52 protein-coding genes and 1 riboswitch (2 of these 53 cut by a window edge) are annotated in these 56,242 nt (G+C 71.8%); of the genes, 40 read left to right on the top strand and 12 right to left on the bottom strand.

Going from position 1 to position 56,242, the window contains the following annotated elements:
• The 3 genes in view from aspT (ACFVX6_RS01400) to ACFVX6_RS01390 are tightly spaced (at most 57 nt apart) and all read left to right on the top strand, a layout consistent with a single transcriptional unit that may run on beyond the window.
• Positions 1-1,604: the 3' portion of an aspartate-alanine antiporter gene (gene aspT, locus ACFVX6_RS01400; RefSeq protein ID WP_389686756.1), read on the top strand. Its footprint begins 76 nt before the window's first position; only the last 1,604 of its 1,680 coding nucleotides appear in the window; the start codon falls outside the window, past its left edge; the stop codon is at positions 1,602-1,604.
• A 43-nt stretch (positions 1,605-1,647) separates the two neighbouring features.
• Positions 1,648-3,351, top strand: a complete 1,704-nt coding sequence (gene aspT, locus ACFVX6_RS01395; RefSeq protein ID WP_389686754.1) for an aspartate-alanine antiporter — start codon at positions 1,648-1,650, stop codon at positions 3,349-3,351.
• A 57-nt stretch (positions 3,352-3,408) separates the two neighbouring features.
• A complete protein-coding gene (locus ACFVX6_RS01390; protein ID WP_389686752.1) occupies positions 3,409-5,067 on the top strand; it encodes a bifunctional aspartate transaminase/aspartate 4-decarboxylase in 1,659 nt (552 codons plus the stop codon).
• Positions 5,068-5,187: 120 nt separating this feature from the next.
• On the opposite strand, the gene sph is transcribed toward ACFVX6_RS01390, so the two are convergent.
• Positions 5,188-6,177, bottom strand: a complete 990-nt coding sequence (gene sph / locus ACFVX6_RS01385; RefSeq protein WP_389686750.1) for a sphingomyelin phosphodiesterase — start codon at positions 6,175-6,177, stop codon at positions 5,188-5,190.
• Between the two features lie 306 nt (positions 6,178-6,483).
• On the opposite strand from sph, the gene ACFVX6_RS01380 reads away from it, so the two are divergent.
• On the top strand, positions 6,484-7,344 hold the full coding sequence (locus tag ACFVX6_RS01380; RefSeq protein ID WP_389686748.1) for an oxygenase MpaB family protein: 861 nt from the start codon (positions 6,484-6,486) through the stop codon (positions 7,342-7,344).
• A 34-nt stretch (positions 7,345-7,378) separates the two neighbouring features.
• Here the strand turns inward: ACFVX6_RS01380 and ACFVX6_RS01375 are convergent, their stop codons facing one another.
• Entirely contained in the window at positions 7,379-8,908 is a 1,530-nt protein-coding gene (locus tag ACFVX6_RS01375) for a M1 family metallopeptidase (RefSeq protein ID WP_389686746.1), read from the bottom strand.
• 295 nt (positions 8,909-9,203) lie between these two features.
• Between ACFVX6_RS01375 and ACFVX6_RS01370 the strand changes: the two genes are divergently transcribed.
• The 7 genes from ACFVX6_RS01370 to ACFVX6_RS01340 all read left to right on the top strand — a co-directional run bounded on the left by ACFVX6_RS01370 (position 9,204) and on the right by ACFVX6_RS01340 (position 16,633).
• Entirely contained in the window at positions 9,204-9,779 is a 576-nt protein-coding gene (locus ACFVX6_RS01370) for a cysteine hydrolase family protein (RefSeq protein ID WP_389686744.1), read from the top strand.
• A 103-nt stretch (positions 9,780-9,882) separates the two neighbouring features.
• Complete coding sequence (locus tag ACFVX6_RS01365; protein WP_389686742.1) at positions 9,883-10,218, top strand: hypothetical protein; 336 nt, start codon at positions 9,883-9,885, stop codon at positions 10,216-10,218.
• An 85-nt stretch (positions 10,219-10,303) separates the two neighbouring features.
• Positions 10,304-11,167, top strand: a complete 864-nt coding sequence (locus ACFVX6_RS01360; protein WP_389686740.1) for a hypothetical protein — start codon at positions 10,304-10,306, stop codon at positions 11,165-11,167.
• Between the two features lie 144 nt (positions 11,168-11,311).
• Positions 11,312-13,813: a Tex family protein gene (locus tag ACFVX6_RS01355; RefSeq protein ID WP_389686738.1), complete on the top strand. Its 2,502-nt coding sequence runs from the start codon at positions 11,312-11,314 to the stop codon at positions 13,811-13,813.
• Positions 13,814-14,053: 240 nt separating this feature from the next.
• Positions 14,054-14,599 (top strand): hypothetical protein, encoded by a 546-nt coding sequence (locus ACFVX6_RS01350; protein ID WP_389686736.1) that lies wholly within the window; start codon positions 14,054-14,056, stop codon positions 14,597-14,599.
• On the top strand, positions 14,589-15,770 hold the full coding sequence (locus ACFVX6_RS01345) for an MAB_1171c family putative transporter (protein ID WP_389686733.1): 1,182 nt from the start codon (positions 14,589-14,591) through the stop codon (positions 15,768-15,770). The genes ACFVX6_RS01350 and ACFVX6_RS01345 overlap by 11 nt, the downstream gene beginning before the upstream one ends.
• A gap of 74 nt (positions 15,771-15,844) precedes the next feature.
• Positions 15,845-16,633, top strand: a complete 789-nt coding sequence (locus tag ACFVX6_RS01340; protein ID WP_389686731.1) for an SDR family NAD(P)-dependent oxidoreductase — start codon at positions 15,845-15,847, stop codon at positions 16,631-16,633.
• A gap of 69 nt (positions 16,634-16,702) precedes the next feature.
• Here the strand turns inward: ACFVX6_RS01340 and ACFVX6_RS01335 are convergent, their stop codons facing one another.
• The 3 genes from ACFVX6_RS01335 to ACFVX6_RS01325 all read right to left on the bottom strand — a co-directional run bounded on the left by ACFVX6_RS01335 (position 16,703) and on the right by ACFVX6_RS01325 (position 20,138).
• On the bottom strand, positions 16,703-16,936 hold the full coding sequence (locus tag ACFVX6_RS01335; RefSeq protein WP_389686729.1) for a hypothetical protein: 234 nt from the start codon (positions 16,934-16,936) through the stop codon (positions 16,703-16,705).
• A 244-nt stretch (positions 16,937-17,180) separates the two neighbouring features.
• Positions 17,181-18,818: an ABC-F family ATP-binding cassette domain-containing protein gene (locus tag ACFVX6_RS01330; protein WP_389686727.1), complete on the bottom strand. Its 1,638-nt coding sequence runs from the start codon at positions 18,816-18,818 to the stop codon at positions 17,181-17,183.
• A 72-nt stretch (positions 18,819-18,890) separates the two neighbouring features.
• Positions 18,891-20,138 (bottom strand): SLC13 family permease, encoded by a 1,248-nt coding sequence (locus ACFVX6_RS01325; RefSeq protein WP_389686914.1) that lies wholly within the window; start codon positions 20,136-20,138, stop codon positions 18,891-18,893.
• A gap of 191 nt (positions 20,139-20,329) precedes the next feature.
• Between ACFVX6_RS01325 and ACFVX6_RS01320 the strand changes: the two genes are divergently transcribed.
• Positions 20,330-21,310 (top strand): GlxA family transcriptional regulator, encoded by a 981-nt coding sequence (locus ACFVX6_RS01320; protein WP_389686725.1) that lies wholly within the window; start codon positions 20,330-20,332, stop codon positions 21,308-21,310.
• Between the two features lie 133 nt (positions 21,311-21,443).
• Positions 21,444-22,082, top strand: coding sequence for a DJ-1/PfpI family protein (locus ACFVX6_RS01315; protein ID WP_389686723.1), 639 nt, complete (start codon positions 21,444-21,446; stop codon positions 22,080-22,082).
• On the opposite strand, the gene ACFVX6_RS01310 is transcribed toward ACFVX6_RS01315, so the two are convergent.
• Positions 22,057-22,806 carry an enoyl-CoA hydratase/isomerase family protein gene (locus tag ACFVX6_RS01310; protein WP_389686721.1) on the bottom strand — a complete coding sequence of 250 codons (750 nt, stop codon included), beginning with the start codon at positions 22,804-22,806 and terminating at the stop codon, positions 22,057-22,059. The two genes, ACFVX6_RS01315 and ACFVX6_RS01310, sit on opposite strands and share 26 nt — an antisense overlap.
• 125 nt (positions 22,807-22,931) lie before the next feature.
• Between ACFVX6_RS01310 and ACFVX6_RS01305 the strand changes: the two genes are divergently transcribed.
• On the top strand, positions 22,932-23,633 hold the full coding sequence (locus tag ACFVX6_RS01305; protein WP_389686719.1) for an HdeD family acid-resistance protein: 702 nt from the start codon (positions 22,932-22,934) through the stop codon (positions 23,631-23,633).
• A gap of 94 nt (positions 23,634-23,727) precedes the next feature.
• Complete coding sequence (locus ACFVX6_RS01300) at positions 23,728-24,282, top strand: ATP-binding protein (RefSeq protein WP_389686717.1); 555 nt, start codon at positions 23,728-23,730, stop codon at positions 24,280-24,282.
• 67 nt (positions 24,283-24,349) lie between these two features.
• On the opposite strand, the gene idi is transcribed toward ACFVX6_RS01300, so the two are convergent.
• Both idi and ACFVX6_RS01290 read right to left on the bottom strand, forming a co-directional pair.
• Positions 24,350-24,949, bottom strand: coding sequence for an isopentenyl-diphosphate Delta-isomerase (idi, locus tag ACFVX6_RS01295; protein ID WP_389686715.1), 600 nt, complete (start codon positions 24,947-24,949; stop codon positions 24,350-24,352).
• A 161-nt stretch (positions 24,950-25,110) separates the two neighbouring features.
• Positions 25,111-26,367: a GNAT family N-acetyltransferase gene (locus tag ACFVX6_RS01290; RefSeq protein WP_389686912.1), complete on the bottom strand. Its 1,257-nt coding sequence runs from the start codon at positions 26,365-26,367 to the stop codon at positions 25,111-25,113.
• Between the two features lie 493 nt (positions 26,368-26,860).
• Between ACFVX6_RS01290 and ACFVX6_RS01285 the strand changes: the two genes are divergently transcribed.
• The 15 genes from ACFVX6_RS01285 (at position 26,861) to ACFVX6_RS01215 (ending at position 44,198) form a co-directional block, all read left to right on the top strand.
• Complete coding sequence (locus tag ACFVX6_RS01285) at positions 26,861-28,660, top strand: DUF5941 domain-containing protein (protein WP_389686910.1); 1,800 nt, start codon at positions 26,861-26,863, stop codon at positions 28,658-28,660.
• Entirely contained in the window at positions 28,657-29,409 is a 753-nt protein-coding gene (locus ACFVX6_RS01280) for a phosphocholine cytidylyltransferase family protein (protein WP_266903134.1), read from the top strand. Before ACFVX6_RS01285 ends, ACFVX6_RS01280 begins: the two co-directional genes overlap by 4 nt.
• The gene (locus tag ACFVX6_RS01275; RefSeq protein ID WP_389686713.1) at positions 29,397-30,458 is read left to right on the top strand and encodes an iron-containing alcohol dehydrogenase family protein; all 1,062 of its coding nucleotides are present in this window, start codon (positions 29,397-29,399) and stop codon (positions 30,456-30,458) included. Before ACFVX6_RS01280 ends, ACFVX6_RS01275 begins: the two co-directional genes overlap by 13 nt.
• Complete coding sequence (locus tag ACFVX6_RS01270; RefSeq protein WP_389686711.1) at positions 30,436-31,215, top strand: CDP-alcohol phosphatidyltransferase family protein; 780 nt, start codon at positions 30,436-30,438, stop codon at positions 31,213-31,215. The genes ACFVX6_RS01275 and ACFVX6_RS01270 overlap by 23 nt, the downstream gene beginning before the upstream one ends.
• Positions 31,216-31,250: 35 nt before the next feature.
• Positions 31,251-32,123, top strand: a complete 873-nt coding sequence (locus ACFVX6_RS01265; protein ID WP_389686908.1) for a glycosyltransferase family 2 protein — start codon at positions 31,251-31,253, stop codon at positions 32,121-32,123.
• A 96-nt stretch (positions 32,124-32,219) separates the two neighbouring features.
• The gene (locus tag ACFVX6_RS01260) at positions 32,220-33,149 is read left to right on the top strand and encodes an ABC transporter permease (RefSeq protein ID WP_389686709.1); all 930 of its coding nucleotides are present in this window, start codon (positions 32,220-32,222) and stop codon (positions 33,147-33,149) included.
• Positions 33,142-33,918, top strand: coding sequence for an ABC transporter ATP-binding protein (locus tag ACFVX6_RS01255; RefSeq protein WP_389686707.1), 777 nt, complete (start codon positions 33,142-33,144; stop codon positions 33,916-33,918). Before ACFVX6_RS01260 ends, ACFVX6_RS01255 begins: the two co-directional genes overlap by 8 nt.
• Positions 33,919-34,324: 406 nt before the next feature.
• Positions 34,325-35,245, top strand: coding sequence for a squalene synthase HpnC (hpnC, locus tag ACFVX6_RS01250; RefSeq protein ID WP_389686906.1), 921 nt, complete (start codon positions 34,325-34,327; stop codon positions 35,243-35,245).
• The gene (gene hpnD, locus ACFVX6_RS01245; RefSeq protein ID WP_389686705.1) at positions 35,242-36,240 is read left to right on the top strand and encodes a presqualene diphosphate synthase HpnD; all 999 of its coding nucleotides are present in this window, start codon (positions 35,242-35,244) and stop codon (positions 36,238-36,240) included. The genes hpnC and hpnD overlap by 4 nt, the downstream gene beginning before the upstream one ends.
• Positions 36,241-36,331: 91 nt before the next feature.
• On the top strand, positions 36,332-37,705 hold the full coding sequence (gene hpnE / locus ACFVX6_RS01240; protein WP_389686703.1) for a hydroxysqualene dehydroxylase HpnE: 1,374 nt from the start codon (positions 36,332-36,334) through the stop codon (positions 37,703-37,705).
• Positions 37,706-37,806: 101 nt separating this feature from the next.
• Positions 37,807-38,901 (top strand): polyprenyl synthetase family protein, encoded by a 1,095-nt coding sequence (locus ACFVX6_RS01235; RefSeq protein WP_389686701.1) that lies wholly within the window; start codon positions 37,807-37,809, stop codon positions 38,899-38,901.
• Between the two features lie 125 nt (positions 38,902-39,026).
• On the top strand, positions 39,027-41,096 hold the full coding sequence (gene shc / locus ACFVX6_RS01230) for a squalene--hopene cyclase (protein ID WP_389686699.1): 2,070 nt from the start codon (positions 39,027-39,029) through the stop codon (positions 41,094-41,096).
• Positions 41,096-41,779, top strand: coding sequence for a 1-hydroxy-2-methyl-2-butenyl 4-diphosphate reductase (locus ACFVX6_RS01225; RefSeq protein ID WP_389686697.1), 684 nt, complete (start codon positions 41,096-41,098; stop codon positions 41,777-41,779). Before shc ends, ACFVX6_RS01225 begins: the two co-directional genes overlap by 1 nt.
• Before the next feature lie 5 nt (positions 41,780-41,784).
• Positions 41,785-42,819, top strand: a complete 1,035-nt coding sequence (hpnH, locus tag ACFVX6_RS01220; RefSeq protein ID WP_389686695.1) for an adenosyl-hopene transferase HpnH — start codon at positions 41,785-41,787, stop codon at positions 42,817-42,819.
• Positions 42,816-44,198: an aspartate aminotransferase family protein gene (locus ACFVX6_RS01215; protein WP_389686693.1), complete on the top strand. Its 1,383-nt coding sequence runs from the start codon at positions 42,816-42,818 to the stop codon at positions 44,196-44,198. Before hpnH ends, ACFVX6_RS01215 begins: the two co-directional genes overlap by 4 nt.
• Positions 44,199-44,217: 19 nt before the next feature.
• Here ACFVX6_RS01215 and ACFVX6_RS01210 read toward each other — a convergent pair whose 3' ends face one another.
• Positions 44,218-45,039 carry a tyrosine-protein phosphatase gene (locus ACFVX6_RS01210; RefSeq protein ID WP_389686691.1) on the bottom strand — a complete coding sequence of 274 codons (822 nt, stop codon included), beginning with the start codon at positions 45,037-45,039 and terminating at the stop codon, positions 44,218-44,220.
• Between the two features lie 315 nt (positions 45,040-45,354).
• A riboswitch (cyclic di-AMP (ydaO/yuaA leader) is annotated at positions 45,355-45,550 on the top strand.
• Positions 45,551-45,554: 4 nt separating this feature from the next.
• On the opposite strand from ACFVX6_RS01210, the gene ACFVX6_RS01205 reads away from it, so the two are divergent.
• The 4 genes from ACFVX6_RS01205 to ACFVX6_RS01190 all read left to right on the top strand — a co-directional run bounded on the left by ACFVX6_RS01205 (position 45,555) and on the right by ACFVX6_RS01190 (position 50,069).
• Positions 45,555-46,547 (top strand): peptidoglycan DD-metalloendopeptidase family protein, encoded by a 993-nt coding sequence (locus ACFVX6_RS01205; RefSeq protein WP_389686689.1) that lies wholly within the window; start codon positions 45,555-45,557, stop codon positions 46,545-46,547.
• 66 nt (positions 46,548-46,613) lie between these two features.
• Positions 46,614-47,762 carry a winged helix DNA-binding domain-containing protein gene (locus ACFVX6_RS01200; protein WP_389686687.1) on the top strand — a complete coding sequence of 383 codons (1,149 nt, stop codon included), beginning with the start codon at positions 46,614-46,616 and terminating at the stop codon, positions 47,760-47,762.
• Between the two features lie 122 nt (positions 47,763-47,884).
• The gene (locus ACFVX6_RS01195; protein ID WP_389686685.1) at positions 47,885-48,733 is read left to right on the top strand and encodes an SGNH/GDSL hydrolase family protein; all 849 of its coding nucleotides are present in this window, start codon (positions 47,885-47,887) and stop codon (positions 48,731-48,733) included.
• Between the two features lie 136 nt (positions 48,734-48,869).
• Positions 48,870-50,069: an MBL fold metallo-hydrolase gene (locus ACFVX6_RS01190; protein WP_389686683.1), complete on the top strand. Its 1,200-nt coding sequence runs from the start codon at positions 48,870-48,872 to the stop codon at positions 50,067-50,069.
• Here the strand turns inward: ACFVX6_RS01190 and ACFVX6_RS01185 are convergent.
• A complete protein-coding gene (locus ACFVX6_RS01185; RefSeq protein WP_389686681.1) occupies positions 50,066-50,311 on the bottom strand; it encodes a hypothetical protein in 246 nt (81 codons plus the stop codon). The genes ACFVX6_RS01190 and ACFVX6_RS01185 overlap by 4 nt on opposite strands.
• Positions 50,312-50,886: 575 nt before the next feature.
• On the opposite strand from ACFVX6_RS01185, the gene ACFVX6_RS01180 reads away from it, so the two are divergent.
• From ACFVX6_RS01180 to ACFVX6_RS01155, 6 genes are all read left to right on the top strand, one after another.
• On the top strand, positions 50,887-52,614 hold the full coding sequence (locus ACFVX6_RS01180) for a sensor histidine kinase (protein WP_389686679.1): 1,728 nt from the start codon (positions 50,887-50,889) through the stop codon (positions 52,612-52,614).
• Between the two features lie 38 nt (positions 52,615-52,652).
• On the top strand, positions 52,653-53,084 hold the full coding sequence (locus ACFVX6_RS01175) for a roadblock/LC7 domain-containing protein (RefSeq protein ID WP_389686677.1): 432 nt from the start codon (positions 52,653-52,655) through the stop codon (positions 53,082-53,084).
• Positions 53,081-53,500 (top strand): DUF742 domain-containing protein, encoded by a 420-nt coding sequence (locus ACFVX6_RS01170; RefSeq protein ID WP_243339028.1) that lies wholly within the window; start codon positions 53,081-53,083, stop codon positions 53,498-53,500. Before ACFVX6_RS01175 ends, ACFVX6_RS01170 begins: the two co-directional genes overlap by 4 nt.
• Positions 53,478-54,098: an ATP/GTP-binding protein gene (locus tag ACFVX6_RS01165; RefSeq protein WP_389686675.1), complete on the top strand. Its 621-nt coding sequence runs from the start codon at positions 53,478-53,480 to the stop codon at positions 54,096-54,098. The genes ACFVX6_RS01170 and ACFVX6_RS01165 overlap by 23 nt, the downstream gene beginning before the upstream one ends.
• A gap of 69 nt (positions 54,099-54,167) precedes the next feature.
• Entirely contained in the window at positions 54,168-54,719 is a 552-nt protein-coding gene (locus tag ACFVX6_RS01160) for a GAF domain-containing protein (RefSeq protein ID WP_389686673.1), read from the top strand.
• Positions 54,720-54,789: 70 nt separating this feature from the next.
• Positions 54,790-55,194 carry an MmcQ/YjbR family DNA-binding protein gene (locus tag ACFVX6_RS01155; RefSeq protein WP_389686671.1) on the top strand — a complete coding sequence of 135 codons (405 nt, stop codon included), beginning with the start codon at positions 54,790-54,792 and terminating at the stop codon, positions 55,192-55,194.
• On the opposite strand, the gene ACFVX6_RS01150 is transcribed toward ACFVX6_RS01155, so the two are convergent.
• Together ACFVX6_RS01150 and ACFVX6_RS01145 are read right to left on the bottom strand one after the other, a co-directional pair.
• On the bottom strand, positions 55,181-56,080 hold the full coding sequence (locus tag ACFVX6_RS01150) for a transketolase family protein (protein WP_389686669.1): 900 nt from the start codon (positions 56,078-56,080) through the stop codon (positions 55,181-55,183). The two genes, ACFVX6_RS01155 and ACFVX6_RS01150, sit on opposite strands and share 14 nt — an antisense overlap.
• 74 nt (positions 56,081-56,154) lie before the next feature.
• A protein-coding gene (locus tag ACFVX6_RS01145) for a transketolase (RefSeq protein ID WP_389686667.1) crosses the window boundary here: on the bottom strand, positions 56,155-56,242 show its end. 617 nt of this gene lie beyond the right edge of the window; only the last 88 of its 705 coding nucleotides appear in the window; its start codon lies beyond the right edge, outside the window; its stop codon occupies positions 56,155-56,157.

The following is a 56,242-nucleotide window of genomic DNA, read 5'->3' as shown; positions in this document are numbered from 1 at the left end:
GCGTCGGCCCGATCACCCTCGGCGGCATCTGCGGCACGCTGATCGTTTCGCTGCTGCTCGGCGCCTGGGCCAAGATCGAGATCGACGCCGACGTGAAGACGATCTTCTTCGCGCTCTTCATCTTCGCCCTCGGCTACATGGCCGGACCGCAGTTCTTCGCCAACCTCAACCGCAAGAGCATGCGCTTCTTCGCGCTCTGCTTCATCGAGCTGGTCAGCGTGCTCGGCCTCGCCTACCTGCTGGCCAAGGTCTTCGACCTCGACGTCGGCACCGCCTCCGGCATCCTTGCCGGCGCGGCCACCGAATCCGCCGTGGTCGGCACCGCCACCGAGGCGATCGGCAAGCTCCCCGACCTGACCGCGGACCAGATCTCCACGTACCAGGGCCACGTGGCCACCGCGTACACGGTCTGCTACCTCTTCGGCCTCGTCACCATCGTCATCTACACCAGCCAGATCATGCCGATGCTGCTCCGCATCAACCTCGCGGACGCCTCTCGCGCGCTGTGGGAGAAGATGCGCGGCTCGGGCGGCGGCCTGGAGAGCGACGAGCGCGAGGCGCTGCCCGGCCTGGTCGGGCGCACCCACCTGGTCACCCTCGCCGACGGACGCACCGTCGGGAACCTGGAGGCGGCCTTCGGCGGCGGGGTCACGGTGGAGGCCGTCCGGCGCGGCTCCAAGGACCTGACCCCCGCCCCGGACCTCGAACTCACCCTCTCCGACCTCGTCCTCGTCGTCGGCCGCCGCTCCGAGGCCATCGCGGCGGGCCGGGCCATCGGCCCGGAGACCCCCGGCATCCCGGGGGTGGACACCCCGCTGGCCACTCGCCAGGTCGCCATGACCGACCCCTCGGTCGCCGGCAAGTCCCTGGACGAGATCCGCGCCACCCACGCGGAGTTCGCCCGCAGCGGCGTGTACGTGACCGACGTACTGCGCGGCGAGCAGCACCTGCCCGCCAACCCGGACACCGTCGTCCAGCGCGGTGACGTCATCACCCTCGTGGGCGCCCGCTCGGGCCTGAACCGGATCGTGGAGAAGATCGGCACGGTGGCCAAGAACGACGCCACCGACTTCATCTACCTCGGTCTCGGCATCGCGGTCGGCTCGCTCATCGGCCAGCTCGTGGTCCGCCTCGGCGGGGTCCCGCTCTCGCTCGGCACCGGCGGCGGCTGCCTGATCTCGGGTCTGCTCTTCGGCTGGTTCCGCTCCCGCCGGCAGACCTTCGGCGCCTTCCCGCCGCAAGCCGCCACCACCATCAAGGACATGGGGCTCGCGGTCTTCATCGCCTGCACCGGTCTGACCTCGGGCCCGCAGGCCTGGCCGCTGCTCAAGGAGTACGGGGCCCTGCTGCCGTTCGCCGGGATCGCCATGGTCCTCGTACCGGCCACGATCTCGCTGTTCGTCGGGCGCAAGCTCCTGAAGATCGAGAAGCCGCTGCTGATCGGCGCCATCGCCGGACAGCAGTGCTCCACACCGGCCATCACCTCGGTCACGCAGGTGGCGCAGAGCTCGGTACCGATGCTCGGCTACACGATCACCTACGCGCTGTCCAACTTCCTGCTCCCACTCACCGGACCGATCCTCGTCGGGATCCTGGGCGCCTGACGGCGCCCCGCCACGCCTCCAACCCACCCCGGACGGCCCTCACATGATCGACTTTCTCAACAGGAACATCTTCCAGCCGCACCCCGAGCTCCTGGTCTTCATCACGGTCGCGCTCGGCTTCCTCGTCGGGAAGCTGCGCTGGAAGGCCATCGGGTTGGGCGCCGTCACCGGCTGCCTCGTCGCCGGACTCGTCCTCGGCGCCCAGTTCAAGGTCACCATCGACGGGACCGTGAAGAACCTCTTCTTCACGATGTTCCTCTTCGCCCTCGGCTACAAGGTCGGCCCGCAGTTCTTCCGCGGCCTGAAGAAGGACGGCCTCCCGCAGGTCCTCAACGCCGTCGTCGTCTGCGTCACCGGCCTGCTGGTTTCCTGGGGGTTCGCCTCGATGCTCGGCTACGGGCCGGGCCTGAGCGCCGGTCTGCTGGGCGGCGCGCTCACCCAGTCCGCCGTCATCGGCGTGGCCCAGGACGCCATCGGAAACCTGCCGGGCCTCTCGCCCGACCAGATCAAGGAGCAGGAGAACCTCGTCGCCGTCGGCTACGCGGTCACCTACCCCCTCGGCACCATCCTCTGCGCGATGCTCCTGGCCAACGTGCTGCCCCGGCTCTACCGGCGCAACCTGGCGGCCGAGAGCGCCCAGATCGCCAAGGAGATGGACGCTCCCAGCGACAACCCCGACCTGCACGAGGGGTACTACGAGATCGTCCTGCGGGCCTACACCATCCAGCGGCCCGATCTCGTCGGACGGACCATCGACGACTTCGAGAACCAGCAGAAGGCGCTGGGCCACCGCATTTACCTCACCCGGGTCCGCCGGGACGGGAAGATCATCGACCACACGCAGCAGACCACCCTGCTCGCGGGCGACGTCGTCGCCGTCAGCGCGCTGCGCGGCTCCCTGGTCGACTTCGACGCCCGCACCCACATCGGCCCCGAGGCCGACGACGTGGAACTCCTCGGCTACCAGACCGAGACGCTGCACGTGGTCGCCTCGGAGAAGGAGCAGCTCGGCAAGACCATCGCGGAACTGCGCGCCGAGCCGTTCATGGTCGGGGTCTACATCGACAAGCTCTACCGCTCCGGCACCGAGTTCCCCTACCGGCTCGCCACCCCGCTGGAGCGCGGCGACACCCTGGTCCTGTCCGGCCCGAAGCGGCTGGTCGACCCGGCCGGCAAGGCCATCGGCAAGCCGGTGCCCACCAGCTTCGCCACCGACATGATCTGGGTGGGCCTGGGCATCTTCCTCGGCGGCTGCCTGGGCATCCCGGCGCTCACCGCGGGCGGGGTCCCGATCTCGTTGTCCACCTCGGGCGGCGCGCTGATCATGGGCCTGGTCTTCGGCTGGATCCGGGGCAAGTACCCGACGTACGGCAACGTCCCGCCCGGCGCGCAGTGGTTCATGGACACCCTCGGCCTCTGCCTCTTCGTCGCGGTCGTCGGCATCAACGCCGGGCCCAGCTTCACCAGCGGGCTGGCCACCGCCGGCTGGGGGCTCCTGCTCTTCGGTGCCATCGCCACGCTGATCCCGCTCCTGGTCGGCTTCCTCGTCGGCCACCACGTGCAGAAGATCCGCTTCCCGATCCTGATGGGCGTCCTCGCGGGCGGCCAGACCACCACGGCGGCGATCGGCGCGGTCAACGAGCAGTCCAAATCGCAGGTGCCGACGCTCGGTTACACGATTCCCTACGCCATCAGCAACGTGCTGCTGACCATCTGGGGCGCCGTCATCGTCATCCTCAACCACTGAACTACAGCCCTGAGCCACCCCTCGACGCAAAGCCCCCTCTAGCCAAAGGAAGCCACCGTGCCGCAGACCACCTTCAGTCGCGAGGAGATCCAGTCCTTCGCCCAGCTCAGCCCGTTCGAGCTGAAGGACAAGTTCATCCAGCTCGCCACGGCCGCCCAGGCCGACAAGCCGGGCCAGAAGGACACCACCGCCCGCGCCATGCTCAACGCGGGCCGTGGCAACCCGAACTGGATCGCCACCGGGCCGCGCGAGGCCTTCTACGCACTGGGCTACTTCGCGCTGGACGAGTCCCGCCGGGTGTGGACCGCCGACAACCTCGGCGGGATGCCGGAGAAGAAGGGCATCGGGGAGCGGTTCGATTCCTGGGCGCGGCGCCACCCTGACCTGCCGGGCGTGGAGATGCTGTCCGCCTGCGTCCAGTACGCCCTGTCGCGCTGGCCGTTCGACAAGGACGCCTTCGTGCACGAGCTGACCGACTCCATCACGGGCGACAACTATCCGGTCCCGGACCGGATGCTGACCCACGCGGAGCACATCGTGCGCGGCTACGTCGCCGACGAGATGTTCGCCAAGAAGCCGCCGGAGGGCAACAAGCTGTCGCTGTTCGCGACCGAGGGCGGCACCGCCGCCATGTGCTACATCTTCGACTCGCTGATGAAGAACGGGGTCCTGAAGAAGGGCGACAAGATCGCCCTGATGACCCCGGTGTTCACCCCGTACATCGAGATCCCCGAGCTCGACACCTTCGAGTTCGAGGTGGTCAACGTCTCCGCGAGCCTCTTCGCCGAGACCGGCGTGCGCCAGTGGCGCTACCCGGAGGAGGAGGTCGCCAAGCTGGCCGACCCCTCCGTGAAGCTCGTCTGCCTGGTCAACCCGTCCAACCCGCCCTCGCTCGCGCTGAGCGAGCGGGTGGCGAACCAGATCAAGGACATCGTCGCCACCAGCAACCCCAACCTGCTGATCGTGACGGACGACGTGTACGGCACCTTCGTGCCCGGCTTCCGCTCGATCGCCGCCGACCTGCCCCGCAACACCCTGCTCGTGTACTCGTACTCCAAGCACTACGGCTGCACCGGCTGGCGGCTCGGCGTCATCGGGCTGCACGACGACAACGTCATCGACGAGATGGTCGCGGGCTTCCCCCAGGACCAGAAGGACCGGCTGGCCAAGCGCTACGGCACCCTCAGCCTGGAGCCGGAGAAGATCCGCTTCATCGACCGGCTCGTCGCGGACTCCCGTTCGGTGGCCCTCAACCACACGGCCGGCCTCTCGCTGCCGCAGCAGACGATGATGGTGCTCTTCTCGCTCTTCGACATGCTGGACGAGGGCCAGGCGTACAAGGAGCGCATCCGGCAGATCGTCCACCGCAGGCTCGACCTGCTGCTGGAGGGCGCCCAGATGAAGATCTCCGAGGACGACAAGCGGGCCGGGTACTACATCGAGCTCGACCTGTTGGCCGAGGCGGAACGCGTCCACGGCAAGGACTTCGCGGACTTCCTGGAGAAGAACTACGAGCCCGTCGACCCGCTGTTCCGGCTCGCCGAGCAGACCTCGGTGGTCCTCCTCAACGGCGGCGGCTTCGACGGCCCCCAGTGGTCGGTGCGCGTCTCGCTGGCCAACCTCGACGACCTGGACTACCTGAAGATCGGCCACCACCTGCGGGCGATCTTCAACGACTACGCGAGCGAGTGGGAGCGGTCGAAGGCCAACGGCTGACGTCTGGCGGCTGACATCTGACGTCTGACGTCTGACGGCTGGCGTCTACGGCCGGAGGAAAGGGGGTGCCCGCCGGATCGCGGCGGGCACCCCCTTTCGGTGTGGCGGATCAGCGGTGGGTCAGCGACCGATCAGCGGGTAGTGGTCGGAGAGGTTGGTGTACGTGTAGGAGGTGCCCCAGCTGGAGACCGTCCAGGGCGCCGACTGCTCCAGGACGACGTTGTTCTCCCAGTTCGCCGGGCGGGCGTTGCCCTTGCGGTAGAGCACGTAGTCCAGGTCCTCGCGCGGGTCGGTCGGGTAGCGGTACTTCGCTATCGAGTTCAGCGCGGTGTCGAAGGAGTACGTGTGCCCCGTGCGGGTGTCGGAGTCCGCCAGGTCGGCGTTGGCCAGCATGGTGGCGAGCTCCGGGGTGCGCGAGTCGACGTTCATGTCGCCCGCCACGATGACCTGCTCGCTCGCCGGGATGTTCTTGCCGTCCAGGAACGCGTCGATGTTCCGGAACTGGCGGGCGCGCATCTCCGCCGCCTCGCCCGCGCCGCAGCCGGGGTCGGTGGACTGGGCGTGCGTGCCGACCACGTGGACCTTGGTGCCGTTCACGTTCAGCACGACATAGGCGAAGCCCTTGTTGGACCACCAGTCGGCGCCGCAGGCGTCCTTGTAGACCACCTGCTCCTTGCGCACGATCGGCCACTTGCTGAGGATCGCGACGCCGCCGTCCTCCGGGGTGGTGGAGGAGTAGGCGCCGCCCGTGGCGTCCCAGCCGCTCTTGCTCCGGCCCACGATCGGGGTCTGGTACGGGTACTGCGCCGCCGAGTTGGCCTTCAGCGCGTCGGAGGCCGCGTTGTCGAAGGCCTCCTGGACCACGACCACGTCGTGGCCCTGGTACCAGGAGGCCTTGGGGATCTCGGCCGCCCGGTGGTCCTGGCCCCAGTTGGGGTACAGGCTCTTGCTCATCAGGAACGCGTTGTACGACAGGACGCTGAGGCGCGGCGTGGCGGCGCTCTCCGCGGCGGTGGCGGCCGGAGCCGTGGTCGCCACGAGCGATCCGACGGCGATCGCGGCGACGGCCGCGGCAGCGGTACGGGCCCTGCGGGGCTGGATCTGGGGCATGGAGGTTCCCTCGTTCCTGTGGGGGAAGATCGGCTCCGCCATCCAAGCAGCCAGGGTTACTTCGCGGTAACACCTGTGACACGGGTTTCTGGACGCAGTGCTACTTCTTCGGTGTTTCCGCAGCCGGACCTCGGCCGGGCCGGCGGTCTTCGTCCTGCGCAGAGGTCCAGGTGAAGCCGTCGATACCGCCCGGTCCGGAGGGACAGGTTCATGGCCGCGGGATGCACCATCCACAGGGCCGGGCGGAAGCCTCGGGACCCCCTGCATACTGGGAGAACGGCTGGTCGACACCCTGGGGGCACAAGGATGGGCACGAAGCGAAGCGATCCCGAGCCCCCGCCGCCCGGCGGAGTGCTCTGGACCATCGCCGGAGACGTCCGCGCGCTGCTCATGCTGCCCGCCGCCTTCACCATGCAGGTCGCCCACCCCGCCATCGGCGCCGGGGTCGACGAGCACTCCGTCTTCCGCACCGACCCCTGGGGCCGCGGCGAGCGCTCCCTGCGCTCCGTCCAGCTGTGGGTGTACGGCGGAGCCGACGCCGCGGCCGAAGGGCGCCGGGTGCGCCGCCTGCACAAGGAGATCCAGGGCACCGACACCCGGGGGCGCCGCTACCACTCCCTCGACCCGGCCTGCTACGCCTGGGTGCACGCCACCGGCTTCCCGGTCTACCTCTACGCCGGGCGCTACCTGCTGCGCCCCTTCACCCCGGCCCAGGAACGGCAGCTCTACCGCGAGTGGCTCCAGGTCGGCCGCATCCTCGGTCTGCACGACCGGGACATGCCGCAGACCATCGAGGAGTACTGGCCGTACTACCACCGGATGCTGGCCGAGGAGATCGAGCCCACCAAGGTCGCCCGCGAACTCCTCGCCACCGACGCGCCCTTGCCCCGCCCCACCGGAGGCCCGCTGCCGGTCCGGATCCTGCTGCGCCTGACCTGGCCCGTCCTGCGGGCCGCCTTCCTGCACTTCCGGGCCTTCGTCACCGCCGGCTACATGCCGCCCGAGGCGCGCGCCGCCATCGGCCTGGAGTGGACCCCGGCCCAGGAACGCCGCCTGCGCCGGTTCAGCACGGCCCTGCGCCTGCTCGTACCCCTCCTGCCGGAGCGCCTGCGCTACCTCCCGATCGCCCGCGCGGCCCGGGCGCGCGTACGCGCCGCCGCCCGCTGAGGGGCGACGGCGCGCAGCTTCGTACCGTGGTGGGTCAGTGGTCGTCGTGCACGGTGTTCGTCGCGGCGATCTTCTTCCAGGACTTCGGCTCCGCCGCCGGCTTGGCGGCCGGGGACCGCAGGGTGCGGGTGCCCGGAGTCGCGGCCGGCAGCTTCTTCGTCGTGTTCAGCGCCGAGGCGTCCGGCTTGCCCGGGGTGTACAGCCAGGTCTCGAAGAGCTGCGCGAGCGGCTGGTTCGAGACCTTCTCCGCGTAGCGGACGAAGTCGCCGACCTTGGCGTTGCCGTAGGCCCGCTCGGTCGGCCAGCCCTTCAGGATCTGGAAGAACTTCTCGTCGCCGATCTTGTTGCGCAGCGCCTGGAGGGCGATCGCGCCGCGGTCGTAGACGGCTCCGTGGAACTGGTTCTCCGGACCCGGGTCACCAGGCTTGACCTGCCAGAACGGGTCCTCGGCCGGCCGCAGCCCGTACGCCCAGTCGGCGAGCTCCTGCGCGGTGCCCTCGCCCTCCTTCTCCGACCACAGCCACTGGCTGTAGCGGGCGAAGCCCTCGTTGACCCAGATGTCCTTCCAGCCGTCGACGGACACGCTGTCCCCGTACCACTGGTGGGCCAGCTCGTGCACGACCACGGACACGTTCGCACCGTTGGCGAACTGTCGGGGGCTGTAGAACGGCCGGGTCTGCGTCTCCAGAGCGAATCCGCTGGGCACGTTCGGCACGTACCCGCCGAGCGCGTTGAAGGGGTACGGCCCGAAGACCCCCTCCAGCCACTCGGCGACCTCGCCGGTCCGCTCCACGCTGGCGCGCGCCGCGCCCGCGTTGTCGCCGAGGTCCTGGCTGTAGGCGTTCAGGATCGGCAGCCCGCTCGCCGTCTTGTCCGTGGTGATGTCGAACTTGCCGATGGCCAGGGTGGCGAGGTACGTGGCCTGCGGCTTGTTCGAGCGCCAGTTGTACCGGGTCCAGCCCAGGCGCGAACTCTGCGACTGCAGGACGCCGTTGCTGATGGCCTGGGTGCCGTCGGGCACGTTCACCGACACGTCGAAGGTGGCCTTGTCGAGCGGGTGGTCGTTGCTCGGGAACCACCAGACCGCCGAATCGGGTTCCTGCGCTGCGACGCCGCCGTCCGGGGTGCGCTGCCAGGCCGACCAGCCGTCGACCTTGAACTCCGACGGCTTGCCCGCGTACTTGACGACCACGCTCGACTGCCGGCCCCGCTGTAGCGGGGAGGCCGGGGTGACCTCGAGCTCCGAGGTGCCCGACTTGGCGAACTTCGCCTTGACCCCGTTGACCCGGATCTCGCTGACGTCCAGACCGAAGTCGAGGTTGAAGCGGGACAGGTCCTGCTTGGCCGTGGTGAGCAGGGTGGCGGTGCCCTCCAGCAGGTCGGTCTTCGGCTGGTACTGGAGGCGCAGGTCGTAATGGGACACCTCGTACCCGCCGTTGCCGCTGGCCGGGTAGTAGGGATCGCCGATACCCGGTGCGCCCGGAACGGAACTCGCCGCCGACGCCGGGATCACCAGCAGAAGGGAGGCGGCGAGCACGCTCGGAGCGATGACTTTGCGGTGCACCTTGAACTCCAAATGGGTAGGGGAGTGGCTTCCGTTCGACCGTATTCACCCCCGGGACCCCACGTCATGTCCATGGCCCCTCCTGTCACACGATCGCCATGCGTCTGAAAAACGCCCGTGCGGAACACGTCCGGTCCGGACGCCGGCGACACCCCGCACCGCCCCCGGCCTGCGCGGATCGATGTCCGGATCTGCGGCTCGGCCGTCATTGCCCGCGCGTGCGCGGCCTCCTAGCGTTGACGTCGTGGCCCCGCGTCGGCCGCACCCCACCCCACCCTCGTGAGAAGGCACCCCCATGACCACCACCACCCTGCGTCAGCTCAACGGCTTCGACGAGACCCCCGCGACCTTGGAGAACGCGGTCCTGGTCCTGGTCGACTACCAGAACACCTACACCGGCGGCGTCATGGAACTCGACGGCTGGGAACCCGCGCTCGCCTCCGCCTCCCGGCTCCTCGCCCGGGCCCGCGAGGCCGGCGCCCCCGTCGTCCACATCCGCGACGGCGGCTACGGCGTCGACACCGAGCCGGGCATCCTCCACGCCTCCGTGGCCCCCCGGGCCGGCGAGGCTGTCGTCACCAAGTCCGTCCCGAACGGGTTCCACCGGACCGATCTCCACGAGATCATCGAAGCCACCGGCCGGAAGAACCTGATCATCGCCGGGTTCATGACCAACATGTGCACCCTGTTCACCACCGAGGGCGCCTTCCTGCACGGCTACGCTCCCACGGTCGTCGCCGACGCCTCGGCGACGCGCGCGCTGGAAAGCCCGGCGGGCGCCCTGACGGCGCAGCAGATCCACCAGGGGGCCCTGGCCACGATCACCGAGCTCTACGGCGTCGTCGTCGCCACGGGAGCCGAACTGAAGTAGCACCGGACCGCCCCTCTCCGACAAGGCCTTGCCGGAGAGGGGGCTTCCGCGCCTCGGGCCGGGTAGCCTTCCGGCCCCTGCCACCGAGGAACGGATCCACACCGTGCGGAACAGAGCTGAGGTCATACCGACCGTCGTCGCCGTCCTGGCCGGCCTGGGCGTGGTGACCGGCGGGATCATCTGGGCATCGAGGGCGGCCTATTCCCTAGACGGCGGGTTCGAGAGCGAGGACCAAGACCTCTCCGTCCTGTTCGTCGACCTGCCGCTGATCCTCATCGGCGGCCTGCTGATCCCGGCGGCCGCGTACGCGGTGGCCCGGCATCGCCGCGGCGTTGGCATCGTCCTCGCCCTGGTGGCGACCGGTCTGGCGGCGTGGGGGCTGATGAGCTGGTGGACGCCCCAGCAGGGGCCCGACGGCTACTACGAGCCCGGCATGTAGCGGAAGGTCCCTCTCCGTCACCGGTTCACCAGAGGTGCGGCGGCCCGCTCTTCTCTCCATACCAAGCAGTCGTTAGCCTGCCCGCATGACTCTTCCGGAGCGCGCCGCCCGTAGCTGTTGGCACGGGGCGATCAACCCGCTGCACTCGACCATCTACTTCTCGCCCGACCTCGGCAAGGAGTTCGCTGCCCTCGGGATCACCGACCGAAACGCCGTCAACCTCGCCTCCCGCTCCGCGGCCATGGGTGCGGTCGGCGCGGGCACGGTGACGGCCACCTTCTACAACTACCGCCACGACCTCGTCGCCCGGCACCTGCCCGCCGTCTGGGACACCGCCACCCCCGCGCAGGTCCTCGCCGCCCGCCTGCGGGCCGTGGACACCACGCTGCGCCGGCTCCTCGGCGACGAGACGATCGCCTCCCCGGAGGTCGCCGAGGCCGCCGGGCTGGCGATGCGCGCGGCCGAAGCCTGCACGCGGCACGCCCGTACGCTCTACTCGGCCCACGCGGACCTCCCCGTACCCGAGGAACCGCACCTCAAGCTGTGGCACGCCACCACCCTGCTGCGCGAGCACCGCGGCGACGGACACCTGGTCGCCCTGCTCACCGTCGGCCTGGACCCGGTCGAGGCCCTGATCAGCCACACGGCCAGCGGCCACGGCATGACCCCGAAGTACCTCAAGTACATCCGCGGCTGGGAGCAGTCCGACCTGGACGCGGCCGCAGGCCGACTGCGCGAGCGCGGACTGCTCGACTCCGATGGCGAGCTCACGCCCGAGGGCGCGGCGCTGCGCGAAGCGCTGGAGGCGGAGACGGACCGCCTGGACGAGGCTCCGTACGAGCACCTCGGCGCCGCCGGAGTCGCCCGGCTCGCGGAGATCGGCGGTGGTTTCACCGTGCAGGCCTTCGTCGCCGGAGCCTTCCCCGGGGACCTCATGGGCAAGGCCTGAGACCGGACCGGGCCCGGCTCCCGACGTCCGCCGCCGCCACCTGCCACAATTGGCAGCCTTCCGACGCAGCACGCAGCACGCAGCACGCAGCACGCAGCACGCACCAGCATCACGCATACGTACGAAGGCAGGCGGGACCGCACAGTGACGATGTCCATCGAAGGCAGGATCGCCGAGGAGCTCGGCGTACGGGAGCGGCAGGTCAAGTCCGCCGTCGAGCTGCTCGACGGCGGCTCGACCGTGCCGTTCATCGCGCGCTACCGCAAGGAAGCGACCGAGATGCTCGACGACGCCCAGCTGCGCACCCTGGAGGAGCGCCTGCGCTACCTGCGCGAGCTGGAGGACCGGCGCGCGGCGATCCTCGACTCCGTACGGGAGCAGGGCAAGCTCGACGCCGAGCTGGAGGCCCGCATCAACGCGGCCGACACCAAGGCACGGCTGGAGGACATCTACCTCCCCTTCAAGACCAAGCGCCGCACCAAGGCCCAGATCGCCCGCGAGGCCGGCCTCGCGCCGCTCGCCGAGGGGCTGCTGGCCGATCCCTCGCAGGAACCGGCCGCGGCGGCCGCCGCGTTCGTGGACGCCGACAAGGGCGTGGCCGACGCGGCCGCCGCCCTGGAGGGCGCCCGCTCCATCCTCACCGAGAAGTTCGGCGAGGACGCCGACCTCATCGGCGAACTGCGCGAGCGCATGTGGGGCCGCGGCCGGCTCGCCGCGAAGGTCCGCGAGGGCAAGGAGGAGGCGGGCGCCAAGTTCGCCGACTACTTCGACTTCACCGAGCCGTTCACCGCCCTCCCCTCGCACCGCGTGCTCGCCATGCTCCGCGGGGAGAAGGAGGACGTGCTCGACCTCACCTTGGAGCCGGAGGAACCGAGCGAGACCCCCGGGCCCTCCACCTACGAGGGCATGGTCGCGCGCCGCTTCGGCATCAACGACCGCGGCCGCCCCGGCGACAAGTGGCTCGCCGACACCGTCCGCTGGGCCTGGCGGACCAAGATCCAGGTGCACCTCGGCATCGACCTGCGCTCCCGGCTGCGCGCGGCCGCCGAGGACGAGGCCGTACGGGTCTTCGCTTCCAACCTGCGCGACCTGCTGCTCGCCGCACCCGCCGGCACCCGCGCCACGCTCGGGCTGGACCCGGGCTTCCGCACCGGTGTGAAGGTGGCCGTGGTGGACGCCACCGGCAAGGTGGTCGCCACCGAGGTGATCTACCCGCACGTGCCCGCCAACAAGTGGGACGACGCGCTCGCCAAGCTGGCCCGCCTGGCCAAGGAGCACGCGGTCGAGCTCGTCGCCATCGGCAACGGCACCGCCTCCCGGGAGACCGACAAGCTCGCCGCGGACCTCATCACCCGCAACCCCGAGCTGAAGCTCACCAAGGTGATGGTCTCGGAGGCCGGCGCCTCCGTGTACTCGGCTTCCGCCTTCGCCTCGCAGGAACTCCCCGATATGGACGTGTCGTTGCGCGGTGCGGTCTCCATCGCCCGGCGCCTGCAGGACCCGCTCGCCGAACTGGTGAAGATCGACCCGAAGTCGATCGGCGTCGGCCAGTACCAGCACGACCTGTCCGAGGTGAAGCTCTCACGTTCGCTCGACGCCGTGGTCGAGGACTGTGTGAACGGTGTCGGCGTCGACGTCAACACGGCCTCCGCGCCGCTGCTTTCGCGCGTGTCGGGCATCAGCGGCGGACTCGCCGAGAACATCGTGGCGCACCGCGACGCCAACGGCCCCTTCCGCAACCGCAAGGGGCTCAAGGACGTGGCCCGGCTGGGCCCGAAGGCGTACGAGCAGTGCGCGGGCTTCCTGCGGATCCGCGACGGGGACGACCCGCTGGACTCCTCCAGCGTGCACCCCGAGGCCTACCCGGTGGTCCGCACCATGGGCAAGACGGCGGGCAGCGAGGTGGCGGCCCTGATCGGCAACAGCGGCGTGCTGCGCTCGCTGCGGCCGGAGCAGTTCGTCACCGAGGCCTTCGGCCTGCCGACGGTCACGGACATCCTGCGCGAGCTGGAGAAGCCGGGCCGGGACCCGCGGCCCGCGTTCAAGACGGCGACCTTCAAGGAGGGCGTCGAGAAGATCGGCGACCTGGCCCCCGGGATGATCCTGGAGGGCGTGGTCACCAATGTGGCCGCCTTCGGCGCCTTCATCGACATCGGCGTCCACCAGGACGGGCTGGCGCACGTCTCGGCGCTGTCGAAGAACTTCGTCAAGGACCCGCGCGACGTGGTGAAGCCGGGCGACATCGTCCGGGTCAAGGTCATGGACGTGGACATCCCGCGCAAGCGGATCTCGCTGACGCTGCGGCTGGAGGACGAGGCGGAGCGCGGCGGCGGCGCCGACGGCGGCGCCCCGAGGCAGCGCGAGGAGCGGGGCGAGCGGCGCGGCGGCGGCCGGCCCCCGCAGCAGCGCGGCCCGGGCGGCCAGGCCGGTCAGGGAGGCCAGGGCGGCAGCGAGCGCGGCCAGGGCGGCTCCCGGGACGGCGGCAAGGGCCGCCGCCAAGGCGGTCAGGGCGGCCAAGGCGGTCAAGGAGGCGGCGGCCAGCGCCAGGGCGGCGGCGCTCCGGCCCCCGCCAACAGCGCGATGGCCGACGCCCTGCGCCGCGCGGGGCTCAGCGGCCCCGACGAGCGGGGTGGCCGCAAGCGCTAGCCGTTCGTGACAGTGCGTGCCGGATTGGCTGAATAGGCACCCGACATGGGGACATACCTTGCCAACTCAGCCGGATGATCTGTAGGCATGACGGAACGCCCGTTCGTCTTTCGGCGAGCGGGCTTCCGTTTTCCCCCTCGGGACCGCACTCCCGAGGTCGCCTTGAAGGCAAAGGACGTCATGCCCCTGCCCACGCACGCCTATCATCGTTGCCCGAGAAAGGGTCCGAAGAGGGAACACATGCGCCACCCTCAGCCCAGTCTGCGCAAACGGTGCGAGGCGATTCTCGGCCGTCTTGACCTGAGACACCCCTTCTCGCTCGACGGACTGTGCGAGCGGATAGCCGAGCAACGGGGCCGCCCCATCCGGCTCCACCCGCTGCCCAAGGAGGCGGCGGAGTCCGGAGTGTGCGGACTGTGGGTCGGCACCGCCGACGTGGACTACGTCTTCTACGAGGCCCAGACCACCCCGCTGCACCGCGAGCACATCGTGCTCCACGAGATCGGCCACATCCTCTTCGGGCACCACTCGCTGGAAGCCCCCGTCGAGGACTCCCCGGGCGCCGGCGGGGCGGACGGACCCGTCCCCACCGTGCTCGGGCGCACCAACTACACCACCCGCCAGGAGCGGGAGGCGGAGATGCTCGCCAGCATGATCCGCATCCGCACCGGGACCCGCGGCCCGCACCTCGGCCACGGCGCCGCAGGCCGTGACACGCTCTCCCGGCTGGAGTCGGCGATGGGCTACGAGCGGCGCGGACGGGGGCCCGTCCACCGTGGCTTCTGATCTGATCGCCTTCGGCGACGCCCTCGCCGTCCCCGGCGTCGTGTGCCTCTGGATCGCCGTCCTGCTCCGCGCGCCCGGAGCCCTGCGCGCCCCGCACCAGCGGGGCCTGTGGCTCGCCGTGGCCACCGCCGCGGCCGCGATGACCCTGAACCTTCCCGACGTCGTCGCCTACGCCATGGGTCGCGACCCGGAGTACGCGCACACCATCGGGCTCGTGCGCAACCTCATCGGCGTCCTCTCGGCCGGCGCCGTGCTCTACTTCGTGGCCGCCGCCACCCGGGGCCGACGGCTCCAGATCGCCTCCGGCGCCGGCACGGTCCTCTGGCTGACCGTCCTCGTCATCCTGGACACGGCCGCGCCCGACCACGGCACGCACACCATCCCGCCCGTCGGCGACCCGGTGCCCTCCCTCGCGTACTGGCTGGTGCTGATCTCCGCCCACCTGATCGCCAACACCGTCTGCGTGTGGGTCTGCTGGCGCTACAGCCGCCGTGCCGAGAGCCGGGGCCTCGCCGCCGGACTGCTGCTGTTCGGCCTGGGCACCGCGCTCGCCGGGGTGTTCTGGTTCGTGTACCTGCTCAAGGCGCTGTTCGGCTTCACCTGGGCGATGCCCGCCAACCCGCTGCTGATGAACGTGCACGGACTGCTCCGCGCCGCCGCGATCCTCGTCCCGACGCTGTTCACCTTCCGCCGCACGGCCGCCGACACCGCCACCGCCTGGCGGCTGTGGCCGCTCTGGCGCGACCTGGTCCACGCCGTCCCGCACGTCGCCCTCAACGAGCCGCGCGCCGGCCGGGTGCTGGAACTGCTGTGGCCGCCGGTCCCGCGCAACCTGCTCGTCTACCGCAAGGTCATCGAGACCCGCGACGCCATCCTGATCCTGGGGGAGTACGTCGCCCCCGGCGTGCCCGAGCTCGCGCGCAGCCACGTGGCCGGCAGCGGAGTGCCCGAACAGCGGGCCAGTGCGGCCGCGCTGGCCTGCGTACTGAAGGAGGCGCGGCAGGCGAAGCTGGCCGGGATCCCGCAACAGCGGTCCGACGAGAACGCCTTGGAGCTGCCCGCAGCCCTCCAGACCTCGGCCGAGGCAGGGGACCTGGAAGGCGAGGCCCGCTTCCTCGTGGACGTGGCCCAGGCCTACGCCTCACCGGCCACGGCCGGCTTCACCGCGTGAGCCGCGCAAGCCGCGCAAGCCGCGCGAGCCACGCGAGCACGCAACACGCCCGACAGCCAGGAAGAGAACGTCTCTTGACCACCACCGTACTGATCACAGGGGCCAGCGCCGGACTGGGCGCGGCCTTCGCCCGCGGCTTCGCCGCCAAGGGCTGCGACCTCGTCCTCGTCGCCCGCGACAAGGACCGCCTCGAAGACGTCGCCGCTGACCTCGCCCGGGAATTCGGCTCCGTCTGCGAGGTGCTCCCCGCCGACCTGCTCGACGCGGGCGGTCTCGGAACCGTCGCCGAGCGGCTCGCCGACCGGGCCCGGCCCGTCGACATCCTGGTCAACAACGCCGGCTTCGGACTCCCCGCGCCCTTCCCGTACAACCCGGTCGAGGACGAGGAGCGGATGCTCGACCTGCTCGTCAAGGTGCCGCTCCGGCTCACCCACGCGGTGCTCCCGGGCCTGCGCGAGCGCCGCCGCGGCGCGGTGCTCAACGTCTCCTCGGTGGCCGGACTCCTGCCGACCGGGACCTACGGCGCCGCGAAGGCCTGGATCACGGCCTTCAGCGAGTCGCTGCGCGTGGACATGGAGCCGTACGGGGTCCGCGTGCTGGCGGTGGTCCCGGGATTCACCCGCACCGAGTTCCAGGAGCGCGCCGGGATGGACGTCACCGCCCTGCGCGACGCGGTGTGGCTGGAGCCGCGCGACGTGGTGGCCAAGGCGCTGAAGGACCTGGCCCTGCGCCGCCCGGTGAGCATCACGGGCCGGCACTACCGGGCGTACGCCCTGGCGGTCCGCCACCTCCCGCGGGCCTTCGTGGCCCGGAAGATGGCCCGCAAGCGGCGGGCCCCGGCGGACCGGCCGGACGGGAGCTGACGCGGGCGTCGCGGCAGCCCGGTGCGCGGCCCTGTGACAGGGTCGCGCACGCCTGGGTTGGAGGGCGAGTCAGCAGTCGCCGTGGTTGTAACCTCCGTAGCCGTAGTCGTCATCGTCGTCCCACCAGCCGCCGTGGTGCCAGCCGTTGTCGTCGTCGTGGTCCCAGCCGCCGGCGACGTAGCTCACGTGTTGGGCCGGGGTCGCCGCCGAGGCGGTACCCGCCGTGCCCAGTGCGGCTCCGCCGGCCATCAGGAGACCGGCAGCGGAGACGGCGAAGAGGCGCTTCGCTCTCAGTGCAAACATGAGAATTTTCCCTTTCCTTCCACCCTCCTCGAACCTCTCCGAGGCAGAAGGGTGGAACCGCGGGCTGCGTACGAATACACGCAACGCGGAATCGGATGCAGGGCCGCCGAATATGCGGAAGCACGTGTCTGCCTACCCTGGCGCCGTGGAACGGCCGGCCATGGGGGTGTGCTCCGCGGTTGCGGCTCTCACCCACAAAGGCTAGTCGGGCTCGAGCCGGTCGGCATCTTGGGCGGGCTCCGGTCTAGAGCTCGGTGACCTTGCCGTCCGCGACGTGCATGCGGCGGGTCACCTGGACCGCGTCGAGCATCCGGCGGTCGTGGGTGACCAGCAGCAGGGTGCCCTCGTAGGACTCGAGAGCGGACTCCAGTTGCTCGATCGCCGGCAGGTCGAGGTGGTTCGTCGGCTCGTCCAGCACCAGCAGGTTCACCCCGCGCCCCTGGAGCAGCGCCAGGGCCGCACGGGTGCGCTCGCCGGGGGAGAGGGTGGCCGCCGGGCGGGTCACGTGCGCCGCCTTCAGGCCGAACTTGGCCAGCAGGGTGCGGACTTCGGCCGGCTCGGTGTCGGGCACGGCGGCGCAGAAGGCGTCGATGAGCGGCTCGTCGCCCAGGAACAGGCCGCGGGCCTGGTCGACTTCGCCGACCCGTACGCCAGAGCCGAGGGTGGCGGAGCCGGCGTCCGGGGCCAGGCGGCCCAGGAGCACGGCCAACAGGGTCGACTTTCCGGCCCCGTTGGCGCCGGTGATGGCGACCCGGTCCGCCCAGTCGATCTGCAGGCTCGCCGGTCCGAAACCGAAGTCACCGCGCTGGACCACCGCTTCGCGCAGGGTGGCGACCACGGAGCCGGAGCGCGGGGCCGCCGCGATCTCCATGCGCAGCTCCCACTCCTTGCGCGGCTCGTCGACCACTTCGAGCCGCTCGATCGCGCGCTGCGTCTGGCGGGCCTTGGAGGCCTGCTTCTCGCTCGCGTCGGCGCTGAACTTCCTGGCGGCCTTGTCGTTGTCGGTGGCCTTGCGCTTGGAGTTCTTGACGCCCTTGTCCATCCAACCGCGCTGCATCGCGGCCCGGTCCTCCAGCGCGGAGCGCTTGTCGGAGTACTCGCCGTACTCCTCGCGGGCGTGGTTGCGGGCCCGCTCGCGCTCCTCCAAGTAGGCGTCGTAGCCGCCGCCGTAGAGGTTGATCTGCTGCTGGGCCAGGTCCAGTTCGAGGATCTTGGTGACGGTGCGCGTGAGGAACTCGCGGTCGTGGCTGATGACGACGGTGCCGGCGCGCAGTCCCTTCACGAACTGTTCCAGGCGCTCCAGACCGTCGAGGTCCAGGTCGTTGGTGGGTTCGTCGAGCAGGAAGACGTCGTAGCGGGACAGCAGGAGCGAGGCGAGGCCGGCGCGGGCGGCCTGGCCGCCGGACAGCGCGGTCATCGGCAGGTCGAGGCCGACGGACAGCCCCAGGTCGTCGGCCACCTGCAGGGCCCGCTCGTCGAGGTCGGCCCCGCCGAGGTTCAGCCACCGGTCGAGGGCGTCCGCGTACGCGTCGTCCGCGCCGGGGGTGCCGTCCACGAGACCCTGCGTCGCCGCGTCGAGCTCGGCCTGGGCCGCTGCCACACCGGTACGGCGGGCGAGGAACTCGCGGATCGACTCGCCGGGGCGCCGCTCGGGCTCCTGGGGCAGGTGGCCGACGGCCGCGCTGGGCGGGGAGAGGCGCAGCTCACCGGTCTCGGGGGTGTCCAGCCCGGCGAGCATCCGCAGCAGGGTGGACTTCCCGGCGCCGTTGACGCCGACGAGGCCGATGACGTCGCCGGGGGCGATGACGAGGTCGAGATCGGCGAAGAGCGTGCGCTCACCGTGCGCGGCGGTGAGCTTCTTGGCGACGAGGGTTGCAGTCATGATCTGCCGATTCTATCCGCGGCCCGGCCCTCGCTTCCCCGCCCCCGCCCCCCGACCCCGGGCCGGAGCCGGTCAGGTGCCGAGGAGCCGCAGGGCCGCCCACAGCGCCGCCACCGCAGCCGCGAGCGCCGGCACGGTGGTCAGCAGCCCGAGCCGGGTGAAGTCCCGGAGCGTCACCAGATCCGCGCCGCCGCCGCCCCCGTGCAGGATCCGCCGCCAGAGCAGGGTGGCCAGCGAGCCCGCGTAGGTCAGGTTCGGCCCGACGTTCACCCCGATCAGCACCGCCAGGACCGGCCCCGCGCCGCCGGCCGAGGCCACCGGGAGCAGGGCCAGTACCGCGGGCAGGTTGTTGATCAGGTTGGCCAGTACGGCGGCCACCGCCGCCACCCCGAGCAGCGCCGGCAGCGAATCCCCCGCCGGGGTCACCCACTCCAGCCCGTCCCCGAGCCCGTGGTCCACGACCGCCCGCACCACCACCCCCAGTGCCAGCACGAACAGGCAGAAGGCAGGCGCCGTGGAGCCCAGGATCGCCGTCGGCGTGGTCTCCCGGCGCCGCAGTGCCCGTACGGCCAGGACGAGCGTGCCCGCGAGCGCCGCCCAGGCGGGGCTGGCCCCCGACAAGGAGGCGAGGGCGAAGCCGGCCAGGGTCAGCGCGAGCACCGCGGCCGCGAACCGGGGCAGCGGTACCTGCTCCCCGGCCTGCGGTATGTGCTCCGGGGGCGCCGCCAGGTCACCGCGGAAGTAGCGCCGGAACACCGCGTACTCCACGCCGATCGCCGCCAGCCAGGGCAGGGTCATGAGCGCGGCGAACCGGGTGAAGGAGAGCCCGCTCGCCGCGAAGGCGAGCAGATTGGTGAGGTTGGAGACCGGCAGCAGGAGCGAGGCGGAGTTCGCCAGGTGCGCGGTCGCGTAGACGTGCGGACGTGGCCGGGCCCCCAGCCGGGAGGCGGTCGCGAGCACCACCGGGGTCAGCAGCACCACGGTCGCGTCCAGGCTCAGCGCGGCGGTGACGACCGAGGCGACGGCGAACACCCCGCCGAGCAGAGCCACCGGCCCCCGCCCGGCCGCCCGCCGGGCCACCGCGGCGCCGGCGGCCTTGAACAGCCCCTCGTCGGCGCAGAGCCGGGCCAGCGCCAGGATCACCGCGAGGAACCCGACCACCGGCAGCAGCTCACGGGTCTGCGCCCACGCGTCGGCGGGCGGTACGACGCCCAGCACGACGAGCAGCCCGGCGGCGGGCACGGCGGCCGCGGCCTCCGGCAGCCCGCGCGGGCGCAGGACGGCGAAGGCCAGCACCCCGAGGAGGAGGGCGGCGGACAGACACGCGGCGGCGACGGGGTACAAGGACGGGCTCCGGAGCGAAGGGGACAAGAGGGGAGGGCGTACGGGGGCGCGGTGGCGGGGCGCCGGCCGGCGGCGGGCGAGGACAGGATCGCACCGGGACCTGCATGGCCGGATAGGAGGGGTACGCGTCATTGCAGCCATCGCGCTCGGTGTCACACGATGGGGCCATGTCGTCGCGAAACGTGCTCGTCGTCCTCTACGACGGCGTGCAGAGCCTGGATGTCACGGGGCCCATGGAGGTGTTCTCCGGCGCCGACCGCCACCCCGGACCGGTGCGGTACGCGCTCCGCACCGTCTCACCGGGCGGGTCCCCGGTCCGCACGAGCAGCGGACTGCGATTGGTCCCGGACGGGGACCTGGAGAGCGAGCGCCCGGGCGCCGGGACCACCCTGCTGGTGCCGGGAGGCAGGTACACGGGGGACTTCGCGCCGGAGATCACGGACTGGCTCCGCACGTACGGAGGCTCCGCGGAGCGGCTGGTGTCGGTGTGCACCGGCGGCCTGCTGCTGGCCGAGGCCGGGCTGCTGGACGGACGGCGCGCGACGACCCACTGGTACGTGTGCGAGCGGATGGCCCGGGCGTACCCGGCCGTCACCGTGGAACCCGACCCGATCTACGTCCGCGACGGGCCGGTGGCCACCTCGGCCGGGGTCACGGCGGGCATCGACCTCGCGCTGGCCCTGGTGGAGGAGGACCACGGGCGGGAACTGGCGCTGTCCGTCGCGCGGCACCTGGTGGTCTTCCTGCGGCGGCCCGGCAACCAGGCGCAGTTCAGCGCGCAGCTCGCGGCGCAGACGGCGCTGCGGGAGCCGCTGCGGGAGGTGCAGCACTGGATCACGGAGCACCCGGGAGAGGACCTGAGCGTGGAGGCCCTCGCCGCACGGGCCGCGCTGTCGCCCCGGCACTTCGCGCGGGCCTTCCGGGCGGAGACGGGGGTGACACCGGGCCGGTACGTGGAGCGGGTACGGGTCGAGCACGCGCGGCGGCTGCTGGAGGAGGGCGGCGAGGGCATCGCCCAGGTCTCCCGGGCCTGCGGCTACGCCAACCCGGAAGCCCTGCGCCGCGCCTTCGTGAAGACCCTGGGCCAACCCCCGGCCGAATACCGCCGCCGCTTCGGCACCCCGCCGCAGCCGACCCCTGAACCCTGACCCCCAGGAACCGAGCCCGACCAGGCCCCGACCACACCCCGCCGGGCCCCGGCCGAACCCGGGCCGCGCCCCGCCCGAGCCCGACCACCCCGCCGTGCAACCGCCCCGCCCCGACCACCGCTCCGGAGGAGCCATGCAGATCGCCGTCCTGCTGTTCGACGGATTCACCGCCCTCGACGCCATCGGTCCCTTCGACACCCTCGGCCGTCTCCCGGGCGCCGAGACCGTGTTCGTGGCCGAGCGGCCGGGACCCGTACGGACCGACCAGAACGCGCTCGCACTCGCCGCCTCCAAGGGCCTCGACGAGGTGACGCGGCCGGACATCGTCCTGGTGCCCGGAGGGCCGGCCACCGACCGGGAGATGAAGAACCCCGCCCTCCTCGACTGGCTGCGGACCGTAGACGCCACCACCACCTGGACCACCTCGGTCTGTAGCGGCTCGACCCTGCTCGCAGCCGCCGGCCTCCTCGACGGGCGCCGGGCCACCGGCCACTGGCTGTACCAGGACAGGTTGCCCCCGTTCGGGGTGGAGCCCGTCTCGGAGCGGGTCGTCTTCGACGGCAAGTACGTCACGGCCGCGGGGGTGTCCGCGGGGATCGACATGGGGCTCGCGCTCCTCGGCCGCATCGCGGGAGACGAGTACGCGCAGACCGTGCAGCTGATGACCGAGTACGACCCGCAGCCGCCCTACGACGCGGGCTCCCCGGAGAAGGCGCCCGCCCACATCGTCGCGCTGCTCCGCTCGGTCACTCCGAAGGCGGAGTCCAGGTGAAGGCGGGCGCGCGCCGCTCCAGGAACGCGGCGACCCCCTCCGCGATGTCGCCGCTCGCGGCGGCCTGCGCCGCCCAGTACGCGTCCCGGTCCGTGCGGCCGTCCGTGAACTCCTTCGCCGAACTCTGCGTGAGCTGGGACCGCGTGGCCAGGATCCGAGTGAACTCAGCGACCCGCTTGGCCAGTTGACCCGTCGGCAGCAGTTCGTCCAGCAGTCCGGTGCGCAGCGCCCGCTCCGCGTCGATCAACTCGGCGGAGAAGAGGAGGTACTTGGCGGCCGACGGGCCCACCAGGGACGCGAGGCGCCGGGTGGACGAGGCCGGGTACACGATGCCCAGCCTCGCCGGCGTCACCCCGAAGGAGGCCCCCTCCTCGGCGAAGCGCAGATCGCAGGCGGCGGCCAGCTGGCTGCCGCCGCCCACGCAGAACCCGCGGATCGCGGCCAGCGTGGGCTTGGGGAAGGCGGCGAGCGCCTCCTCCGCCGCCACGGCCAGGGCCTGCGGGTCGTCGTCCCCGGTCAGCGAGGAGATGTCGGCTCCCGCGCAGAAGGTCTCTCCGGCCCCCGTCAGGACCAGCACCCGTACGGCGGGATCCGCCGCGAGCCCGGCCAGCAGCTCCGGCAGCCCGCGCCACATCGCGGCCGTCATGGCGTTGCGCTTGGCGGGGTGCGAGATCACGACGGTGGCGACCCCGTCGGCGACGGAGGAGAGCAGGGCGGCGTCCATGCGCCGGATGCTATCCCGGACGGTCAAACCTATGATCAAGAGACCGGCCACCGGCAGCTCGGTGGACCGGCAGGCAGTCGCGGGGTCCGAGGGTCCGTCGGGGGCAGCGAGGAGGTGGCGCGTCCATGGGCGCAGACCGTGCAGACCGTGCAGGCCGTACGGGTCCACAGGCCGTGAAGGCCGACAAGGAGAAGGTCAGCCGCAGCTTCGCCTGGATGGCCCTGCTCGGGGCGCTCCTGGTGGTGGCCGGGCTGGTGGGCCTCGTCTACACCGGCGTCGCCACCCTGACCACGATGTTCCTCTTCGGCTGGCTGTTGCTGTTCGGCGGCGTGGTGGGTCTGCTCCAGGCGATCCAGTCCCGCAAGAGCAACTACTTCTGGCTCGCCGTCATCGTCGCCGCGATCAACATCGCGGCCGGTTTCGTGATCCTGCGCCGGCCGGAGGCGAGCGCGGAGGCGCTCACCATGTTCGCCGCGCTGCTGTTCCTCACCGGCGGGGTGTTCCGGCTGGCCGGGGCCGTCGTGGTGCGCGGCGCGCACCTCGGGCTGACCCTGGTCCAGGGCGCCTTCGGCATCCTGCTGGGCCTCCTGATCCTCGCGAACTGGCCCGGCAGCAGCCTGTACGTGATCGGAGCGTTCTTCTCCCTCGCGCTGCTGTTCGACGGCCTGAGTCTGATCGCCGTGGGCATGGGAGCCCGCCGCATCCTGGGCTTGGTCAGGGACGACGAGGTTCCGGTGACGCCGGGAGGGGCGGGAGTGGCCGCACCCGAGACGCGCGAGGCGGCCGAGAAGCGGCCCCCAGAAGATCAGGAACGGTCGAACAACTGACTCTGTCATACGCCAGTGGTCAGAAAGTGTCCGATTGATGCTGACTTCTGGTCAGTGGTCCGGCGCGGAGCGGTCCGGTCCCCACTCTTGACGTGTGCAGACGATCGAGCGTGAAGACGGGGGCCGGGAGATGGATGTGAGCGGGAGCGTCCCGCCAGTCAAGGGGGAGGAGCCGGAGGTCGCGGCTGCCCCCCTCGCGTACGAGGGAGTGTGGCGATTCACGGCACCCGCAGTAGAAGAATCCGTTCCGCAGGCCCGCCGTGCGGTCCGTGACCTGCTCGGCCGGCAGGAGGTGCCGGCCGACCGGGACCTGGTCTACTCCCTGCTGCTGATCGTCTCCGAACTGGTGACGAACTCGGTCCGGCACGCGGCCCTGCTCTCGCCGGAGGTCGCGGTGGAGGTCGCCATCGGCCGGGAGTGGGTACGGGTGGCCGTCGAGGACAACCACCCGTACCGCCCCAAGGCGCTGGAGGCCGATTTCGGCCAGACCGGCGGCCGGGGCCTTCTCCTCGTCCGGGAGATCACGCTGGAGGCCGGCGGGGTCTGCGACGTGGAGCACACCTCCACGGGCGGCAAGGTGATCTGGGCGGCGCTGCCGCTCACCACGGCCCTCGCGTCACCCGCGGCCACTCCGACCTCGGCGGTCTGAATACCCGCGCGGGGCCGCCACCGAATGCCACCGACCGCCACCGGCCGCTGCCGACCGGGGCCGGCTGCTACCAGCCCGCCGCGTCGCCCGTCAGCTCGCGGATCGCGGGCCGGGCCGCGTCCAGCACGGTCGTGAACCAGGCCGAGAACGGGACCTCGGCGTGCCGCTTCGCGAGTTCCTCGGCGGTCACGAAGGCGGTGTCCGCGATCTCCTCCGGATCCGGCCGCACCGACCGCTGCGCGAGTCCCACGAACAGGTGGTTGTACTCCTGCTCCACCAGCCCCGACGCCGGGTCCGGATGGTTGTAGCGGACCGTCCCCGCCTCCGCGAGCAGCGAGGGCGACAGCCCCAGCTCCTCGTGGGTCCGCCGGGCCGCAGCCGCGAACGGCGACTCCCCGGGGTAGGGGTGACCGCAGCACGTGTTCGACCAGACACCGGGGGAGTGGTACTTCCCGAGGGCGCGCTGCTGGAGCAGCATCCGGCCCTGCTCGTCGAAGAGGAACACCGAGAACGCCCGGTGCAGCTGACCGGGCGCCTGGTGAGCGGCGAGCTTTTCCGCCGTACCGATGGTGTTGCCGGACTCGTCGACCAGTTCGAGCATGATCGGTTCTTGAGCGCCGGTGCCGGTGGTCGCACTGTTCGCGGCGGTGGCTGGTGTGGTCGGCATACCCATCCTTCGCTTCGGACTTCGGCTTTCAGTCTGCCGTACAAATGGGGATTGCCCCCACTTCGGTGATCCGCGCATGTCCGCCCCCCGCCGCGTGATATGCGGCGAGGGGCGGAACGTGCGGATCGGTCAGTTCACCCGGCCGCGGGCCGGACCCGGCATCAAACCCCGAACGGGGCCGGGTACTTGATCGTGCCCGCGGGAACCGGCACCGAATCGTCGAGCACCAGCGCCATCATGGCCTCGTCGGGCACCTCGAAAGGCGCCTTGATCCCGAAGCGCGAAGCCGGCACGAACCCGAAGCGCCCGTAGTACTCGGGGTGCCCGAGGACGAGGACGAGGTTCTCCCCGCGCTCCGCGGCCGCCGCGAGCAGCGCCCGTACGACCGCGCTGCCGGCGCCCGAGCGCTGGACCGCAGGAGCCGCGGCCACCGGGGCGAGAGCGAGCGCCGGCACCCCGTCGACCGTGCACCGGGTCAGCAGGGCGTGCGCCGCGACCGACCCGTCCGGGGCCTCGGCCACGTAGGAGAGGCCGGGCAGCCAGGAGCCGTCGGCGCGCAGCGCGTCCACGAGGTCGGCCTCGGCCGGGGTCTCGAAGGCGGCGGAGTGCACCGCGTGCACGGCGGCCGCGTCCCCGGCCGCCTCGGGGCGGACGGGCCGGCCGCCGCCGTCCCCGGCCGTCACCGGCCGCAGGACGTAGGCGGTGTACCCGTACTCGTGCCCGTGCCGCTCCCGCACGTCGATCTCCTCGCGTACGAAGCCCAGCGCAGCCGCGGCTTGGGGACCCGAGGGTTCCGGAGCCGCGGCGACCCGCTCGCCGAGCGGGCCGTAGTAGGCCGCCCAGTCGGAGTCGGGCTGCCGGTGGATTCCGAGCACCCGGTAGCCGGCGGCCTGGATCGCGGCCAGGTTGCGGGCGGTGGAGCGCAGCGCGTAGTGCGGGTCCCAGAAGGCGCGGACCCCGGCGGACGGTTCGTCGACGGTCCATTCGCACTCGCTCAGCACCAGGGTGCCGCCGGGGGCGAGCAGACGCTTCCACCGTGCGAGCGCGGTGGCGAAGCCGATGTTGTAGGCGGAGCCCTCGGCCCAGACGAGGTCGAAGGAACCGTCCGGATGTGCGAGGTCGCCGATGTCCGCCTTGACGGCGCGGACGCGATCGGTGAGCCCGCGGGCCGCGGCGGCGGCGCGGAGCTCGTCGAGGAAGCCGTCGTGGAGGTCGACGGCGGTGACGTCGCCGCCGAGGCCGCCCGCCTCGGCGGCGAGCAGCAGTGCGCTGGGGCCGGGACCGCAGCCCAGGTCCAGGGCGCGCGGCCGCTCGGGCAGCGGTCCGCACAGGGACAGCAGGTGGCGGGTGGTGGCCTCGGAACCGGGGGACTGCCGGGGCAGGCCGCGGTGCAGCTCGAAGAACGCCTCGAAGAACAGGTCGCTCTGGGTGCTGAAACCGGTGGTGTGGGAGTTGCTGGTGTTACCGGTGTTGTCGGTCAACGTGAACCCTTGAAAGGGGGCTCCGGCCGACGGGGGTGATCGGTGTGATCAGACCCGGCCGGACGCCCGGAAGGAGAGGGGGATGTACCGGAGTGCGCTGCGCTGGGCGGCGACGCCTGCGACGGTCATCAACCCCACCTCTTTCTTTCTTTCGTCACATCTCGTGTGACATTCGGGCGATCGGGACGCTTGTACGGCATTCGTACGCGTCTGCGGCCAGCCTAACAGCCACGGTGCCGACGGCGGTTTGTGATCGCTGCTTCCGATCGTCAATGATGATCGCCACAGGGCCGACAGGCCCGTGATTTTCGGCTTATCGGAGCGTAAACGGGCGGTGAACCCCCGCTTCCGTTCATCCGATAGCCTCTGCCGACGTGCCGCCGGGCCACCCGGCGCCCGTTACCCGTGTGCGTGCAAGGAGTGAGTTCGTCTGCCGACCGTCATCCTTACCGGCCTGCCGGTGCCCGGATCAACGCTCGCCGGCGAGCTGCGCTCCCTCGGCTTCGAGGTCCGCCCCGCGGCCACCCCGTCGGAGGCCGCCGCCGCGCTGGCGCTCGTCCCCGCCGACCAGCGGGTGGCCGTCGTGGACGGGGAGTTCGTCGGGCACGTGCACGCCCTGCGGCTCGCGCTGACCGACCCGCGGTTCGACGCCTGCGCCGTCACCGGGGCCCTCGCAGTCCAGCCCGGCGCCCGCGCGTCCCTGGACCGGGCCGCCGCGAACGACGTGTACGCCCCCGTGGGCGACGGCCCGTACCCCGACCGGCTCGCCGCCGCCGTCGAGGCCGCCGGCGCCCCCGTGCACCGCCCCGAGCTGGGCACCCTCGTTGCCGCCGTGCCCGCCACCACCGCCGAGCGCGCGACGGCCACCGCCGCCGTCGCGGCCGTCGACGACGAGGCCGTCCGGCTGCGCACCGCCGTGAAGTCCCGCGACGGGTTCTTCACCACCTTCTTCATCAGCCCGTACTCGCGCTACATCGCCCGCTGGTGCGCGCGCCGCGGACTGACCCCCAACCAGGTCACGACCGCCTCGCTGATCACCGCGCTGATCGCGGCCGGCTGCGCCGCCACCGGCGACCGCTGGGGCTACGTGGCCTCCGGCGTGCTGCTGCTCCTCTCCTTCGTCCTGGACTGCACGGACGGGCAGCTCGCCCGCTACTCGCTCCAGTACTCGACGATGGGCGCCTGGCTCGACGCCACCTTCGACCGCGCGAAGGAGTACTCCTTCTACGCGGGCCTCGCGCTCGGCGCCGCCCGGAACGGCGACGACGTCTGGGCCCTGGCCCTCGGCGCCATGATCCTGATGACCTGCCGGCACGTCGTGGACTTCGCCTTCAACGAGGCCAACCACGACGCCACGGCCAATACGAGCCCCACCGCGGCGCTCTCCGACAAGCTGGACAGCGTCGGCTGGACGGTCTGGGTCCGGCGCATGATCATCCTGCCGATCGGCGAGCGCTGGGCCATGATCGCGGTCCTCATCGCCTTCACCACCCCGCGGATCGTCTTCTACGCCCTGCTCGTCGGCTGCGCCTTCGGCGCGCTCTACACCACCGCCGGCCGGGTCCTGCGCTCCCTGACCCGCAAGGCGAAGCGGACCGACCGCGCCGCCCGGGCCCTCGAGGACCTGACCGACACCGGCCCGCTGGGCGAGCTGATCGCCCGCGGCCTGCGCAGGCTGCCGCACTACACCGCGCCCGCGTTCATGGTGAGCGGGGTGGGCTCGGCGGTCATGCTGCTCGTCGCCGCACGGGAGACGTCCTTCGGCAGCCACGTGCCGATCCTCTTCGCCGGGCTGTACGTGCTGACCGCCGGAGCCGCCGTCGCGATGCCGCTCAAGGCCCCGCTGGACTGGCTGCTGCCGCCCGTCTTCCGGGCCGCCGAATACACCACGGTCCTGATCCTCGCCGCCAAGGCGGACGTCCCCGGGGCCCTTCCCGCGGCATTCGGACTGGTCGCGGCGGTCGCCTACCATCACTACGACACGGTCTACCGCATCCGCGGTGGCACCGGCGCGCCCCCGCACTGGCTGGTGCGGACGATCGGCGGGCACGAAGGCCGGGTTCTGTTGATCACGGTCCTGGCCTCCGTCCTGGCGTCGCGCGCCGTGGACTTCCCCGTCGCGCTCACGGCCCTCGCCGTGTTCGTGGCACTCGTGGTGCTCGTGGAGAGCATCCGCTTCTGGGTTTCCTCCGGGGCACCCGCCGTACATGACGAAGGAGAACCAGCATGATCGGCCTCGTCCTCGCTGCCGGAGCCGGACGCCGCCTGCGTCCCTACACCGACACCCTGCCCAAGGCCCTCGTGCCCGTCGGACCAGAAGGTGCCGAAGAGAGCATCACGGTCCTCGACCTGACGCTCGGCAACTTCGCCGAGGTCGGCCTGACCGAGGTCGCCATCGTCGTCGGCTACCGCAAGGAAGCCGTGTACGAGCGCCGGGAGGCCCTGGAGGCCAAGTACGGCGTCAAGATCACGCTGATCGACAACGACAAGGCCGAGGAGTGGAACAACGCCTACTCCCTGTGGTGCGCCCGTGACGTCCTCAAGCAGGGTGTGATCCTCGCCAACGGCGACACCGTCCACCCGGTCTCCGTCGAGAAGACCCTGCTCGCCGCCCGCGGCAAGGGCCAGAAGATCATCCTCGCCCTCGACACGGTCAAGAGCCTGGCCGACGAGGAGATGAAGGTCATCACCGACGGTGAGAAGGGCGTTCAGCGGATCACCAAGCTGATGGACCCGGCCACCGCGACCGGTGAGTACATCGGCGTCACCCTCATCGAGCCGGAGGCCGCCGAGGCGCTGGCCGAGGCCCTGAAGACCACCTTCGAGCGCGACCCCGACCTCTACTACGAGGACGGCTACCAGCAGCTCGTCAACGACGGTTTCACCATCGACGTGGCCCCCATCGGCGACGTCAAGTGGGTCGAGATCGACAACCACGACGACCTCGCCAAGGGCCGGACGATCGCATGCCAGTACTGACGAGGCTCATCCCCTCGCCCGTCGTCGTCGACATCAGCCGCGGCGCGATGGACGACCTGGCCGGCCTCCTGGCCGACCAGCGCGTCTCCGCGTCCGGCAAGCTCGCGATCGCCATCAGCGGCGGCTCCGGCGCGGTGCTGCGCGCCAAGCTGGAGCCCGTGCTGCCGCACGCCGACTGGTACTCCGTCGTCGACGGGACCATCGACTCCGCGGTCAAGCTCGCCGATGACATAAAGGGGAACCGCTACGACGCCGTGGTGGGCCTGGGCGGCGGCAAGATCATCGACGTGGCGAAGTACGCCGCGGCGCGGGTCGGGCTGCCCATGGTGGCCGTCGCCACCAACCTCTCGCACGACGGCATCTGCTCGCCGGTGTCCATCCTGGACAACGACAACGGCCGGGGCTCCTACGGGGTGCCCATGCCGATCGCGATGGTCGTCGACCTCGACGTGATCCGCGAGGCCCCGGCGCGGTTCGTCCGCGCGGGCATCGGCGACGCGATCTCCAACATCTCGGCCATCGCCGACTGGGAGCTCTCGCACCGCCTCAACGGCGAGCCCGTCGACGGCCTGGCCGCCGCCATGGCCCGTACCGCGGGGGAGTCCGTACTGCGCCACCCCGGCGGGGTCGGCGACGACGAGTTCCTCACCGTGCTCTCCGAGGCGCTGGTCCTCTCCGGCATCGCCATGGCGATCAGCGGGGACACCCGCCCCTCGTCCGGCGCCTGCCACGAGATCAGCCACGCCTTCGACCTCCTCTACCCGGGACGCTCCGCGCTCCACGGGGAGCAGGTCGGCATCGGCGCGGCCTTCGCGATGCACCTGCGGGGGGACACGGACAAGTCCGAGCTCTTCGTCCGGGTGCTGCGCGGCCACGGCCTGCCCGTGCTGCCCGAGGAGATCGGGTTCAGCGTGGACGAGTTCGTCGCGGCCGTCGAGTACGCCCCCCAGACCCGTCCGGGACGCTTCACGATCCTGGAACACCTCAACCTGTCCGCAGCCGAGATCAGGGACGCTTACGCCGACTATGCCAAGACCATCCGTAGCTGAACTCCGGCCCGTCGTTCACCCGGCGGGCGTCAAGGACCGGGTCAGCGGCGAGCACTGGGGCGGGCGCCTCTACATGCGCGAGATCTCCCTGCGCATCACCCGCCTCCTGGTCACCACCAAGGTCACGCCGAACCAGCTGACCTACGTGATGACCCTCGCCGGAGTCCTCGCCGCCCCCGCCCTGCTCGTGCCGGGCGTCTGGGGCGCAGTCCTCGGCGTGGTGGCGGTCCAGATGTACCTGCTGCTCGACTGCGTCGACGGCGAGGTCGCCCGCTGGAAGAAGCAGTTCTCGCTGTCCGGGGTCTACCTGGACCGGGTCGGCGCCTACCTGTGCGACGCGGCGGTGCTCGTCGGCTTCGGCCTGCGCGCCTCCGACCTGTGGGGCACCGGGCGCATCGACTGGCTGTGGGCCTTCCTGGGCACCCTCGCGGCGCTCGGGGCGATCCTGATCAAGGCCGAGACCGACCTGGTCGGCGTCGCCCGCCACCAGGCCGGCAAGCCCGTGGTCCAGGACGCCGCGGCCACGCCGCGCTCGTCCGGCATGGCGCTCGCCCGCCGGGCCGCCGCCGCGCTCAAGTTCCACCGCCTGGTCCTCGGCATCGAGGCCTCGCTGCTCATCCTGCTGCTGGCCGTCCTGGACCAGGTCCGCGGCGACCTGTACTTCTCCCGCCTCGGCGTCGCGGTGCTCGCCGGCATCGCCATGCTCCAGACGGTGCTGCACCTGGTGTCGGTCCTGGCCTCCAGCAGGCTCAAGTGACGGCCCCCCTGCGGCTGGGCGCCGTCATCATCACCATGGGCAACCGCCCGGACGAGCTCAAGGCGCTCCTCGACTCGGTGGCCCGGCAGGACGGGGCCCCGGTCGAGGTGGTCGTCGTGGGCCAGGGCGTCCGGCTCACCGGCCTCGCGGACCCGGCAGCGGGCGTGCGTACCGTCGAGCTGCCCGAGAACCTGGGCATTCCGGGCGGTCGCAACGTCGGCATCGAGGCCTTCCGCACCGCGGGCGGCACCGGCTCGGACGGGTTCGACGTGGACGTCCTGCTCTTCCTGGACGACGACGGACTGCTGGAGCGCACCGACACCGCCGAGCTGTGCCGGCAGGCCTTCGCCGAGGACCCCGAGCTGGGCATCGTCAGTTTCCGGATCGCCGATCCGGAAACCGGCGAGACCCAGCGGCGGCACGTCCCCCGGCTGCGGGCCTCCGACCCGATGCGCTCCTCGCGCGTGACCACCTTCCTGGGCGGCGCCAACGCCGTCCGCACGAAGGTGTTCGAACAGGTCGGCGACCTCCCCGGGCAGTTCTTCTACGCGCACGAGGAGACCGACCTGGCCTGGCGGGCGCTCGACGCCGGGTGGCTGATCGACTACCGCGCGGACATGGTGCTCCTGCACCCCGCCACGGCGCCCTCCCGGCACGCGGTCTACCACCGTATGGTGGCTCGCAACCGGGTGTGGCTCGCCCGCCGCAACCTGCCCGCCCTGCTGGTCCCGGTCTACGTGGGCGTCTGGCTCCTGCTGACGCTCCTGCGCAAGCCTTCGGGTCCCGCGCTCAAGGCCTGGTTCGGCGGGTTCAAGGAGGGCTGGACCACCTCCTGCGGTCCCCGGCGTCCCATGAGATGGCGTACGGTCTGGCGGTTGACCCGGCTGGGCCGACCGCCTGTCATCTGACACGTCCGGGTCTGAGACCATGGCGCGATCACGATCCGATCGACTCAGGCCCGATGCCACCTTCTGCCGCATCATGAAGACGGAAAGTTTCATCTTGTGAGTGACACAACCCGGGACGGAGCCCTTGCCACGAGCAAGCGGCCGTCCGAAGACGCCGGGCTGAGCCCCGCGGAGCTCGCCAGGAAGTACGGCCTGTCCGTCAGCGGAGCCCGGCCCGGTCTGTCCGCGTACGTGCGTCAGCTCTGGGCCCGGCGCCATTTCATCATCGCGTTCTCCCGGGCCAAGCTGATGGCCCAGTACAGCCAGGCCAAGCTCGGTCAGATCTGGCAGGTGGCGACCCCGCTGCTGAACGCGCTGGTCTACTACCTGATCTTCGGGCTGATCCTCGACGCCGGCCGAGGCATCGACAAGAACGACTACATCCCCTTCCTGGTGATCGGCGTGTTCGTCTTCACCTTCACGCAGAGCTCGCTGATGGCGGGTGTCAGAGCGATCCCGTCCAACATCGGCCTGGTCCGCGCCCTGCACTTCCCGCGCGCCTCGCTGCCGATCTCGTTCTCGCTGCAGCAGCTCCAGCAGCTGATGTTCTCGATGATCGTCGTGTTCGTGGTCACGATCGGCTTCGGCAACTACCCGAGCCTGTCCTGGCTGCTGGTGATCCCGGCACTGGTCCTCCAGTTCGCCTTCAACACCGGCCTCGCGCTGATCTTCGGCCGGATGGGTTCCAAGACCCCCGACCTCGCGCAGCTCATGCCGTTCGTCACGCGTACGTGGATGTACGCGTCGGGCGTCATGTTCTCGATCAACGAGATGCTCAAGGACAAGCCCGCGTGGATCGCGGACGCGCTGCAGTGGAATCCGGCCGCCATTTACATGGACCTGATCCGCTTCGCGCTCATCGACGGGTACGGCCGGGAGAACCTGCCGCCGCACGTCTGGGCCTTCGCCGTCGGCTGGGCGATCCTGATCGGCCTCGGCGGATTCGTGTACTTCTGGAAGGCTGAGGAGCGTTACGGCCGTGGCTGAGATCAACCAGGGGCACGTCCCCACCGTCATCGCCGACGACGTGCACATCGTCTACCGGGTCAACACCGGCAGCTCCGGCAAGGGCAGCGCCACGGCGGCGCTCAGCAAGATAGTCCGCCGGGGCGGCGACTCACCGGGCGTCCGCCGGGTCCACGCGGTGCGCGGGGTCTCCTTCACGGCGTACCGGGGCGAGGCCATCGGTGTCATCGGCTCCAACGGCTCCGGCAAGTCCACCCTGCTGCGTGCCATCGCGGGTCTGCTGCCCTGCGAGTCCGGCAAGGTCTACACCGACGGCCAGCCTTCGCTGCTGGGTGTCAACGCGGCGCTGATGAACGACCTCACCGGCGAGCGCAACGTGGTCCTCGGCGGTCTCGCGATGGGCATGTCCCGCGAGCAGATCAGGGAGCGCTACCAGGACATCGTCGACTTCTCGGGGATCAACGAGAAGGGCGATTTCATCTCCCTGCCGATGCGCACGTACTCCTCGGGCATGGCGGCGCGCCTGCGTTTCTCCATCGCCGCGGCGAAGGACCACGACGTCCTGATGATCGACGAGGCGCTGGCCACCGGTGACCGGAAGTTCCAGGTGCGTTCCGAGGCGCGCATCCGCGAACTGCGCAAGAAGGCCGGCACCGTTTTCCTGGTGAGCCACAACAACAACTCCATCCGCGACACCTGTGACCGGGTGCTGTGGCTGGAGCGGGGCGAACTCCTGATGGACGGTCCCACCGAGGAAGTCGTCTCGGCGTACGAGAAGGCGACCGGCTGACGGATTTCCACCGACGGCCCCCACCGCGTCCGGCGGCGGGGGCCGTCGCATGCCGTACGGGCGCCGGGCGCACGGGGCGGGCCGCTTTTCGCGCGGGTGGCGTGCGGGCGACATTGTGGGTGGAGCGAATACCCGTCGAGCCCCGGCGGCGTTGTACAGCGTAAGCTGGGCCAGGCCCAATCGCGGGCAAGAGGGGGCGATTCCCCCCATAGGCGAATAGCCCAGAACGCCCCGGGGAAAACGCGGCGGCGTGTCCGAAATAGGATGTTTTGGGTTGGCAGTGTAGAACGGGAGATGTGACGGCAATGGCTACGGGAATTCTCCGGCCCCCAGGCACGACGGCCGTCCCCGCCGCGGGCGGCGGGCGGTGACCCCGGGGCACGGCACCAGCCCCAGGCCGCACGAGCTGCCCGACGCCTCCGGCTCCTTCCCCGCCCGCCCCGGCGCCGCCACCCTCGGCAAGGCGCGCTCCGAGAACTTCCCCGTCGCCCCCGCCTTCCTGCCCCGCGCCTGGCGCGAGGGTCTGATGGCGGTCTACGGGTACGCCCGCCTGGTCGACGACATCGGTGACGGCGACCTCGCCCCGGGCGGTCACGACGCCGTGCTGCTGGGCCTCGACCCCGCCGCCGCGGACGACCGGCCCGCCATGCTCGACGCCCTCGAAGCCGACCTGGGGCGGGTCTTCGGCGGCACCGACGGCCCCCCGCGCCACCCCCTGATGCTGGCCCTGCAGCCCGTCGTGCGCGCCCACGGGCTCACCCCCGAATCGTTTCTCGCGCTCATCGAGGCCAACCGCCAAGACCAGAGGGTCGCGCGCTACGCGACGTACGGCGACCTCGTCGGCTACTGCGAGCTCTCCGCCAACCCGGTGGGCCGGCTCGTGCTGGACCTCACCGGCACCGCCACCCCCGAGCGGATCCGCCGCTCCGACGCCGTCTGCACCGCCCTGCAGATCGCCGAACACCTCCAGGACGTCGCCGAGGACCTCGGCCGGGACCGGATCTACCTCCCGGGCGAGGACATGCGCCGCTTCCACGTGACCGAGACCGACCTGAAGGCCCCGACCGCGGGCGCGTCCGTACGCGCCCTCGTCGCCTTCGAAACCGAACGGGCGCGGGAGCTCCTCGACGAAGGCACGCCGCTCGTGGGCAGCGTCCACGGAAGGCTCCGGCTGCTGCTCGCGGGCTTCGTGGGAGGAGGACGCGCCGCCCTGCGAGCCGTGACCGCCGCCGGGTTCGACGTCCTTCCCGGCCCGCCCAAGGCCACCAAGAGCGGCCTGCTCCGCGAGGTGGCCGCCGTCCTGCGCACAGCGCCGAGAAAGGGGTGAGCCCGACCGTGGAGGGCCCCACACACGCTTCCGCACCGGGCGCGACGTCCGTGCCGACAGCGATGTCCGCACCGATTTCGGCTGCCTACAGCTACTGCGAGGCCGTCACCGGCTCGCAGGCGCGCAACTTCGCCTACGGCATCCGGCTGTTGCCCGCAGACAAGCGCCAAGCCATGTCCGCGCTGTACGCCTTCTCCCGGCGGGTCGACGACATCGGCGACGGCACGCTGCCGCACGAGGTCAAGCTGACCCGGCTGGAGGAGACCCGCACCCTGCTCGGCCGGATCCGCGCCGAAGAGATCGACGAGGACGACACCGACCCGGTCGCGGTCGCCCTCGCGCACGCCTCGCGCCGCTTCCCGATCCCGCTCGAAGGGCTCGACGAACTCATCGACGGCGTCCTCATGGACGTCCGCGGCGAGACGTACGAAACCTGGGACGACCTCAAGGTCTACTGCCGCTGCGTGGCCGGAGCCATCGGCCGGCTCTCGCTCGGGGTGTTCGGTACCGCACCCTCCAACGGGTCCGGCGCGCACGACGCGGCGCGGGCCGGCGAGTACGCGGACACCCTCGGCCTCGCCCTCCAACTCACCAACATCCTGCGGGACGTTCGCGAGGACGCGGGCAACGGACGCACCTACCTGCCCGCGGAGGACCTCGCCAAGTTCGGCTGCTCCGACGGTTTCCACAGCGACCGGATGCCCCGCGGCGCGGACTTCGCCGGTCTCGTCCACCACGAAGTCCGGCGCGCCCGCGCCCTGTTCGTGGAGGGCTACCGGCTGCTGCCGCTGCTCGACCGGCGCAGCGGCGCCTGCGTCGCGGCCATGGCCGGCATCTACCGGCGCCTGCTCGACCGCATCGAGCGCGAGCCGGAGGCCGTGCTCCGCGGCCGGGTCTCGCTGCCGCCGCACGAGAAGGCGTACGTGGCCGTCCGCGGCCTCTCCGGCCTGGACGCGCGGACCATCGCGCGCCAGAGCACCAGGAGGCGGCTCTGATGACGGCGGGCCGGCGAGCCGTGCCGGCGGGGCGGACGGGAGCAACCCCGCGGCGCCCGGCGGCGTCTGTGGGAGCGACAGAGGAGGACGCATGAGCGCGCAGCACGCCGTGGTCGTCGGCGGCGGGCTCGCCGGCGTCACCACCGCACTGGAACTCGCCGACGCGGGCCTGCGGGTGACCCTGCTGGAGGGCCGGCCCCGCCTCGGCGGCCTGGCCTTCTCCTTCAAGCGCGGGGAACTGACCGTGGACAACGGCCAGCACGTCTACCTGCGCTGCTGCACCGCCTACCGGTGGTTCCTCGACCGCATCGACGGCGCGGACCTGGCGCCCCTGCAGGACCGGCTCGACGTACCCGTCCTCGACGTCGCCCACCCCGGCGGCCCCCGGCTCGGACGGCTGCGCCGCAGCGCCCTGCCGGTGCCGCTGCACCTGGCCGGCTCCCTCGCCCGCTACCCGCACCTCTCGCTCGCGGAGCGGGCCTCCGTCGGGCGCGCCGCCCTCGCGCTGCGCCGCCTCGACCCCGCCGACCCGGCGCTCGACGGCGTGGACTTCGCGACCTGGCTCGGCCGGTACGGCCAGTCCCCGCGCACCATCGAGGCGCTGTGGGACCTCGTCGGCATCGCCACCCTCAACGCCACCGCCGGGCAGTCCTCGCTGGGTCTGGCCGCCATGGTCTTCAAGACCGGCCTGCTCTCCGAGAACGGCGCGGCCGACATCGGCTGGGCCCGGGTACCGCTCGGCGACCTGCACGACACCCTCGCCCGCAAGGCCCTGGACGCCGCCGGGGTGCGCACGGAGCTGCGCACCCGCGTCACGGACATCTCCCGCACCCCGGAAGACGGTTGGCGGGTGACCACCGAGGGCGGCTCGTTCGACGCCGGCACCGTCGTCCTCGCCGTCCCGCAGCGCGAGGCGCACGGACTGCTGCCCGCAGGAGCGCTCGCCGACCCCGACAAGCTGCTCGACATCGGCACCGCGCCGATCCTCAACGTGCACGTCGTGTACGACCGCAAGGTCCTCAAGCAGCCCTTCTTCGCGGCCCTCGGCTCCCCGGTCCAGTGGGTCTTCGACCGCACCGACTCCTCCGGACTCCCCGACGGCGGCCAGTACCTGGCACTGTCCCAGTCCGTCGCCCACGAGGACATCGACGAGCCCGTCTCGGTCCTGCGCGCGAAGTACCTGCCCGAGCTGGAACGGCTGCTGCCCGCCGCCCGCGGAGCCAAGGTGCGCGACTTCTTCGTCACCCGTGAGCGCACCGCGACCTTCGCCCCCACCCCCGGTGTCGGACGGCTGCGTCCCGGAACCCGGACCGACACGCCGGGGCTCTACCTCGCCGGTGCGTGGACCGCGACGGGTTGGCCCGCGACCATGGAGAGCGCCGTCCGCAGCGGACTGAGCGCGGCCCATGCCGCGCTGGTCCCGCTGGGCCGCCACCGCGAACACCCCTTGCAGGAGGCGGTATGACCACCACCGGCACCGTCAGCGCCACCGGTACCCCTGGTACCGGCACGACCGGCACCGCAGCACCACGCACCGCAGTACGTACAGGAACCAGAGGAGAGCCAGTGAACCCGGGGAATCCGGCCGTCGAGAACACGGACGCCAGTGCGGGCCCGGCCGGCGGGGAGAAGGCGGACACGCTCGCCCTCCTCGAACGAGGCCGTACGCTCTCGACGCCCGTGCTCCGCGCCGCCGTGGACCGGCTCGCCGCGCCCATGGACACCGTCGCCGCCTACCACTTCGGCTGGATCGACGCCCAGGGCAACCCGGCGGACGGCGACGGCGGCAAAGCCGTCCGCCCCGCCCTCGCCCTGCTCTCGGCGGAGGCCGCCGGCGCCGCCGCCGAGGTCGGCATCCCCGGCGCCGTCGCGGTCGAACTCGTCCACAACTTCTCGCTGCTGCACGACGACCTGATGGACGGCGACGAGCAGCGCCGCCACCGCGACACGGTCTGGAAGGTCCACGGACCCGCCCTCGCGATCCTGGTCGGCGACGCCCTGTTCGCCCTGGCCAACGAGGTGCTCCTGGAGCTCGGCACGGTCGAGGCGGGCCGCGCGGCCCGCCGCCTGACCACCGCGAGCCGCAAGCTCATCGACGGCCAGGCCCAGGACATCTCCTACGAGCACCGCGAGAGCGTCACCGTCGAAGAGTGCCTGGAGATGGAGGGCAACAAGACCGGCGCCCTGCTCGCCTGCGCGGTCTCCATCGGCGCCGTGCTCGGCGGCGCGGACGACCGTACGGCCGACAAGCTGGAGGAGTACGGGTACCACCTCGGCCTCGCCTTCCAGGCCGTCGACGACCTCCTCGGCATCTGGGGCGACCCGGAGTCCACCGGCAAGCAGACCTGGAGCGACCTGCGCCAGCGCAAGAAGTCGCTGCCCGTCGTCGCCGCCCTCGCGGCCGGCGGACCGGCCAGTGAGGAACTGACCGAGCTGCTCGCCGCCGACGCCAAGAGCAACGACTTCGAGAACTTCTCGGAGGAGGAGTTCGCGGCCCGCGCCGCGCTCATCGAGGCCGCCGGCGGCCGCCGGTGGACCGCCGACGAGGCGCGCCGCCAGTACGAGATCGCCATCAAGGCCCTCGACGACGTGGACATGGACCAGCGCGTGCGCGACCAGCTCGTGGCGCTCGCCGACTTCGTCGTCGTGCGCAAGAGGTGATCGCCACCCGTACGCGCATATGAATCGCCAGTCGCCGGCCGGTACTGCCTGCCAGTAGTACCGGCCGACGGCGACCCCCAGTACAGCGGATGACAGCAGAGGACACTGCACGCAAAGGGGAAGCCATGACTGCGACGACCGACGGCGGCGCCAATGCCTGCGGCGCCGACCCGGACGACACCGGGCCCGGCGGGCCGCCGGGCCCGGTTCCGGGCGCCGGGCGGGACCCCGGTCCCGACCCCGACCCCGCCGGGCTGCGCGGGGTCCGCGAGGCCATTGAGCGGGCCGTCCGCGACCTGCTCGACCGGCAGGACGAGGCCGGCTGGTGGAAGGGCGACCTGGAGACCAACGTCACCATGGACGCCGAGGACCTGCTGCTGCGCCAGTTCCTCGGCATCAGGGACGAGGCCACCACCCGGGCCGCGGCCCTGTTCATCCGTGGCGAGCAGCAGGACGACGGGACCTGGGCCACGTTCCACGGCGGCCCCTCCGACCTGTCCGCCACCATCGAGGCCTACGTGGCCCTGCGCCTCGCCGGAGACGACCCGGGAGCCCCGCACATGGCCCGCGCCTCGGCGTGGATCCGGGCCCACGGGGGAGTCGCGGGAGCCCGCGTCTTCACCCGCATCTGGCTGGCGCTGTTCGGCTGGTGGAGCTGGGACCACCTGCCCGAACTGCCGCCCGAACTGCTCTTCCTGCCACCCTGGGCGCCGCTGAACATCTATGACTTCGGCTGTTGGGCCCGGCAGACGATCGTGCCCCTCACCGTGGTCTCCGCCCTGCGCCCGGTCCGCCCGGGCCCCTTCGCCCTGGACGAGCTGCACACCGACGCGCGGACCCCGTACCCGGTCAAGAAGCTTGCGCCGATGGCTAGTTGGGGCGGCGCGTTCCAGCGGATGGACAAGGCCCTCCACGTCTACCGCCGGTTCGCCCCGCGCCGGCTGCGCGCGGCGGCCATGGCGAGCGCCGGCCGCTGGATCGTGGAGCGGCAGGAGAACGACGGCTGCTGGGGCGGCATCCAGCCGCCCGCCGTGTACTCCGTCATCGCCCTGCACCTGCTCGGATACGACCTCGGGCACCCGGTGATGCGGGCCGGACTGGAGTCCCTCGACCGGTTCACGGTGTGGCGGGCGGACGGCGCCCGCATGATCGAGGCCTGCCAGTCCCCGGTGTGGGACACCTGCCTGGCGGCCATCGCCCTGGCCGACGCGGGGCTGCGCCCCGATCACCCCGCCCTGGTCAAGGCCGCCGACTGGATGCTCGGCGAGGAGATCGTCCGCAGCGGGGACTGGGCCGTGCGCCGGCCCGGACTGGCCCCGGGCGGCTGGGCGTTCGAGTTCCACAACGACAACTACCCCGACATCGACGACACCGCCGAGGTCGTCCTCGCCCTGCGCCGCGTCAAGCATCCGGACCCGGCACGGGTGGAAGGTGCCATCGCCCGGGGCGTGTCCTGGAACCTCGGCATGCAGTCGAAGAACGGCGCCTGGGGCGCCTTCGACGCCGACAACACCAGCCCCTACCCCAACAAGCTGCCCTTCTGCGACTTCGGCGAGGTCATCGACCCGCCCTCGGCCGACGTCACCGCCCACGTCGTCGAAATGCTCGCCGTCGAGGGCCGGGCAGGCGATGCGCGCACCCGGCGCGGCATCGCCTGGCTCCTCGCCGAACAGGACCCGAACGGCGGCTGGTTCGGCCGCTGGGGCACCAACTACGTCTACGGCACCGGCTCGGTGGTCCCGGCGCTGACCGCCGCGGGCTTCGCCCCCTCGCACCCCGCGATCCGGCGGGCCGTGGACTGGCTGGAATCCGTACAGAACGAGGACGGGGGATGGGGCGAGGACCAGCGCTCCTACCAGGACCCGTCCTGGGCGGGAAAGGGCGCCTCGACCGCCTCGCAGACGGCGTGGGCGCTGATGGCCCTGCTGTCGGCTGGGGAGCGCGACGCGCCGTCCGTACGGCGGGGGATCGGCTACCTCGTCTCCACCCAGCGCCCCGACGGCACCTGGGACGAGCCGTACTTCACCGGTACCGGATTCCCCTGGGACTTCTCCATCAACTACCACCTGTACCGCCAGGTCTTCCCGCTCACCGCCCTCGGCCGCTACCTCTACGGAGAACCGTTCGGCCCGGGCGGGCGGTACGCGGATCCGGCCGCCCTCCCGCACGCCGCCCCGCTCCCCGGGGAGGCCTGATGACCGGCGGCCCCGCCACGGCCGCCCCGCCGCCGCTGCTGATCGCCTGCGCCCTGCGCATCGAACGGACCGCCCTGCGCAGCACCCCGTACCGCAGCGGCCGCGAGCGGGGCTCGCCCGAGCGGTACGAGGTCCTGCGCACCGGCATGGGCCCGCGCGCGGCCGAACGCGCCGTCGGCCGGAAGCTGGCCGAGCCGGAGCTGCACGGCGCCGCCGTGCTCGCCACCGGATTCTGCGCCGGGCTGCTGCCCGGCATGAGCCCCGGCGACCTGATCGTCGCCGAGGAGACCCGGGACCCGCGCGGCACGGTCGCCTGCGCCGGTACCGCCCTGCTCGCCGAGGCGCTGGCCCGGGCCGTACCCGGCCGGACCGTACACCTCGGTGCACTGACCGGATCCGACCACGTCGTCCGGGGCCAGGAGCGCGCCCAGCTGCGCGCCGCCGGCGCCATCGGGGTCGACATGGAATCGGCCGCCACCCTCTGGGCCGCGACCCGCGGCGGGAGCACCCCGGGGGGCGCGGACCGTCCGGTTGCGGCCGTCCGGGTGATCGTGGACGCTCCGGAGCATGAGCTCGTCCGCATCGGCACCGTTCGCGGGGGAATATCGGCCTTTCGCGTACTGCGTGCCGTACTGCCCGCGTTTTATGAATGGCACCGTTCTTTGCTGCTCCCCAGGAGGTGAGCCAGATGGCCATGCCACTGCGACAGACCATCAGGGTCGGGACGTACCTGCTCGAACAGAAGCTCCGCAAGCGTGAGAAGTTCCCGCTGATCGTCGAGCTGGAACCGCTCTACGCCTGCAACCTGGCCTGCGAGGGGTGCGGGAAGATCCAGCACCCGGCCGGGGTGCTCAAGCAGCGCATGCCCGTGGCCCAGGCGGTGGGCGCCGTGCTGGAATCGGGCGCGCCGATGGTGTCCATCGCGGGCGGCGAGCCCTTGATGCACCCGCAGATCGACGAGATCGTGCGCCAGTTGGTGGCCAAGCGGAAGTATGTATTCCTCTGCACCAACGCGATGCTGCTCCGCAAGAAGATCGAGAAGTTCACGCCCTCCCCGTACTTCGCCTTCGCCGTGCACATCGACGGACTGCGCGAGCGCCACGACGAGTCGGTGGCGAAGGAAGGAGTCTTCGACGAGGCGGTCGCCGCCATCAAGGAGGCGAAGCGTCGCGGATTCCGGGTGACGACCAACTCCACGTTCTTCAACACCGACACCCCGCAGACCATCATCGAGGTCCTCAACTACCTCAATGACGATCTCCAGGTGGACGAGATGATGATCTCGCCGGCCTACGCCTACGAAAAGGCTCCCGACCAGGAGCACTTCCTCGGCGTCGAACAGACCCGCGAACTCTTCAAGAAGGCTTTCGCCGGAGGCAACCGGCGGCGCTGGCGGCTCAACCACTCCCCGCTCTTCCTGGACTTCCTGGAGGGCAAGGCCGATTTCCCCTGCACCGCATGGGCCATTCCGAATTACTCGCTCTTCGGCTGGCAGCGCCCCTGCTATCTGATGAGCGACGGGTACGTGCCCACGTACCGGGAACTGATCGAGGACACCGACTGGAGCAAGTACGGCCGCGGGAAGGACCCGCGCTGCGCGAACTGCATGGCCCACTGCGGGTACGAGCCCACGGCCGTCCTGGCCACCATGGGTTCGCTGAAGGAGTCGCTGCGGGCGGTCCGCGAGACCGTGGGGGGCGGGAACCGGGACAAGTCGGCATGACCGGCTTCGACCTCGGTGCCCTGCTGGCCGAGCGGGGTGGCGAGCGGTACGAACTGCATGCCCGCCACCTCAACCACCAGCTGCCGCGGATGCTGCACACCATCGGGTTCGACAAGGTCTACGTGCGGGCCGAGGGGGCCCACTTCTGGGATGCCGAGGGCAACGACTACCTCGACATGCTGGCCGGCTTCGGGGTGATGGGCCTGGGCCGCCACCACCCGGTGGTCAGGCAGGCCCTGCACGACGTGCTGGACGCCCAGCTCGCCGACCTCACCCGCTTCGACTGCCAGCCGCTGCCCGGGCTGCTGGCCGAGAAGCTGCTCTCCCACAGTCCGCACCTGGACCGGGTCTTCTTCGGCAACAGCGGCACCGAGGCGGTGGAGACCGCCCTGAAGTTCGCCCGGTACGCCACCGGGCGGCCCAGGGTCCTCTACTGCGAGCACGCCTTCCACGGGCTCACGACGGGCTCGCTCTCGGTCAACGGCGAGGCGGGCTTCCGCGACGGCTTCGCGCCGCTGCTGCCGGACACCGGGATCGCGCTCGGGGACCTGGCCGCGCTGGAGCGGGAGCTGAAGAAGGGGGACGTGGCGGCCCTCGTCGTGGAACCGATCCAGGGCAAGGGGGTGCTCGCCGCTCCGCCCGGATTCCTGCTCGCCGCACAGGAGGCGCTGCACCGGCGGGGGGCGCTGCTGATCGCGGACGAGGTGCAGACCGGCCTCGGACGGACCGGCGACTTCTACGCCTACCAGCACGAGGCCGGAGTCGAACCGGACCTGGTCTGCGTGGCCAAGGCCCTCTCCGGCGGCTACGTGCCCGTCGGCGCGACCCTGGGCAAGGACTGGATCTTCAAGAAGGTCTACTCCTCCATGGACCGGGTGCTCGTCCACTCCGCCAGCTTCGGCTCCAACGCGCAGGCGATGGCGGCCGGGCTCGCCGTCCTCTCCGTCATGGAGGACGAGCAGGTGGTGGCCAACGCCCGCGCGATGGGCGACCTGCTGCGCGGGCGGCTCGCCGCGCTCGTGGACGAGTACGAACTGCTCCACGAGGTACGGGGACGCGGGCTGATGATCGGCATCGAGTTCGGCCGGCCGTCCTCGCTGGGCCTGCGGAGCCGCTGGAGCATGCTGCAGGCGGCGCGCAAGGGGCTGTTCGCGCAGATGGTCGTGGTGCCGCTGCTGCAGAAGCACCGGATCCTCACGCAGGTCTCCGGCGACCACCTGGAGGTGATCAAGCTGATCCCGCCGCTGATCGTGGACGAGGCGGACGTCGACCGGTTCGTCGGCGCCTTCCGCGCGGTCATGGACGAGGCCCACGGCGGCGGCGCGCTGATGTGGGACTTCGGCCGGACGCTGGTGAGGCAGGCCGTCGCGAACCGCTGACGGCCCACCTCGTGGGACGTCAGTCCAGCAGCCGGTCGCGGAGCCTGTCGAGGGTCTCGGGCGCGAGCCCGAGGCCCTCGACGAGGTAACGCTCCACGCCGCCCCACTCCTCGTCGATGGCGTCGAAGGCCGTGGTCAGATACGGGGCGCGGGCGTCGAAGAGCGGGGCGAGCAGCTCCATCACCTCGGGGGCGCGGGCCTCGGGCGCATCGCTGCCCCGGCGGACCCGGTAGCGGTTGTGCGGGGCGTTCGACTCCAGGTAGTCCGCGACGATCGCCTCCCGCTCGACGCCCAGCGCGAGCAGGGTGACCGCGATCGACAGGCCGGCCCGGTCCTTCCCGGCGGCGCAGTGCATGAGGGCCGGGACGCTGTCCTCGGCGAGCGCGTGCACCACCCGGCTGTGCTCGGCGGTGCGGGTCCGGATGATCGTCCGGTACGAACGGGACATCCGCGCGGCGGCCTTGCCCTCGCCCAGGATCTCGCGGAGCTGTGCCAGGTCCCCGTCGCGGACCATCTTCCAGAACTCCCGGCCGTCGGCCGGATCCGACAGCGGAATGCCGACGTTGCGCACGCCGGGCAGCTCCACGTCCGGACCCTCCAGCGCGTGGTCGGCGCCGTTGCGGAAGTCGAAGACGGTGTGCAGCCCGAGGGACCCGAGGAACTCCGCGTCGCTTTCGGTGGCATGCGCCAGATGTCCGCTTCGGAACAGTCGTCCCGACTTGACCCGTCGACCGTCCGTGGTCGGCAATCCGCCCACGTCGCGGAAGTTGCGCACTCCGATCAGTGTCGGCTCCTGCGGCACCAGATCGGTGTGGGGACTCTGGGGTATCGGCTGGGTCACCGGGCTCCTCCGTGTCTTCGTCGTTGATGGTGTCCGAATTACGCCACTTGGCGGCAACTTGCCCTAGCGAGAGGCGAGATCGGACACGCCCCCGTGAGCCAGATCATACGGTGACGGTGAGTGGCTGATCGCGAATGGCGAATTGCCTTGCCGGGGCGGTTGTTGAAGGTGCGGAATGGACGCAGGGTGACCGGAATTCCGGCGGCTCGTCATCTTCAAGATTCTGTTGGGGAATTCATGACTTGTTCCCTGCGGCCGGACTCGATTACGTTCGCGATCGATCCGGACGGACCGCCTAATCCTGCCACCGACCGGAAACCGCACCCGACTATTCACGCGCGTGGCAGGAGCGGGGGAACCAGGTAAGCCGCTGTTCCGGATCTCCGGTTGAGATCTTTACAACGGGACAGCTCGGGGTGAAGCCGTACATGTGCTGTTCATCGGCACAGGGGCGGCCGGACATCTCCAGTCCGAACCCGACAGCTCACCTCGCAGGCGTCGGAGAGGAATTCGACATGTCCGGAACGGGTAAGCACCGCCGTCCCAAGTCCCGCTCGATATCCCGCGGGTTCGCCGCCGCGGGCACCGGTGGCGCGGCCCTCGCGCTTCCGCTGCTCGGCGCCACCGGCGCGCACGCCGCGGGTGTCCCGGCCGCGGCGCCCGCCGCCGCTCCGGTCCAGGCCCCGCAGGCCGTGGCTCTGCAGGCCGCCGCCGCGCTCCAGGCCGCGCCGGCCGCCGCGCAGGGCGCCCCCACCGTCTACACCGTGGTGCCGGGCGACTACCTCTCCAAGATCGCCGAGCGCCAGCACCTCACCGGTGGCTGGGAGCAGCTCTACGCGGACAACCTCGAGGCCGTGGGCACCGATCCGTCGCTGATCCACCCGGGCCTCCGGCTCACGCTCGGCGCGAAGGGTGCGGCTCCGGCCGCGGCGGCCGAAGCGCCGGCCGAAACGCCGAAGCGGGCCAAGAAGTCTGCTTCCTCCCCTTCCTCCGGTTCTTCCACTTCTGGCGATTCGTCGGATTCCTCCGATGGGGCCGCCGCGCCCGCCGCCAAGGCACCCGTCGCCAAGGCGCCCGCCAAGCAGCAGGGCGGCTCCACGTCGACCGGCTTCGTCGCCCCGGTCGGCGGCGGCACCTCCACCGCGTACAAGACCGCCGGCTCCATGTGGTCCAGCGGCTACCACACCGGGGTCGACTTCGCCGCGAGCTCCGGCACCACCGTCAAGGCGGTCGGCGCGGGCACCGTCGTCTCCGCCGGGTGGAGCGGCTCGTACGGCAACGAGGTCGTCATCCGGCACGCCGACGGCAAGTACAGCCAGTACGCGCACCTCTCCCAGCTGTCCGTCTCGTCCGGCCAGAGCGTCACCGGTGGCCAGAGCATCGGGCTCTCCGGCTCCACGGGCAACTCGACCGGCCCGCACCTGCACTTCGAGATCCGCACCGGGCCCTCGTACGGCTCGGACATCGACCCGCTGGCCTACCTCCGGTCGAAGGGCGTAAGCATCTGAATCCGAGGCGCTGTCGGAGGTGCCGGTTAGGCTGCACGTTTCGACAGGGGACGGGACGGTCGTGGCATGAAGGTCAGCGCCAGGGAGCTCAACCGCTCCACCCTCGCACGGCAGTTGCTGCTGCGGCGCGAGGCGATGGGCGTCGGTGACGCGGTCCGCCGGGTGGTCGCCCTGCAGGCGCAGCACGCGGCCTCGCCCTACCTCGCGCTGTGGAACCGGCTCGCCGGTTTCGACCCGGCCGACCTCGACGCCGCCTTCACGGGGCGCGAGGTCGTCAAGTCGACGCTGATGCGGCTGACCCTGCACGCCGTGCACGCGCAGGACTACCCGCCCTTCCGGGAGGCCGTGCAGCCGTCCGTACGGGCCGCCCGGCTCGGGACCCGCTTCACGGACTCGGGGCTGACCGCCGAGGACGCCGACGCCCTCGTGCCGGAGCTGCTGGACTTCGCCGACCGGCCCCGTACGACGGCGCAGTGCGAGGCCTGGCTCGGACAGCGGCTGGGAGCGGCGCCGCAGCCCGGAGCCTGGTGGGGGTTGCGGCAGTACGCGCCGCTGCTGCACGCGCCCACCGCCGCGCCGTGGTCGTTCGGGGAGCGCCCGTCGTACGTGGCGCCCCCCAGCCGCCCGCGCACGGTACCGGCGGACCCGGAGGCGGCGGAGGAGTCCCTGCGGACGCTGGTCCTGCGCTACCTGGAAGGATTCGGGCCGGCGTCGGCGGCGGACGTGGCGCAGTTCTCGCTGGTCCAGCGGGCCAGGGTCCGCCAGGCGCTGCGCGCGCTGGAGCTCTCCGGAAGGCTCGACCGGCTGGTGGGTCCGGAGGGCGAGGAGCTCTTCGACGTCCAGGACGCACCGCGTCCGGAGGAGGACACGCCCGCGCCGCCCCGGCTGATGGCCATGTGGGACAGCGTGCTGCTGGCCTACGCCGACCGGAGCCGCGTCGTCCCGCCGCAGTACCGCAAGCTCGTCGCACGGATGAACGGCGACACCCTGGCGACCCTGCTGGTCGACGGCTACGTCGCCGGGGTGTGGCGCCCGGCCGGCGCCGGGATCGAGGCGACCGCCTTCCACCCCCTGCCGGAGGAGGTCTGGGAGGAGCTCGCAGGCGAGGCCCGGGCGCTGACGACCTTCTTGGCCGACCGCGAGCCGGAGGTCTACCGACGGTACGGCCACTGGTGGACCAAACTGCCGAGCGCCGAGACCCGGCTGCTCGTCTGAGCCGTGGGGCCGGGACCGGAGGGGGGTCCCGGTCCCACCTGGGTCGTCCGCCCGCGTTATTCCCCGGCCCCGAGGTGGCGAAGATCACGGTCCGTAAGGCCCTGGCTACGGTCGCGTAGGTCATGATCCACGGTGAAGTATGGGCTCCCGTGGCAGCGACGACGACATCCAAGACCAAGACCATTGGCTCGTACGCGGCGCTCGGGGACAGTTTCACCGAGGGCGTGGGGGACCCGGGACCGGGGGACGCCTTTCTCGGCTGGGCGGACCGGCTGGCGGTGCTCCTGGCCGACCGGCGCGAGGAGCAGCACGAGCACTCCGGCGAGTCCGCCGGTTCCGGAGGGTTCCGCTACGCGAACCTGGCCGTACGGGGCCGGCTGCTCGACCAGATCGTGGCCGAGCAGGTCCCCCGGGCCAAGGAGCTCGCGCCGGACCTGGTGACCTTCTGCGCGGGCGGCAACGACATCATCCGGCCCGGCAGCGATCCGGACGACGTGGCCGCACGGTACGAGGCGGCCGTGCGCGACCTCACCGGATCCGTCGGCCTGGTCGTGATCACCACCGGCTTCGACACGCGCGACGTGCCCGTCCTCAAGCACATGCGGGGCAAGATCGCGACGTTCAGCGCGCACGTCCGGTCGATCGCCGACCGGTACGAGTGCCCCGTGCTCGACCTCTGGTCGCTGAAATCCGTACAGGACCGGCGGGCCTGGGACGACGACCGGCTCCACCTCTCGCCCGAAGGGCACACCAGGGTCGCCCTGCGCGCCGCCCAGGTGCTCGGTCTCGACACGCCGGCCGATCCGGACCAGCCCTGGCCGCCGATGCGGCCGCGCGGGTCGGTGGACACCACCCGCGACAACATCCACTGGGCGCGCGAGCACCTCGTGCCGTGGATCGGCCGCCGGCTGCGCGGGGAGTCCTCCGGGGACCACGTGGAGGCGAAGCGGCCGGACCTGCTGCCGCTGTAGAGGTGGTGCGGGGGCGGCCGGGGGCCAGGTCGGGGCGCGTTCGCAGGCGCGTAACGGAATCCTTGGGGGGTATCACGCGTTGGGATGGTGGTAACCATCAGAACGCCCTGCCCGCACCCCCCACACTGGAGGCGCCTTGACCGGCTCCCGACCCTTGCGTCCACGGCTGCGCGAACTGCGGCCCGAAGCCTTCGGCGCGGACCCGTCCGGTGCCCGGCTGGAGCGGATCCGGCGTTCGCCGAACTTCGCGGACGGAATCTTCCAGAACCCGGCCGGGACCAGGACCAGGCCCTCCGGGTCCATGGCGGAGTTCGCCAAGATCTACTTCCACAAGGAGCAGAGGCTCCGGCGTAGCCCCGGCGCCCCCATCCCGGTCTACCCGACGACCCTCGCGGAGCTGTCGAAGCCCCCGGTCAGCGGTCTGCGGCTGACCTGGATGGGTCACTCCAGCGTGCTCGCCGAGATCGACGGGCGCCGTGTCCTCTTCGACCCGGTCTGGGGCGAGCGCTGCTCCCCCTTCCCCTTCGCCGGGCCCAAGCGCCTGCACCCGGTACCCGTACCGCTGGCCTCGCTGGGCGAGGTGGACGTGGTGGTGATCTCGCACGACCACTACGACCACCTCGACCTGCCGACGATCAAGGCCCTGGCCGGCACGGACACGGTCTTCGCCGTCCCGCTGGGCGTCGGCGCGCACCTGGAGCGCTGGGGAGTCCCGGCCGACCGGCTGCGCGAGCTGGACTGGAACGAGACCACCAAGGTCGCCGGACTCTCGCTCACCGCCACCCCGGCCCAGCACTTCTGCGGCCGCGGCCTGCGCAACCAGCAGTTCACCCTGTGGGCCTCGTGGGTCGTCACGGGCGACGGGCACCGGATCTACCACAGCGGGGACACCGGTTACTTCCCCGGCTTCAAGGAGATCGGCGCGGCGCACGGGCCCTTCGACGCGACGATGATCCAGATCGGTGCGTACTCGGAGTTCTGGACCGACATCCACATGACGCCCGAGGAGGGCATCCGCGCCCACCTCGACCTCCAGGGCGGCGTTGCGCGCGGCACGATGCTGCCGATCCACTGGGGCACCTTCAACCTGGCCCCCCACCCGTGGGACGAGCCGGGGGAGGGGACGGTGACCGCCGCCGAGAGGGCCGGGGCGGCGATCGCCCTGCCCGTGCCGGGGCAGCCGTTCGAACCGGGTGCGGCCGACGCGCCGCACGCGCCGTGGTGGCGGCCCTTCGTGGCCGCGGGTTCGCCCCCGCCGGTCACGGCGGCCCGGCCCGCCGTGACCGGGAGGCCGGCAGCCGTGACCCGTGAGGAGCCGGAGGCGGTGGGGTCCTAGGCTCCCCGGCCGGAACCATGGCGGAGCGGGGGCTCCTGATGCGGGAGGGCCCGCTCCGCCGTGCTGCGGGTGTCTCGGATGCTGACCGGAAGCCACCGCTTGTGCCCGTGCCGCACGTCCAGGCAGAGCGCCCAGGCGTCGGAGTGGCTGCCGGAGGAGGGCGAACCGCCGCTGTGGGTGAAGGCGGAGACGTGCTCGAGGCGGATGCCGCCCGCGCTGCAGATGGCGTACGCGTAGGTCATGTTGTCCGGGCCGCGTCCGCCGCCGATCCCGCCGACCGCGGTCCAGGAGTCGGGGTCGCTCTCGCCGTCGCCCGCGGCGATCGATCCGCGCCATGCCCGTCACGTGGCTGCCGTTGGAGTTCTCGTCGTTGCCGATGGCCTGGACGACGTACGCCGCTCAGGGGCAGACCGGGGGTGCGGACCGGCCGTTTCGCCGCTCTGTCATGAGTGGCGCATACGGGCTCTAGTAGTCCTTTAAGGCTGCATCTACATGTGAGATTTGCGCATCTGGATAGCAGATGCCGAAGTCGAGCAAGTGACTGTCGGCTAGTCGGGCCGCAGGGGTGGGGCGGGAGAGGGGCGAGGTGCGGGCGGGGGCTCCGGGGGACGGCGCGTGCCCGCAGGGCGCCGGGGGGTGCGCGCTCCCGGCGCATTCGCGCTGTCGTGCGAGCGCTCCATCGGGAGCGGGAAGCACCCGGGCGAAGTTCCCCAACTGGCCGTCCTGGGGCCGAGCGTGCGGTCTAGCGTGGGTATCCGGTGATCAACACCGGATCCCGGGAAGCCCGGGGGCCGGGCCCCACCTACCGAGGACGCCGATGTCCGGACTCCGCGCCGCCCGCCACTCCCCGTCGAGACATGCCGTCACCGGTCCCGGTCGGCAGATACGGCCCCAGTTGATCCGCGCCGCCCTGCTCCCCGCGCTCGCGGCCGGGCTCAGCGGCGCCGCCGCGGTGATCTTCGCGCTCCAGCTCGGCGGCGGCGCGGGCGCCCGCGACCCCCGGCTGTGGCCGGTGCTCAGCGGCTGCGCCCTGCTCTTCGCGGGCGCGCTCGCGGCCGCCCTGCTCGGGGCCCAGCGCGCGGCCAAGACCGTGCGCGACCGCTGCGAGGCGCTGCGCCGCTCCAGCGTCCGCGGCCGCCAGGAGCTGCACACCGCCGCAGACCGGCTGGAGCGCGGCGAGCTGCCCGCCCGCCCGGTGCGCGCCGCGCCGGCCGCGCCGTCCTTCGGCCCCGAGACGGCGGGAGTCGACGAGTTCTGGCTGCTCGCCCAGGAACTGCGCGGCGCCCGCGAACAGGCCCACGCGACCCTGGTCCGCCTCGGCGGCCCCGTCGCGCCCTCCGACAGCGACCGCAAGGTCGAGGTCTTCGTCAACCTCGCGCGCCGCCTCCAGTCCCTCGTGCACCGCGAGATCTCGCTGCTGGACGACCTGGAGGACACGGTCGAGGACCCGGACCTGCTCAAGGAGCTCTTCCACGTCGACCACCTCGCCACCCGGATCCGGCGCCACGCGGAGAACCTCGCGGTGCTCGGCGGAGCCGCCTCGCGCCGCCAGTGGACCCGGCCCGTCGACCTGAGCGAGGTACTGCGCTCCTCGGTCGCGGAGGTCGAGCAGTACACCCGGGTCAAGGTGGTGCCCCCCGCGGGCGGTTCCGTACGCGGCCACGCCGTCGCCGACGTCGTGCACCTGCTGGCCGAACTCGTCGAGAACGCCACCGTGTTCTCGGCTCCCGACACCGACGTCGTGGTGCGCGCGGAGCGGGTCACGGCCGGGATCGCGGTCGAGGTGGAGGACCGGGGCCTCGGCATGCCGCCCGAGGAAGCGCACCGGATGAACGCCCTGCTCGGCGACCCCGACCAGATCAGCGTCCGGCACCTGCTGGCCGACGGGCGGATCGGCCTGTTCGTCGTCTCGGCGCTGGCCCGCAGGCACGGGATCGCCGTCGAGCTCAAATCGAACATCTACGGCGGCGTGCTCGCCGTACTGGTCCTGCCCCAGGAGCTGTTGGGGGCCGAGGCGCCGAGCGCGGCCGACGCACTGGGCGGCTCCAGGGCCACCTCATGGGGGACCGGCGAGGGCGCGGGGGCGGGCGCGCCACGGCTGGAGCCGGTACGGGTGCCCCTGCCCGGGCCGGAGCCCTCCGGAGCCCCGCCGGTGGTGCCGGGGTGGGATGCAGGCGTACCGGGCACGGGGCCCCGTACGAGGCCTGCGGGTGGCGAACCGGTGGGTGTGGAACCGGTGGTGATGGCATCCGCGGTCAAGGTCGCGGCGCCTGTGGTCGCGGCACCTCCGGTCACGGCACCGCCGCAGACCGTGGTGGCGCCGGTCGCGCCGCCGCTCTCCGCCGTACCGGCCGCCCGGGACGGCGGAGAGCGGCCGCCGCTGCCCCGCCGGCGGGCCCAGGAGCACCTCGCTCCCCAGCTGCGCGAGGCTCCCGTACCCCGCCCGGGCGGCGCCGCAGGCGCGGAGCGGCCCGTGCACGACCCCGGCCTGATGGCCGCCTTCCAACGGGGCTTCGGCCTCGCACAGTCGGAGCACCAGACGTGACCCCGGCCTCTCACCCGACAGCTAAGGAGCGCACCCCCATGGGCGGCGAAGTGGCGACCACGACCAGTCGGCTTTCGGATCTCGACTGGCTGCTCAGCGGCCTGGTCCAGCGCGTGCCGTACACGCGCAGCGCGGTCCTGTTGACCGCCGACGGGCTCGTCACCTGCGTGCACGGACTCGACGCCGACAGCGCCGACCACCTGGCGGCCCTCGCCTCCGGGCTGTACGCGCTGGGCCGCAGCGCCGGCTCCCGGTTCGCGGAGGGCGCCGAGGTCCGGCAGGTGGTGGTCGAGCTCGACAGCGCCCTGGTCTTCGTCTCGGCGGCCGGATCAGGCACCTGCCTGGCCGTACTGGCCGACCGGGAGGCCGACGCGGGCGTGCTCGGCTACGAGATGGCCATGCTGGTCAAGAGCGTCCGCCCGTACCTGGCGGCCCCGCCGAGGCGGCCCGTCGCCGACCCGGAGCGATGAGGGCCCGCGCGAGGGGGGCAACGGCACCGGGGGGACCGCGCGATGCGCCGTGGCTGGACGATTCGGCGGGCCGGGTCATCCGCCCGTACACCGCGAGCGGCGGTCGGACCCGGCCGTCCGTCGCCCTCGACCTGCTGTCGCTGGTGACGGCGACCGGAGTGCGCCCGCGCGCGCCGCTCGGCGCCGAGCACGCCCTCGCGCTCCGGCTGTGCGCGGGCTCGGCCGCGGTCACCGTCGCCGAGGTGGCGGGACACCTGAGGTTGCCGGCGGTGGTGGTCAAGGTCGTCCTCGGCGACCTGATGGAACACGGGGCCGTGACGGTGCGGGCGCCGTGCTTCCCCACCGGCGGCTCCTTCGCCGACGACGACCAGTCCCTGCTCCGGGCGGTGCTCGATGGCCTGCGCAAACGGCTCTGAGCCGGCCGCCCGTCGATCCTCCGCGACCTTGAAGGTCCTGGTCGCGGGCGGGTTCGGGGCGGGCAAGACCACATTCGTGGGCGCGGTGAGCGAGATCGAGCCGCTGAGCACGGAGGAACTGCTGAGCGGGCTGAGCGAGGCCGCCGACCCGCTCGACGGGGTCGAGGCGAAGACGACCACGACCGTGGCGCTGGACTTCGGCCGGATCACCCTGGACGAGCGGAACGTTCTCTACCTCTTCGGCACCCCCGGTCAGCAGCGCTTCTGGTTCCTCTGGGAGGAGCTGTGCGCGGGCGCGTTGGGGGCGGTGGTGCTCGCCGACACGCGCCGCCTCGCCGACTGTTTCCCCGCCGTGGACTTCTTCGAGCGGCGGGGGATCGCCTTCGTCGTCGCCGTCAACGAGTTCGCCGGCGGGCACCGCTACGCCCCCGACGAGGTCCGGGACGCCATGGGGCTCGGCCCGGAGGTGCCCGTCGTGCGCTGCGACGCACGCCTGCCGAGCTCCGGAACGGGGGTGCTGGCAGCCCTGGTCCACCACTTGCTCCATCCGAACCGTTCGACGTACCCGGAGTACGCAATGTCCGTGCAGTCCGTGTAGTTCAAGCAGTTCATGCCGTTTCATGAGGTCCGCGCGGCGCGCGGAGCGACGTGATGTGGGGGAGACACCATGACGTACTACGAATCGACCGGACACCTGCTGCTCACGCCTGTGGACCGGGAGGCGCCCGCACGCGTGCTGAGACTGCGTGAACTGGGGCTGGGGGAGCGGGTGGACGGGGAACTGGACGCGTTCGCGCGGCGGGTCGCGGACGAGCTCGGGGCGCCGTACGCCGGCATCAATTTCATCAGCGAGGAGCGGCAGTTCTTCGCCGGCCTGCACCACGCGCCCGACGCACCGGCGAGCGGCTATCCGGCGCGGGCGCTCCCCCGGGACCACGGGTACTGCCCCCACGTGGTGGTCCGGCGGCGCGCGCTGGTGCTGGAGGACGTACGGGACTTCGCGCGCTTCGCGGGCAACGCCGTCGTGGACGAGAGCGGGGTGCGGTCCTACGCGGGCGCGCCGCTGACCGACCGGCGCGGGATCGTCCTGGGTACGGTGTGCGCGGTGGACGTGGTGCCGAGGCGGTGGGGACTGGCGGGGCTCGCGACGGTGAAGGCGCTGGCGGCGGAGCTGGTGGAGCTGGTGCACGCCCGGGAGGACCTCGCGGCCCGGGGGTGAATGTCAGTGCCCGGGTCTACGGTCGTCGGACGAGGGTCGGCACCGCAACGGACCGGAGAGGAGTCGGGGGATGGCCATGACGGCGGAGGACGTCCGGCAGATCGCACTGTCGCTCCCTGACAGCAGCGAGAAGCTCGCCTGGGGCATGCCCACCTTCAGGGTGGGCGGCGGAGCGAGCGGGAAGAGCGGGAAGGTCTTCGCGGCGCTCGCCGACGACGACACCTCGATCGGGGTGAAGTGTCCCCGGGAGGACCGCGAGGAGCTGATCGCGGCGGAGCCGGAGAAGTTCTTCATACGGCCCGGCCACGACGACAACTACGCGTGGCTCCGGGTCCGGCTGGCGGCGGTGGAGGACGCGGCGGAGCTGCGCTCGATCCTGACCGACTCCTGGCGCCAGGCGGCCCCCAAGCGCCTGGCGGCGGCCCATCCGGAACTGGACCGCCCCGCGCCGAAGGGGCCCGTCACCGCTGGATGAAGGCTGCGATCCGCGCACGCAGCGCGGCAGGGTCGAGTCCGTGGGCCGCCGTGTGCTCGTCGATCGTGCCGTAGCGACGCAGCTCGGCCCGGCCGACCCCGAGGCCGAGCACCCGGTGCGGGACGGCTTCGAGTGCCTGGTTCGCGGCAGCCGTGGAGGTCCCGGCGAGGTAGGGCTCGACGAGCACCACGTCGGCCGGGCCGTGCCCGACGGCCGCACGCAGCGCCGCGTCGTCGAAGGGCCGTACGGTCGGCGCGTACAGCACGCTCACATCCATGCCCTCGGTCGCGGCGAGGACGTTGTCGAGCAGGGGCCCGACGGCGACGACGACGCCTGCGCGGCCCTCCCGTACGGTCTGGAATCCCAGGCCCGCGACGGGGCGGGCCGCCGTGTTCGACTGCTCGGAGAGCCGGACGTAGACCTTGTCGTCGCCGGCGGCGTAGGCGTGGCGCAGCAGCGCCTCGGCCTCGTCCGGGTGGCCCGGGACGTGCACGGTCCAGCCGTCCAGGGTGTCCAGCAGGGCCACGTCGCCCGGCGCCATGTGGGTGAACCCACCGGCCGGCCAGTCGTAGCTCGCGCTCGCGCTGACGAGCACCCCGCCCGTGCCCTGGTGCCCGAAGTCGAGCTTGACCTGCTCGAAGGGCCGCTCGACGAGGAAGCTGGCGAAGGTGTGCACCACGGGACGCAGTCCCGTGAGGGCCAGGCCGCCGCCCACGCTGACCAGCAGCTGCTCGCGGATGCCCACATTGATCACCCGGTCCGGATGGCGGTCCTGGGCGGGCCGGAAGCCGTCCATGGTGATCTCGGCCAGCACGACGGCCAGCCGGGGATCCTCGTCGAGTGCACGCGATGTGACCGAGATGAACCGTTCGCGCATGGTGTCCATGTCTCCCCCTCGGAGGTGGCTGGTGCTTCTTGAGTGCTTCGGCGGTGCTTCTTCAACGCTTCTTCAGCGCTTCTTCAGCGCTTCTTCTCGACCCGGGCGACCACGGCGTGCGGTCGGCCCGGATGAGGTGTGGTGTACGCCGTGTGCAGCGCCGCGTGGTCC

It is taken from the genome of Streptomyces sp. NPDC058289 (genome assembly GCF_042880975.1).
Classification (GTDB): Bacteria; Actinomycetota; Actinomycetes; order Streptomycetales; family Streptomycetaceae; genus Streptomyces; species Streptomyces stoeckheimensis.
Note: the sequence above shows the minus strand (reverse complement) of the source record. Positions and strands in the feature narration are given on the sequence as shown.

What these genes read in the sequence shown, in the direction of transcription:
- aspT (WP_389686754.1), top strand. Translation starts at nt 1,648, where the DNA reads ATGATCGACTTTCTCAACAGGAACATCTTCCAGCCGCACCCCGAGCTC.
- sph (WP_389686750.1), bottom strand. Translation starts at nt 6,177, where the DNA reads ATGCCCCAGATCCAGCCCCGCAGGGCCCGTACCGCTGCCGCGGCCGTC.
- ACFVX6_RS01380 (WP_389686748.1), top strand. Translation starts at nt 6,484, where the DNA reads ATGGGCACGAAGCGAAGCGATCCCGAGCCCCCGCCGCCCGGCGGAGTG.
- ACFVX6_RS01370 (WP_389686744.1), top strand. Translation starts at nt 9,204, where the DNA reads ATGACCACCACCACCCTGCGTCAGCTCAACGGCTTCGACGAGACCCCC.
- ACFVX6_RS01360 (WP_389686740.1), top strand. Translation starts at nt 10,304, where the DNA reads ATGACTCTTCCGGAGCGCGCCGCCCGTAGCTGTTGGCACGGGGCGATC.
- ACFVX6_RS01350 (WP_389686736.1), top strand. Translation starts at nt 14,054, where the DNA reads ATGCGCCACCCTCAGCCCAGTCTGCGCAAACGGTGCGAGGCGATTCTC.
- ACFVX6_RS01335 (WP_389686729.1), bottom strand. Translation starts at nt 16,936, where the DNA reads ATGTTTGCACTGAGAGCGAAGCGCCTCTTCGCCGTCTCCGCTGCCGGT.
- ACFVX6_RS01330 (WP_389686727.1), bottom strand. Translation starts at nt 18,818, where the DNA reads ATGACTGCAACCCTCGTCGCCAAGAAGCTCACCGCCGCGCACGGTGAG.
- ACFVX6_RS01320 (WP_389686725.1), top strand. Translation starts at nt 20,330, where the DNA reads ATGTCGTCGCGAAACGTGCTCGTCGTCCTCTACGACGGCGTGCAGAGC.
- ACFVX6_RS01315 (WP_389686723.1), top strand. Translation starts at nt 21,444, where the DNA reads ATGCAGATCGCCGTCCTGCTGTTCGACGGATTCACCGCCCTCGACGCC.
- ACFVX6_RS01310 (WP_389686721.1), bottom strand. Translation starts at nt 22,806, where the DNA reads ATGGACGCCGCCCTGCTCTCCTCCGTCGCCGACGGGGTCGCCACCGTC.
- ACFVX6_RS01305 (WP_389686719.1), top strand. Translation starts at nt 22,932, where the DNA reads ATGGGCGCAGACCGTGCAGACCGTGCAGGCCGTACGGGTCCACAGGCC.
- idi (WP_389686715.1), bottom strand. Translation starts at nt 24,949, where the DNA reads ATGCCGACCACACCAGCCACCGCCGCGAACAGTGCGACCACCGGCACC.
- ACFVX6_RS01280 (WP_266903134.1), top strand. Translation starts at nt 28,657, where the DNA reads ATGATCGGCCTCGTCCTCGCTGCCGGAGCCGGACGCCGCCTGCGTCCC.
- ACFVX6_RS01275 (WP_389686713.1), top strand. Translation starts at nt 29,397, where the DNA reads ATGCCAGTACTGACGAGGCTCATCCCCTCGCCCGTCGTCGTCGACATC.
- ACFVX6_RS01270 (WP_389686711.1), top strand. Translation starts at nt 30,436, where the DNA reads ATGCCAAGACCATCCGTAGCTGAACTCCGGCCCGTCGTTCACCCGGCG.
- ACFVX6_RS01265 (WP_389686908.1), top strand. Translation starts at nt 31,251, where the DNA reads ATGGGCAACCGCCCGGACGAGCTCAAGGCGCTCCTCGACTCGGTGGCC.
- hpnE (WP_389686703.1), top strand. Translation starts at nt 36,332, where the DNA reads ATGAGCGCGCAGCACGCCGTGGTCGTCGGCGGCGGGCTCGCCGGCGTC.
- shc (WP_389686699.1), top strand. Translation starts at nt 39,027, where the DNA reads ATGACTGCGACGACCGACGGCGGCGCCAATGCCTGCGGCGCCGACCCG.
- ACFVX6_RS01225 (WP_389686697.1), top strand. Translation starts at nt 41,096, where the DNA reads ATGACCGGCGGCCCCGCCACGGCCGCCCCGCCGCCGCTGCTGATCGCC.
- hpnH (WP_389686695.1), top strand. Translation starts at nt 41,785, where the DNA reads ATGGCCATGCCACTGCGACAGACCATCAGGGTCGGGACGTACCTGCTC.
- ACFVX6_RS01215 (WP_389686693.1), top strand. Translation starts at nt 42,816, where the DNA reads ATGACCGGCTTCGACCTCGGTGCCCTGCTGGCCGAGCGGGGTGGCGAG.
- ACFVX6_RS01205 (WP_389686689.1), top strand. Translation starts at nt 45,555, where the DNA reads ATGTCCGGAACGGGTAAGCACCGCCGTCCCAAGTCCCGCTCGATATCC.
- ACFVX6_RS01200 (WP_389686687.1), top strand. Translation starts at nt 46,614, where the DNA reads ATGAAGGTCAGCGCCAGGGAGCTCAACCGCTCCACCCTCGCACGGCAG.
- ACFVX6_RS01195 (WP_389686685.1), top strand. Translation starts at nt 47,885, where the DNA reads ATGATCCACGGTGAAGTATGGGCTCCCGTGGCAGCGACGACGACATCC.
- ACFVX6_RS01185 (WP_389686681.1), bottom strand. Translation starts at nt 50,311, where the DNA reads ATGACCTACGCGTACGCCATCTGCAGCGCGGGCGGCATCCGCCTCGAG.
- ACFVX6_RS01180 (WP_389686679.1), top strand. Translation starts at nt 50,887, where the DNA reads ATGTCCGGACTCCGCGCCGCCCGCCACTCCCCGTCGAGACATGCCGTC.
- ACFVX6_RS01175 (WP_389686677.1), top strand. Translation starts at nt 52,653, where the DNA reads ATGGGCGGCGAAGTGGCGACCACGACCAGTCGGCTTTCGGATCTCGAC.
- ACFVX6_RS01170 (WP_243339028.1), top strand. Translation starts at nt 53,081, where the DNA reads ATGAGGGCCCGCGCGAGGGGGGCAACGGCACCGGGGGGACCGCGCGAT.
- ACFVX6_RS01165 (WP_389686675.1), top strand. Translation starts at nt 53,478, where the DNA reads ATGGCCTGCGCAAACGGCTCTGAGCCGGCCGCCCGTCGATCCTCCGCG.
- ACFVX6_RS01160 (WP_389686673.1), top strand. Translation starts at nt 54,168, where the DNA reads ATGACGTACTACGAATCGACCGGACACCTGCTGCTCACGCCTGTGGAC.
- ACFVX6_RS01155 (WP_389686671.1), top strand. Translation starts at nt 54,790, where the DNA reads ATGGCCATGACGGCGGAGGACGTCCGGCAGATCGCACTGTCGCTCCCT.
- ACFVX6_RS01150 (WP_389686669.1), bottom strand. Translation starts at nt 56,080, where the DNA reads ATGGACACCATGCGCGAACGGTTCATCTCGGTCACATCGCGTGCACTC.